Source organism: Pumilibacter intestinalis (assembly GCF_943193005.1).
In the GTDB taxonomy this organism is placed as follows: domain Bacteria; phylum Bacillota; class Clostridia; order Christensenellales; family Pumilibacteraceae; genus Pumilibacter; species Pumilibacter intestinalis.
Map to the genome: position 1 here is coordinate 1 of NZ_CALPCH010000010.1, position 56,136 is coordinate 56,136.

59 protein-coding genes and 1 tRNA gene (1 of these 60 only partly in view) are annotated in these 56,136 nt (G+C 50.8%); 16 read left to right on the forward strand and 44 right to left on the reverse strand.

Annotated features, from left to right (window positions below; translation table 11 throughout):
- Window positions 1-236: 236 nt before the first annotated feature.
- From NFR55_RS06120 to NFR55_RS06215, 20 genes are all read right to left on the reverse strand, one after another.
- The gene (locus NFR55_RS06120; protein WP_251547326.1) at window positions 237-2,096 is read right to left on the reverse strand and encodes an ABC transporter ATP-binding protein; all 1,860 of its coding nucleotides are present in this window, start codon (window positions 2,094-2,096) and stop codon (window positions 237-239) included.
- A gap of 313 nt (window positions 2,097-2,409) precedes the next feature.
- On the reverse strand, window positions 2,410-3,210 hold the full coding sequence (locus NFR55_RS06125; protein WP_251547327.1) for a DivIVA domain-containing protein: 801 nt from the start codon (window positions 3,208-3,210) through the stop codon (window positions 2,410-2,412).
- Between the two features lie 2 nt (window positions 3,211-3,212).
- Window positions 3,213-4,646, reverse strand: coding sequence for a nicotinate phosphoribosyltransferase (locus NFR55_RS06130; RefSeq protein ID WP_251547329.1), 1,434 nt, complete (start codon window positions 4,644-4,646; stop codon window positions 3,213-3,215).
- Window positions 4,636-5,178: a hypothetical protein gene (locus NFR55_RS06135; protein ID WP_251547331.1), complete on the reverse strand. Its 543-nt coding sequence runs from the start codon at window positions 5,176-5,178 to the stop codon at window positions 4,636-4,638. The genes NFR55_RS06130 and NFR55_RS06135 overlap by 11 nt, the downstream gene beginning before the upstream one ends.
- Window positions 5,179-5,180: 2 nt before the next feature.
- The gene (gene lgt, locus NFR55_RS06140) at window positions 5,181-6,356 is read right to left on the reverse strand and encodes a prolipoprotein diacylglyceryl transferase (RefSeq protein ID WP_251547333.1); all 1,176 of its coding nucleotides are present in this window, start codon (window positions 6,354-6,356) and stop codon (window positions 5,181-5,183) included.
- A gap of 45 nt (window positions 6,357-6,401) precedes the next feature.
- The gene (locus NFR55_RS06145) at window positions 6,402-7,139 is read right to left on the reverse strand and encodes a hypothetical protein (RefSeq protein WP_251547335.1); all 738 of its coding nucleotides are present in this window, start codon (window positions 7,137-7,139) and stop codon (window positions 6,402-6,404) included.
- An 84-nt stretch (window positions 7,140-7,223) separates the two neighbouring features.
- The gene (locus tag NFR55_RS06150) at window positions 7,224-8,561 is read right to left on the reverse strand and encodes a VanW family protein (protein ID WP_251547337.1); all 1,338 of its coding nucleotides are present in this window, start codon (window positions 8,559-8,561) and stop codon (window positions 7,224-7,226) included.
- 128 nt (window positions 8,562-8,689) lie between these two features.
- Window positions 8,690-8,860, reverse strand: a complete 171-nt coding sequence (locus NFR55_RS06155; protein WP_251547339.1) for a DUF362 domain-containing protein — start codon at window positions 8,858-8,860, stop codon at window positions 8,690-8,692.
- 81 nt (window positions 8,861-8,941) lie between these two features.
- Window positions 8,942-9,835, reverse strand: a complete 894-nt coding sequence (locus NFR55_RS06160; protein WP_251547341.1) for a PSP1 domain-containing protein — start codon at window positions 9,833-9,835, stop codon at window positions 8,942-8,944.
- Window positions 9,823-10,800 carry a hypothetical protein gene (locus NFR55_RS06165; protein WP_251547343.1) on the reverse strand — a complete coding sequence of 326 codons (978 nt, stop codon included), beginning with the start codon at window positions 10,798-10,800 and terminating at the stop codon, window positions 9,823-9,825. The genes NFR55_RS06160 and NFR55_RS06165 overlap by 13 nt, the downstream gene beginning before the upstream one ends.
- 278 nt (window positions 10,801-11,078) lie before the next feature.
- A complete protein-coding gene (gene tmk, locus NFR55_RS06170) occupies window positions 11,079-11,717 on the reverse strand; it encodes a dTMP kinase (RefSeq protein WP_251547345.1) in 639 nt (212 codons plus the stop codon).
- Window positions 11,718-11,729: 12 nt separating this feature from the next.
- Window positions 11,730-12,806 (reverse strand): aminotransferase class I/II-fold pyridoxal phosphate-dependent enzyme, encoded by a 1,077-nt coding sequence (locus tag NFR55_RS06175; protein ID WP_251547347.1) that lies wholly within the window; start codon window positions 12,804-12,806, stop codon window positions 11,730-11,732.
- Window positions 12,775-13,560 carry a hypothetical protein gene (locus tag NFR55_RS06180; protein ID WP_251547349.1) on the reverse strand — a complete coding sequence of 262 codons (786 nt, stop codon included), beginning with the start codon at window positions 13,558-13,560 and terminating at the stop codon, window positions 12,775-12,777. Before NFR55_RS06180 ends, NFR55_RS06175 begins: the two co-directional genes overlap by 32 nt.
- 286 nt (window positions 13,561-13,846) lie before the next feature.
- A complete protein-coding gene (lysS, locus tag NFR55_RS06185; RefSeq protein WP_251547351.1) occupies window positions 13,847-15,331 on the reverse strand; it encodes a lysine--tRNA ligase in 1,485 nt (494 codons plus the stop codon).
- Window positions 15,332-15,349: 18 nt separating this feature from the next.
- Entirely contained in the window at window positions 15,350-15,817 is a 468-nt protein-coding gene (greA, locus tag NFR55_RS06190) for a transcription elongation factor GreA (RefSeq protein ID WP_251547353.1), read from the reverse strand.
- 84 nt (window positions 15,818-15,901) lie between these two features.
- Window positions 15,902-17,107: an aminotransferase class I/II-fold pyridoxal phosphate-dependent enzyme gene (locus NFR55_RS06195; protein WP_338052318.1), complete on the reverse strand. Its 1,206-nt coding sequence runs from the start codon at window positions 17,105-17,107 to the stop codon at window positions 15,902-15,904.
- Window positions 17,104-17,592: an Lrp/AsnC family transcriptional regulator gene (locus NFR55_RS06200; RefSeq protein ID WP_251547355.1), complete on the reverse strand. Its 489-nt coding sequence runs from the start codon at window positions 17,590-17,592 to the stop codon at window positions 17,104-17,106. The genes NFR55_RS06195 and NFR55_RS06200 overlap by 4 nt, the downstream gene beginning before the upstream one ends.
- A gap of 76 nt (window positions 17,593-17,668) precedes the next feature.
- Window positions 17,669-19,573, reverse strand: coding sequence for an aconitate hydratase (locus tag NFR55_RS06205; protein WP_275556916.1), 1,905 nt, complete (start codon window positions 19,571-19,573; stop codon window positions 17,669-17,671).
- Between the two features lie 136 nt (window positions 19,574-19,709).
- On the reverse strand, window positions 19,710-20,801 hold the full coding sequence (locus NFR55_RS06210) for a hypothetical protein (RefSeq protein WP_251547357.1): 1,092 nt from the start codon (window positions 20,799-20,801) through the stop codon (window positions 19,710-19,712).
- Window positions 20,802-20,966: 165 nt separating this feature from the next.
- Window positions 20,967-22,097, reverse strand: a complete 1,131-nt coding sequence (locus NFR55_RS06215; RefSeq protein WP_251547359.1) for a hypothetical protein — start codon at window positions 22,095-22,097, stop codon at window positions 20,967-20,969.
- A 244-nt stretch (window positions 22,098-22,341) separates the two neighbouring features.
- On the opposite strand from NFR55_RS06215, the gene NFR55_RS06220 reads away from it, so the two are divergent.
- The 3 genes from NFR55_RS06220 to NFR55_RS10530 all read left to right on the forward strand — a co-directional run bounded on the left by NFR55_RS06220 (window position 22,342) and on the right by NFR55_RS10530 (window position 23,329).
- Window positions 22,342-22,536, forward strand: coding sequence for a hypothetical protein (locus tag NFR55_RS06220; protein ID WP_251547361.1), 195 nt, complete (start codon window positions 22,342-22,344; stop codon window positions 22,534-22,536).
- 286 nt (window positions 22,537-22,822) lie between these two features.
- The gene (locus NFR55_RS06225) at window positions 22,823-23,140 is read left to right on the forward strand and encodes a hypothetical protein (protein ID WP_251547363.1); all 318 of its coding nucleotides are present in this window, start codon (window positions 22,823-22,825) and stop codon (window positions 23,138-23,140) included.
- A 57-nt stretch (window positions 23,141-23,197) separates the two neighbouring features.
- Window positions 23,198-23,329 (forward strand): hypothetical protein, encoded by a 132-nt coding sequence (locus tag NFR55_RS10530; RefSeq protein ID WP_275556917.1) that lies wholly within the window; start codon window positions 23,198-23,200, stop codon window positions 23,327-23,329.
- 71 nt (window positions 23,330-23,400) lie between these two features.
- Here the strand turns inward: NFR55_RS10530 and NFR55_RS06230 are convergent, their stop codons facing one another.
- Both NFR55_RS06230 and NFR55_RS06235 read right to left on the reverse strand, forming a co-directional pair.
- The gene (locus NFR55_RS06230) at window positions 23,401-23,946 is read right to left on the reverse strand and encodes an NADH peroxidase (protein WP_251547365.1); all 546 of its coding nucleotides are present in this window, start codon (window positions 23,944-23,946) and stop codon (window positions 23,401-23,403) included.
- Window positions 23,947-24,015: 69 nt separating this feature from the next.
- Window positions 24,016-24,408, reverse strand: a complete 393-nt coding sequence (locus NFR55_RS06235; protein ID WP_251547367.1) for a Fur family transcriptional regulator — start codon at window positions 24,406-24,408, stop codon at window positions 24,016-24,018.
- 148 nt (window positions 24,409-24,556) lie between these two features.
- Between NFR55_RS06235 and NFR55_RS06240 the strand changes: the two genes are divergently transcribed.
- Window positions 24,557-24,784: a hypothetical protein gene (locus NFR55_RS06240; RefSeq protein ID WP_251547369.1), complete on the forward strand. Its 228-nt coding sequence runs from the start codon at window positions 24,557-24,559 to the stop codon at window positions 24,782-24,784.
- Between the two features lie 443 nt (window positions 24,785-25,227).
- Here NFR55_RS06240 and NFR55_RS06245 read toward each other — a convergent pair whose 3' ends face one another.
- The 6 genes from NFR55_RS06245 to NFR55_RS06270 form a co-directional block, all read right to left on the reverse strand.
- Window positions 25,228-26,802, reverse strand: coding sequence for an ABC-F family ATP-binding cassette domain-containing protein (locus NFR55_RS06245; protein WP_251547370.1), 1,575 nt, complete (start codon window positions 26,800-26,802; stop codon window positions 25,228-25,230).
- Between the two features lie 381 nt (window positions 26,803-27,183).
- A complete protein-coding gene (gene rpsR / locus NFR55_RS06250; RefSeq protein WP_251547371.1) occupies window positions 27,184-27,447 on the reverse strand; it encodes a 30S ribosomal protein S18 in 264 nt (87 codons plus the stop codon).
- Window positions 27,448-27,478: 31 nt separating this feature from the next.
- Complete coding sequence (locus tag NFR55_RS06255) at window positions 27,479-27,895, reverse strand: single-stranded DNA-binding protein (RefSeq protein ID WP_251547372.1); 417 nt, start codon at window positions 27,893-27,895, stop codon at window positions 27,479-27,481.
- A 12-nt stretch (window positions 27,896-27,907) separates the two neighbouring features.
- On the reverse strand, window positions 27,908-28,189 hold the full coding sequence (rpsF, locus tag NFR55_RS06260) for a 30S ribosomal protein S6 (protein WP_251547373.1): 282 nt from the start codon (window positions 28,187-28,189) through the stop codon (window positions 27,908-27,910).
- Window positions 28,190-28,323: 134 nt separating this feature from the next.
- Window positions 28,324-28,632: a hypothetical protein gene (locus tag NFR55_RS06265; RefSeq protein ID WP_251547374.1), complete on the reverse strand. Its 309-nt coding sequence runs from the start codon at window positions 28,630-28,632 to the stop codon at window positions 28,324-28,326.
- Between the two features lies 1 nt (window position 28,633).
- Window positions 28,634-29,653, reverse strand: a complete 1,020-nt coding sequence (locus NFR55_RS06270) for a zinc-dependent alcohol dehydrogenase (protein WP_251547375.1) — start codon at window positions 29,651-29,653, stop codon at window positions 28,634-28,636.
- A 216-nt stretch (window positions 29,654-29,869) separates the two neighbouring features.
- On the opposite strand from NFR55_RS06270, the gene NFR55_RS06275 reads away from it, so the two are divergent.
- The 10 genes from NFR55_RS06275 to NFR55_RS06320 all read left to right on the forward strand — a co-directional run bounded on the left by NFR55_RS06275 (window position 29,870) and on the right by NFR55_RS06320 (window position 36,946).
- Window positions 29,870-29,959: transfer RNA gene (locus NFR55_RS06275), tRNA-Ser, on the forward strand.
- Between the two features lie 412 nt (window positions 29,960-30,371).
- The gene (locus NFR55_RS06280; RefSeq protein WP_251547376.1) at window positions 30,372-30,644 is read left to right on the forward strand and encodes a hypothetical protein; all 273 of its coding nucleotides are present in this window, start codon (window positions 30,372-30,374) and stop codon (window positions 30,642-30,644) included.
- Between the two features lie 12 nt (window positions 30,645-30,656).
- Window positions 30,657-31,907 carry a PDDEXK-like family protein gene (locus NFR55_RS06285; RefSeq protein WP_251547378.1) on the forward strand — a complete coding sequence of 417 codons (1,251 nt, stop codon included), beginning with the start codon at window positions 30,657-30,659 and terminating at the stop codon, window positions 31,905-31,907.
- 344 nt (window positions 31,908-32,251) lie between these two features.
- Window positions 32,252-32,665, forward strand: coding sequence for a DUF3788 domain-containing protein (locus NFR55_RS06290; protein ID WP_251547380.1), 414 nt, complete (start codon window positions 32,252-32,254; stop codon window positions 32,663-32,665).
- 41 nt (window positions 32,666-32,706) lie between these two features.
- Window positions 32,707-33,297 (forward strand): DJ-1/PfpI family protein, encoded by a 591-nt coding sequence (locus NFR55_RS06295; RefSeq protein WP_251547382.1) that lies wholly within the window; start codon window positions 32,707-32,709, stop codon window positions 33,295-33,297.
- Between the two features lie 32 nt (window positions 33,298-33,329).
- The gene (locus NFR55_RS06300; RefSeq protein WP_251547384.1) at window positions 33,330-33,941 is read left to right on the forward strand and encodes a hypothetical protein; all 612 of its coding nucleotides are present in this window, start codon (window positions 33,330-33,332) and stop codon (window positions 33,939-33,941) included.
- A 134-nt stretch (window positions 33,942-34,075) separates the two neighbouring features.
- Window positions 34,076-34,507, forward strand: coding sequence for a hypothetical protein (locus tag NFR55_RS06305; protein WP_251547386.1), 432 nt, complete (start codon window positions 34,076-34,078; stop codon window positions 34,505-34,507).
- A 123-nt stretch (window positions 34,508-34,630) separates the two neighbouring features.
- Window positions 34,631-35,044 carry a pyridoxamine 5'-phosphate oxidase family protein gene (locus NFR55_RS06310; RefSeq protein ID WP_251547388.1) on the forward strand — a complete coding sequence of 138 codons (414 nt, stop codon included), beginning with the start codon at window positions 34,631-34,633 and terminating at the stop codon, window positions 35,042-35,044.
- Window positions 35,045-35,157: 113 nt separating this feature from the next.
- Window positions 35,158-36,072 (forward strand): DNA adenine methylase, encoded by a 915-nt coding sequence (locus NFR55_RS06315; RefSeq protein ID WP_251547390.1) that lies wholly within the window; start codon window positions 35,158-35,160, stop codon window positions 36,070-36,072.
- Window positions 36,073-36,085: 13 nt separating this feature from the next.
- Window positions 36,086-36,946 (forward strand): type II restriction endonuclease, encoded by an 861-nt coding sequence (locus NFR55_RS06320; RefSeq protein WP_251547392.1) that lies wholly within the window; start codon window positions 36,086-36,088, stop codon window positions 36,944-36,946.
- A gap of 53 nt (window positions 36,947-36,999) precedes the next feature.
- Here the strand turns inward: NFR55_RS06320 and yfbR are convergent, their stop codons facing one another.
- The 3 genes from yfbR to NFR55_RS06335 all read right to left on the reverse strand — a co-directional run bounded on the left by yfbR (window position 37,000) and on the right by NFR55_RS06335 (window position 40,379).
- Complete coding sequence (yfbR, locus tag NFR55_RS06325) at window positions 37,000-37,578, reverse strand: 5'-deoxynucleotidase (RefSeq protein ID WP_251547394.1); 579 nt, start codon at window positions 37,576-37,578, stop codon at window positions 37,000-37,002.
- Window position 37,579: 1 nt separating this feature from the next.
- A complete protein-coding gene (tkt, locus tag NFR55_RS06330) occupies window positions 37,580-39,577 on the reverse strand; it encodes a transketolase (RefSeq protein WP_251547396.1) in 1,998 nt (665 codons plus the stop codon).
- 595 nt (window positions 39,578-40,172) lie between these two features.
- The gene (locus tag NFR55_RS06335) at window positions 40,173-40,379 is read right to left on the reverse strand and encodes a helix-turn-helix domain-containing protein (protein WP_251547397.1); all 207 of its coding nucleotides are present in this window, start codon (window positions 40,377-40,379) and stop codon (window positions 40,173-40,175) included.
- Window positions 40,380-40,470: 91 nt separating this feature from the next.
- On the opposite strand from NFR55_RS06335, the gene NFR55_RS06340 reads away from it, so the two are divergent.
- Window positions 40,471-40,746, forward strand: a complete 276-nt coding sequence (locus NFR55_RS06340) for a DUF6809 family protein (protein ID WP_251547399.1) — start codon at window positions 40,471-40,473, stop codon at window positions 40,744-40,746.
- A 316-nt stretch (window positions 40,747-41,062) separates the two neighbouring features.
- Here the strand turns inward: NFR55_RS06340 and NFR55_RS06345 are convergent, their stop codons facing one another.
- From NFR55_RS06345 to NFR55_RS06405, 13 genes are all read right to left on the reverse strand, one after another.
- On the reverse strand, window positions 41,063-42,562 hold the full coding sequence (locus tag NFR55_RS06345; protein ID WP_251547401.1) for a phosphohexomutase domain-containing protein: 1,500 nt from the start codon (window positions 42,560-42,562) through the stop codon (window positions 41,063-41,065).
- 17 nt (window positions 42,563-42,579) lie between these two features.
- Window positions 42,580-43,098 carry a shikimate kinase gene (locus NFR55_RS06350; protein ID WP_251547403.1) on the reverse strand — a complete coding sequence of 173 codons (519 nt, stop codon included), beginning with the start codon at window positions 43,096-43,098 and terminating at the stop codon, window positions 42,580-42,582.
- Window positions 43,091-43,531 (reverse strand): type II 3-dehydroquinate dehydratase, encoded by a 441-nt coding sequence (gene aroQ / locus NFR55_RS06355; protein WP_251547405.1) that lies wholly within the window; start codon window positions 43,529-43,531, stop codon window positions 43,091-43,093. The genes NFR55_RS06350 and aroQ overlap by 8 nt, the downstream gene beginning before the upstream one ends.
- A gap of 2 nt (window positions 43,532-43,533) precedes the next feature.
- Window positions 43,534-44,316 (reverse strand): shikimate dehydrogenase family protein, encoded by a 783-nt coding sequence (locus NFR55_RS06360; RefSeq protein ID WP_251547407.1) that lies wholly within the window; start codon window positions 44,314-44,316, stop codon window positions 43,534-43,536.
- Entirely contained in the window at window positions 44,313-45,575 is a 1,263-nt protein-coding gene (gene aroA / locus NFR55_RS06365; RefSeq protein ID WP_251547409.1) for a 3-phosphoshikimate 1-carboxyvinyltransferase, read from the reverse strand. Before aroA ends, NFR55_RS06360 begins: the two co-directional genes overlap by 4 nt.
- Entirely contained in the window at window positions 45,556-46,656 is a 1,101-nt protein-coding gene (locus tag NFR55_RS06370) for a 3-dehydroquinate synthase (protein ID WP_251547411.1), read from the reverse strand. Before NFR55_RS06370 ends, aroA begins: the two co-directional genes overlap by 20 nt.
- Window positions 46,653-47,801 carry a chorismate synthase gene (aroC, locus tag NFR55_RS06375; protein WP_251547415.1) on the reverse strand — a complete coding sequence of 383 codons (1,149 nt, stop codon included), beginning with the start codon at window positions 47,799-47,801 and terminating at the stop codon, window positions 46,653-46,655. The genes NFR55_RS06370 and aroC overlap by 4 nt, the downstream gene beginning before the upstream one ends.
- Window positions 47,798-48,619, reverse strand: a complete 822-nt coding sequence (locus NFR55_RS06380) for a prephenate dehydrogenase (protein WP_251547418.1) — start codon at window positions 48,617-48,619, stop codon at window positions 47,798-47,800. Before NFR55_RS06380 ends, aroC begins: the two co-directional genes overlap by 4 nt.
- On the reverse strand, window positions 48,613-50,580 hold the full coding sequence (locus NFR55_RS06385) for a DUF2207 family protein (RefSeq protein WP_251547420.1): 1,968 nt from the start codon (window positions 50,578-50,580) through the stop codon (window positions 48,613-48,615). The genes NFR55_RS06380 and NFR55_RS06385 overlap by 7 nt, the downstream gene beginning before the upstream one ends.
- 69 nt (window positions 50,581-50,649) lie before the next feature.
- Entirely contained in the window at window positions 50,650-51,234 is a 585-nt protein-coding gene (locus NFR55_RS06390) for a LemA family protein (protein WP_251547422.1), read from the reverse strand.
- 63 nt (window positions 51,235-51,297) lie between these two features.
- Window positions 51,298-53,943, reverse strand: a complete 2,646-nt coding sequence (locus NFR55_RS06395; RefSeq protein WP_251547424.1) for a YfhO family protein — start codon at window positions 53,941-53,943, stop codon at window positions 51,298-51,300.
- 4 nt (window positions 53,944-53,947) lie between these two features.
- Window positions 53,948-54,976, reverse strand: a complete 1,029-nt coding sequence (locus tag NFR55_RS06400; protein WP_251547426.1) for a glycosyltransferase family 2 protein — start codon at window positions 54,974-54,976, stop codon at window positions 53,948-53,950.
- Window positions 54,973-55,479 carry a GtrA family protein gene (locus NFR55_RS06405; RefSeq protein WP_251547428.1) on the reverse strand — a complete coding sequence of 169 codons (507 nt, stop codon included), beginning with the start codon at window positions 55,477-55,479 and terminating at the stop codon, window positions 54,973-54,975. Before NFR55_RS06405 ends, NFR55_RS06400 begins: the two co-directional genes overlap by 4 nt.
- 115 nt (window positions 55,480-55,594) lie before the next feature.
- Here NFR55_RS06405 and NFR55_RS06410 point away from each other — a divergent pair, with 115 nt between their 5' ends.
- Window positions 55,595-56,136: the 5' portion of a rubrerythrin family protein gene (locus NFR55_RS06410; RefSeq protein WP_251547430.1), read on the forward strand. Its footprint extends 34 nt past the window's final position; 542 of the gene's 576 nt are visible here — the first part of the coding sequence; its start codon is at window positions 55,595-55,597; its stop codon lies beyond the right edge, outside the window.

Sequence of the window (56,136 nt, forward strand, 5' to 3'; positions counted from 1 at the left end):
TGTAAATACCATTTGACTCTTCCTCAAAACAATCTCTGACTGTTTCAATTCCAAATTGACTGTTGTTCTACTTTTTTGTTTGTGTTTTATTCAATTTGCTTTCTTTTCTATTTCGCTTTCAATGTGCGCTCGTGCCGTCTTCAAGCGGACAGCTTATATAGATTACCATATATCTTCCTTTTTGTCAACTGTTTTTTTGTAGAAATATTACATTTTATTTTTGTTTTTGAGGAAACTTACGCGGCGTCTTCTTCGTGCACGTGGCTCAGCTTTTCGAGCTCGGCGAATTTGCCGCCGAGAGCCATGAGTTCATCGAACGTGCCTATTTCAACCGCCTCGCCGTTTTCCATAACCACTATGCGGTCGGCGTGGCGAATCGTGGATAATCTGTGCGCCACTATAAAGGTTGTGCCCTGCTTGCTCATCTTCTCTATCGCCTTTTGAACGTGGTATTCGGCTACGTTGTCGAGTGCGCTCGTGGCTTCGTCCATAATGAGAATTTTGGGACGGCGAATTAAAGCGCGGGCTATGCAAATGCGCTGTTTTTGTCCGCCCGAAAGTTTGTCGCCGTGCTCGCCCACCTGAGTGTCGAGTCCGTTGGGAAGCAGCGGCAAAAACTCGGGAATATCGGCGTTTGCCACGGCGTTCAACAAATCTTCTTCACTGTAATGCGACAAACCGTAGGTAATGTTTTCGCGTATGCTGCCCGAAAACAAAATGCTGTTTTGCGGCACTACCGACAAATGCCGCCTAAACGCCGCTCGCGACATTTCGGTAAGCGGAGTTCCGTCTATGCGCACGCATCCCTGCGTGGGGTCTAAAAGCCCTATGATAAGATTTATCACGGTGCTCTTGCCCGAGCCCGACGAGCCTACGAACGCGATACATTCGCCCGCGTTCACGTGCAAGTCGAGATTTTTTATAACGTCTTTGTCGCCGTCGGGGTAGCGGTAAGAAACGCAGTCGAAATCCACGTTGCCCACCACTTCTATCTCCTTGCCGCCGCCCGCGCCTTCCATATCTTCGGCGCGCATGATTTCGGAAAGCGAGCGCACCGACTCCCGCCCCGTTGCGAGCGCGGGGAAACAGTTTACGAGAGTAAGCACGTTGCCGTTTATCGAGCCGAACATGGACTGAAAGAGCACGATTTCGCCGAGCGATATGTAGCCTTTTATTGCCAAGAACACGCAGAAGAACAGGCACACTCCGCTCAACAGATTGCCCATTACCCACGCCGACGCGCCGAACGCCGCGTTGGTGCGGTCGAGCCGCAAGCCCGCCTGCGTTACGTTTTGAATACCCGTGTTCATGGAACGCTCTTCTTCCTGTTCCAAGCCGTGCGCCTTTGTGAGAGTGAGCATTTGGAGCATGGTTGTCATCTTGCCCGACATCTGCTCGTTCTCTTTGCGGAAATCGCGGTTTTTGCGGCGTATGCGCTTGCGAAACAGCACGGCGAGCAACACGTTGAGCGGCACTATAGCCACGAAAAACAGCGTTACTATCAAACTGCTGTATAGAGATATGCCGGTAGACACCGCCACGCTCATCACGGCGGGAATTACCACCTGCACTACGTTGCGGTAATAATTGTCTACGTTGTCTATATCGCGCAACAGCTTAGACTGAATTTTGCCGCTCTCCATTTCCCTGTGGTAGGTAATGGAAAGCCGCTGCAACTTTCTTATAACGCTGCTGCGAATACCCGCCGTTGTGTTGCGTATCATGGTGTTCATTACTCTCGACCGCCACATTGTAGACGGAATGTTTTGCACAAGCACCACGGCGAACAGCAGAGCGTCTATAACGAGTCGCAACACAAACCCGTCGGGGCGTGTAGTAACGGTGTCTATAACGTCGCTCGTGATAAGCGGCATAACCCAAACGGGCAACGACTGCAACAGGTTGAGGAGCGTGGAGTACAAAAGGCGCCACCGGTCTTTGCGGAATACCCGCATCATAAAACCGCTGTCGCCTTTACCGCCGCTCCCGCCTGCGAAAAGATTTTCGTAGTCGGGAATTTTATTCTTCTCGTGCCGCTTTCGCGTTGCCGCGCTTTCTCCGACTCCCGCCGGAGGTTTGTTGTCTTTTTTCTGCATAATCGAATGCACCCGCATAGACTGTATTTCGGAATTACAGCCATTTTAACACGAATGTATGCGTTCGTCAAACGTTTGGCGCAAAGTTTTTTGTTGGAATTTTATGGGAGGAAATTCGGGGTTTCTCATGCAGGGGATTGCCACGGCACTACGTGCCTCGCAATGACATGTTGGGTGATGCCGTCATTGCGAGGAGTCCGCAGGACGACGTGGCAATCCCCTGCATGGAACAAGTAAAGTCACTGCGCCTTTCTCTCGGCTGAGATTGCCGCGCGGCTATGCCGCTCGCAATGACATGTAAAGCCCCTGCCCGCTATTCGCAAGAAAACAGCCCGAGGTCTTTCAAAATGTCTTCGAGGTCTTCGGTGGGATTGAGAGCTTCTTCGAACGAAAAGCCCGACGGACTGCGGTCCGCGTAGTCCTTTTGCTCCGATTGCTCGGAACGGGCAACGGTGGCGGCAACCGCGTTTACGGCGGCGGTACGCTCCTTTGCGGCACGCTCCTTTTCCTGCTTTTCTTTCTCGGCGGCAAAGTATTTGCCTATGCGCTCCATGGGGTCGAAATTACCCGTTATCACGGGCGACGAGGGGTCTGCGCCGGGGAGCAAGTCGTTTATGGTGGTGTCGTGCTCGGGCTCGTCCGCCTTTACGCTTATGTAGCCTATGCGCACGTCGTCTTGCCCGCCCTGCTTTGCCGTTGCGGCGGAGTCGTCTTCGTAGCCCACGCTCGACAGTATTTTATCCATGCGGCGATTGAATTCGCCCACCGCGGCGAGCCGCGAGTCGAGCGGGTACTCGTCGAGAATTTTATCGTAATACTTGGTCCACTTTTCGTGAAACGCCTTAAGCCTCGTTATCTCTTGGCTGTACTTGAGGTGACTGAGCCGCTCTATCTCCTCGGCTTTCGCCACCGCCGAAACTATGGCTTTGCTTATTTGACTGCTCTTCTCGCGATACGCCTTAAGCTCCTTGTCGGCGGCTTCCTTTTCCTCGAGCATGCTTTGAATTCTGTCGCGCTGTTTAACTATGGTGCTCTCGTATTCGCGCTTTACGGCGGCTATGTATTCGTCTACCTCCGCGGGCGAATAGCCTTTCTTGGTTATCGAAAATCCCATATCTATTTTTTCGCCCCCAAAAGCTCGAGTTTGAGCGCGTACAACTTATCCGACAAATCCACTTTATATATGTGCGGATTGCTTAGCCGCTTGTACTCGTCCCAAAACCTGCCGAGCTCGTCGGCGGAGAATTTCACCGAGTCCGAAAGCGGCGGGCAGGCGTATACGAGTTCGCCCCTGCGGAATATTTGCTTGTGCAGTTTTCTCGCGTCGTAATCGGTAAGCGTGGTTTGTTTCCACCTGTCTACCGCATGGGTGAGCGTGAGCGGCTTTACGAGCGGCTGTTCGTCGCACAGCGCTATTAGGTCGGCAAACGCCTTGCCGCTCCCCTTCTCGTAAATGCGGTACACCGTCTTAAAGCCCGGATTTGTGGTTTTCTCGGTGGAATCGCTGAATTTCATGCGCGGATAGCGCACGCCGCCGCGCTCTATTTCGGCGAGCTTGTACACCCCGCCGAGGCTGGGCATATCGTGACTCGTAATGAGTTTTGTTCCTACGCCGTACACGTTTATTTTCGCGTCCTGCAGCCTTAACTGACTTATCAGATTTTCGTCTATATCGTTGCTCGCGAATATTATGGCGTCCGAAAATCCCGCTTCGTCGAGCATTATTCTCGCCTTTTTGCTGAGATACGCCAAGTCGCCGCTGTCGAGCCTGATGCCCACCGGTTTATGCCCCGCGGCTCGCAATTCTCCGAACACCTTAATCGCGTTGGGCACGCCCGACTTGAGAGTGTCGAATGTGTCAACGAGCAACAGGCAGTTGTCGGGATAAATTTTAGCGAACGCTCTGAACGCTTCGAGCTCGCTCGGATAACTCATTACCCAGCTGTGCGAGTGCGTTCCCTTAACGTCTATTTTGAACATCTGACCGGCAAGCACGTTGCTCGTGCCCTTGCACCCGCCTATTATGCTCGCTCGCGCCCCGTATATGCCCGCGTCCGGTCCTTGCGCACGGCGCAGTCCGAATTCCACCACCGTTTTATCGCCCGCGGCGAGAACTATGCGCGAAGCCTTTGTTGCAATGAGAGTTTGGTGACTCACTATGTTGAGAAGGGTGGTTTCTATGAGTTGCGCTTCTATAAGAGGAGCTTTCACCACCATTATCGGCTCGCCGGGAAACACTATTTCGCCCTCTTCCACCGAGTATATATCGCCCGTGAACTTGAAATCGCGCAAATAGTTTATGAACTCGGGCGCGAATATGTTAAGTCCCGAAAGATACTCCACGTCCGCCTTGTCGAAACGCAGATTTTTTATGTAGTCCACCGCCTGCTCGAGTCCCGCCGCAACCGCATAATTAAGCTGTGCGCCGCTGCGAAAGAACAGGTCGAATACGGCTTCGTTTTTATACGTGCCGTCGAGAAAGTATCCGTTCATCATTGTGAGCTGATACAAATCGGTCATCATTGTGAGATTGCGAGCTTCAGTTTTCATCTTCATCCTTCCTTTTAGACCGCACCGCGAGCGCGAGCATAATAAAACCTATATAAATCACGAGCGCGGGCAGTATCACAGCCCAGCCCACTCCGTCTATGTTTCCGAGCGCGAATATCGCCGCGGGCACGCCGAACAGCGCAATCACCCACAAGTGCGCAAGCCACTCGCGGGTATACAGCATAGTGAAAAGCGAAGCCACCGCGGGTATGGCGATATACAGCGGGTAAAGGTTTTTGTAACCCGCGGGCGTAACGCACACGAGCAGTTCCACGAGAGCGGGCACGAAAAAGCAAAACGACAGCCACAGCGACACGCTGTTGCGGCTTATGAGTGCGCTTACAAAAAATATAAGCCCCGCCGCCGCGAGCAACGTTCCCACTATAACCCGCGATACTTTAACGTGTATCACGTCTATCCCGCACAGCAGCAGAAAAAGTCCCGCCGCAAGCACTATGCCCGCCGCAAAGAGATTGCAAGCAAGCCGCTTGCCGCCCGAAAGTTCTTCCACTCCGTCGAATTCGTTATCCATGCTCATTGCTCTCCTCGCTCGTTGTTTAGAGCTTGTTCGTCGGTTTGCCCGCCGTTCTCTTCCTCGCCGCTCTCTTCGCCGTCGCCCGCGGGCACGGTTACCGTGAATTGCTCGGGTTCGTCGTCCGAAACGTAATCTTCCTCGGGCTCGCCCTCTTCCCGCTCCTCGTCCTCGGGGTCGGGCGTGGCTTCGGTCTTGGCGAAAAGTTTTGCGAAAAAGCCCTTTTCTTTCTTGGTCTTATCGTACACGTTGGGATGACTGAGTATGCTCTGCTCGTAGCCGTAATATTCGGAAGAAAGTTTATCTTTATCTACCATTATAAACGGCTTTTTGCCCGCCGCCCGCGCTCGGTACATGTGCGCGAGAATTATAGCTACGCCCACTATTACCAGCACCGCGCTAAGCAACTGACTTACGCGCAACGTGTCGGGAATGAGATACAGACTGTCTTGCCGCAAGCCCTCTATGAAGAAACGCACAACGCCGTACCAAATCAGATATACGCTGAGCGAAAATCCGTCGAAACTCTTGCGCCTGCCGTTGTATATCCACATCAAAAGCCCGAAACCTATCGCATTGAGAAAGGACTCGTAAAAAAACGTTGCCTGATAGTAACCCGCCGCAACGCCGTGCCGCGCCGCGTGCGCGGAGTCTATGAACACCGCGTACGGAAACCACTGCAAAGAGGGATTTGTTACGGGATTGCCGAACGCTTCCTGATTGGCGAAATTACCCCACCTGCCTATTACCTGCCCGAGTATTATCACGGTAAAAGCCAAATCCGCCATTTGCAAAAAGTTCGCCTTGTTTTGCGGGTCTTTTTTGCGCTTTATAAAGTGCACTATAACGCCGCCGAGCACCGCGCCGATGAGTCCGCCGTATATGGCAAGACCGGATAAGCCGCCGCTCTCAAGCCCTATAATGCGCTTGAATGTCCATTCGGTATGGTTGGGATTGCCTATGATATCGAATATTATATAGTAAAGCCGCGCGCCTACTATGGCGAGCGGTATACATATAATGCAGATATCGAACACGAGGTCTTTGTAATAGCCGCGCTTGGTTGCCATAACGTATGCAATCACTATGCAAACCACCATTGCGCCGCCTATCAAAAAGCCGTACCAGTTAAAACCGCCCTCGCACGCCGATATGGTAAAATTAACAAAACCGTTCATGTTACTTATTATATAACTACAGCGGGCTTTTGTCAACAAAATAGGTCAATCCGCGCCCGCAACGGGTAAATCCTCATAGCGGAGCAGTATATCGAACAGTACGGGCGGAAGCGACGGAATAAGTCCGCTCGACGAGAGAGCGGCAAGAGCGTCGGCGGACGAGGAGGCTTCCACTCCCTCGGTGGCGGCGGCATAGCACAGCGCGCGCAAGCATTTGTCGAACTCGTCCTGCCGCTTGAGAAACTCGGCGCGCTCGCCCGCCGCGAGTTTGCGACACAGCGCGGAGTAGTCGGCGCACAGCCGCTTGAGAAAGAGCAGCACGGTTACGGGCACTGCAAACGCCGCTCGCCCCTCGCGCATTGCCGCAACGCTCTCGTCTATCGCCGCCACGCACTCGGCGGCGGCTTTTTCCGCCTCGGATGAAAGCGATACAAATCCGTCGTATACGTCGCCGCGCGTTCCCGGCGGCACAACGGAAGCTCTGGCGGCGTTTATTTGCTTTTGAGTGAGCGCACCGCTAAGTTCCGTGCCCATGAGTCGCATGCGAGCCTCGATTACCGCGGTGTATTTGGTGAGTCCGTTCTTTTCCATAAGTCCGACGGATAGCCCTATGGCTTTGTCCATTACAGCCTCGCAACGCGAGAGCAGACTCGCCGCGCCGAACGCGGACTTGCAGGCGTTCATGGCGTAGCACGGCAGCATTGCCGCAACGGTGTCGCGCAAAAACCTCGCTCCGTCTATATGGACTGCGGCGGCGTAACGAACGTAATCTTCTCTAAGCATATAATTGCCCTCCCTTTCACAAAACTTATTGTATTTCGGAGAGCCGGTTATTAAAACCGCTTTGACCGTATAAGACATAATTCGTCACCCCGCGACAGCCACAACGCCGCGCGTTTGAGCGTAGCCGTCGGAACGTATCTTTTCTTCTTTAATGAGTTTGCCCGATTTGGTGAAATAACGCAGATACGCTTCGCTCTTTACACCCGCGTGCCCGTAAGAAACGCGCACTTTTGTGCCCGGCTCGGCGTCTTCGCCCACAAATTTGCGCTCAACGTCGGTAATCTCTTTATCGGGCGGCACTTGCGTGCGGCTAATCACCCGCGAAGAAGTCTTTATCACGTGCGGCAGTTCCGCGCCGTAAAAGGTTACTCGCGCAGTGTCGCCCGAGCACTCCGCCTTTATAAACACCGGCGTTTGGTAGGGGTTAACGAATTTCAAGTCGCTCGACGACGAGTTCACCATGGCGTCGAGCGAGGGCGGCACGTAAGAGGGCTGAATGGTGTGGTTTCTCACGCAGGTTACCCGCATGCCCGCGCACAGCGCGGCGTTGTACACCGTGGTTGACGCCTGACACACGCCGCCGCCCACGCCCTCCACGTACTCGCCGCCCACTATAATCTTTGCGAGCGAGTATCCGTTCTTTTCGGTGCGAGGTCCTACCGTGGCGTTGAAAGAAAATTCTTCGCCGCCGTCTATCACCGTGCCGTTTATTTTAGCCAAAGCAAGCCTTATGTTGTTTTTGCGCCCCTCGCCAGAGGATGCGAACGAGGTGGAAAACGAACTGATTTTGCGGGTGAGTTTTATGTTGTCTTCCACCGATATCTCGGGCTTTAGCACCTGCGGCGCTGCGTTTACCGCCGCTATCGCGCCCTTTCTGAGCGCGAGATATATATCCTGATACAGCCGCTTTTCGTCCAAAGTTTTGCCGTCGCGCGAGCGGGAAATGGAAAACATGGGCGACGAATCGGGGCGAAATCTTATTTCGCTGTTTACCGCGTCGGTATCCGTTTCGGTCTTTATCTTATCCACGAACGCGGGCAAAAGCGGAAACGCGTAGCGCATGGCTTCCCGCCACTTCGCGCCCGCGCCCAAGCATTTGTCTACCGTAAGTATCTTTTCGGATAAAGGCGCGTTTATGTTTCGCCGCTCGATTTGCTCGTATACCGTGTGGTCGGGCGCAGGCAAAAGCTCGTCGCGGTAAACGTACTTTCTTCCGTCTACCCAAACGGTAATTTCCGCCCGTTCTTCGGACTCTGCGTTTTGCACCCGAGCCGCAGTCGAAACAAAATCTTCGGAAATTACGTTTTCCGCTTGCGCTTTAGTTCCGCTTGCGCCGAGCATGAATATTGCGGCGATTATCGCCGCCGACAAAAAACACGCAAGTACGAGTTTGCGTGTTTTTCCCATTGCTTCGTATTCCATAGCACACCCTCCATACCGAAATAGTATGCGATGTGTACGGTATAATTATACAGCCGTATGCCCCCCTTTGCCAAAGAAAAAACCGCGGCTGTTTAACTCGCGGTTTTCGTTCGCAGGTAAGGCGATGCTTACTTCTCGCTGATTGCGCCTACGGGGCAGCCGCCTTCGCATGCGCCGCAGTCGATGCACTCGTCGGCGTTTACCTCAAACTTATCGGTGCCTTCGCTGATTGCGCCCACGGGACAAGTACCTTCGCACGCGCCGCACTTGATGCATTCGTCGCTGATAACTCTTGCCATAACAGTAATACTCCTTTTTAGGTTTATCGTATATAAATTATATCACGTTACTTAAAATTTGTAAATCAAATTGTACATATTTTACTCCGCGGAGTCGCCGAGTTTTGAAATATCGTCGGTTTCGTCCTCGTCCGCTTCCTTTTGCGGCTGTTGATTTTTGGGCTTGAACTTTATTTCGTCGAGCGCGTAGTCCGAAACGGTTATGCTGTCTTTGTTTTTGTCCTCCACTTTTACGCGCACCGTCTTTTTGAGTTGGTTCACTGCGGTTACAATTCCGCTCTCGCCGCTCGGCACGGTTACCGTGCCGCCTATCTTGGGCATAGCCTTGTTCACCTCGGCGTAATACTCGTTTTCATACGCAAGGCAACACATGAGCCGACCGCACAGTCCGCTTATTTTGGCGGGATTGAGCGATAAACTCTGCGTTTTCGCCATTTTTATGCTCACGCGCGCGTAGTCCGACATGTGGTCGCTGCAACAGCACGCCCTGCCGCACGGCGCGATACCGCCCATCATGCGGCACTCGTCGCGCGCGCCGATTTGTTTAAGCTCTATGCGGGTGTGGAACGACGAAGCGAGGTCGCGCACGAGATTGCGAAAATCCACTCTGCCGTCGGCGGTGAAATATACTATGAGCTTGCTTCCGTCGAAGGTGTATTCCGCGCCCACGAGCTTCATCTCGAGTCCGCTCTCGCGAATTTTGTCGGCTATCTGCGGATACGCCGCGTTGCGCTTTTCCACCAGCTTTTTGTGCTTTTCCGTATCCTCTTTGGTGGCTACGCGAATAACGGGCATTAATTTGCCCACTATCTTTTTATCGTCCACCACGCACTTTTCGAGCGCAACGGTGCCGAAGTTGGGTCCGCCGCCCGTTTCCACCACCACGCAGTCGCCGCACTTTACGTCAAACTCGCCGGGCGCAAAGTAATATACTTTGGGATTGAAATCGAATTTTATTCCCACTATTTCGGGCATTTTGCCTTTACCTCCAAAATCGAAAATAACAATTGGTCTATTATGCTTGCGGCGTTGCCGTACAGCCTAAGTCTACTGCGCGCTCTCGCTATTAGCGGCATGAGCTTTATGCACGTGCGAGTATCGAACTCGCGAGAAAGCGCGATTATATCGCGAGCGGCGGGCTTTAATATTATAGCTTCCGCGCCCGCCGAATTATACGCCGCTATATCGCGCAACACAAGCTCGAAACAGTCGAGCACAGCCGGCAGTCGCTCTTTGAGCGCAATCATCTTGCTTGCCGCGGGCAATATTTGCGGCGAACGCTTTACGTTAAGCAAAAAGTCGGTTGCGCACTCGTAGGCGTTGCGGGTAAACTCGTCTTTCGCCGCCTTTTCCGCCGCCCCTATGTTGCCGCGCCCGAGCGCCGCCGCCATTATAGCCGTTACGTCGTCTGCTCCGTTTTCTTTGAGAGCGCGTTCTATGCGCTCCACCGAAAACTCCTCGAGCCGCACCACGCTCGCCCTGCTCGTAACGGTGGGCAACAAATCGCCCCCGCGCGAAAATATTATAAAGCGCGACGACTCGGGCGGTTCTTCGAGCGTTTTAAGCAGTTTGTTTTGCACCGCTTCGCTGAGCGGTTCTTCCGCCGCCACTATATAGTATTTAACGCTCAACTCGGTGGGCGTGAAATATGCCGTGTCGGTGAGATAGGTTGCGTCTTCCACGTCCATCTTGCCGTTTTTTTCGGCTCGCGGCAGTTTCACTATATCGAGATAGCTCCCGTCGAAAACGCGCTTAAGGTGCAACTCGTCGGCTTTGCCGTACTCGCACACGCACACGAACGCCGCGGCAAGAGTGTAAAGCGCGTCGAAATCCGCCGACTCGAAAACGTAGGCGTGCTTGAGTAGGTTCTCTCGCGCGTCACGGCTTAGTTCGGCGAACGCATGAGTTTCGCATATTAAATCGACGTGCCTGTTTTGCAAATGTTTCTCCTGTTTTTTGGGATTTCTTCCTCATGTTTGGGATTGCCGCGCTACGCTCGCAATGACATGTAATACCGTCATTGCGAGGAGGGCTTTGCCCGACGTGGCAATCTCTTGCATGGAACACGTAAAGTTACTATTTCTTCCTCATGTTTGGGATTGCCGCGCTCGCATAGCTCGCTCGCAATGACGGTGGTACCCGTATGGGTTTGTTACGCTCGCAATGACGGTGTATCCGTATGGGTTTGCTACGCTCGCAATGACGGTGTAGCCGTTCGTTAAAAAATACCGCGGGCAATCAGTTCTTTTACTATCAGTTCGTGAGTTTCGAATTTCGTGCCTTGCGCCGTAAATGAAGCGAAACGCTCGCTCTCCCGCCGCTCTATTTCCTTAAAGCCTTCGTACACTTTGCGGTGAAAGTCCATGTTCTCGCGCTCCAGCCTGTCGCCCGCGTCCACACCTCCCTTGCGTGCAAAGCCTTTATCGGGCGGAACGTCCATAAACACGGTGCAGTCTATTTTCACGCCGCACATAGCCGCTTTGTTGAGCGAGTCAACCACGTTTAAGTCTATGCCGCGGGCGTACCCCTGATATGCCGCCGTGGAGTCGCAGTAGCGGTCGCATATAACCACTTTGCCGCTCTCTATGGCGGGCTTTATCACCGTTTGGGTGTGCTGACTGCGCGCCGCGCAATACAGCAAAAGCTCGGTAACGGCGGTCATCTCCGAATTTTCGGGGTCGAGTATAACCGAGCGGATTTTTTCGCTCACGCCGCAACCGCCCGGCTCGCGAGTAAACAAAGCGTTTATGCCCTGCCGCTCGCAATACTCCTTTAAGAGCCGCAGTTGAGTGCTTTTGCCCACTCCCTCGCAGCCCTCTATCGTTACGAATTTTCCTTTTTTATCGCCGTTACTCAATTTGGGTATTTCCTACATTATGTTTTTTGCCGCCGCATACAGCCTTTCGAGCTTGTCCCGCCCGTCGTGCGGCGTGAGTATGAACACCGCTAAGTCGCCTATCGCGGTTTCGGGCATTATCCTTTTTTCGACAAATTTCGCAAACAGCTCGCCGCCCGTCAAGCCGCGCTTGCGAACGCACAGTCGGGTGTAATCGCTGTTTTTCACGCAATCGGCAACGCCGCGCATCTTTGCCGCAAACTCTCTTAATCGCTCGTAGTCCGCACGGTTCGCCGCCGCCTCGCAAACGCCGTCTTCGAGAGCGGCAAACATAACGTAGTTGGGACTCGTCGTGCCGAGCAGTTCGAGATTGCGTTCCGCTTTTGCGAAATACTCTTCGTTGTTGAGCGCGAGTAAAGCCGACTGCGTATACGCGCCCAGCGTTTTGTGCGCGCTCATGTTGCACATATCGGCTACGTTATCGAAACGAAATTCGTTAAGGTCGGGCGCGAACGCGAAATGCGCTCCGTGCGCGGAGTCGACAATGAGCGCAACGCCCCTATTTTGGCACAGCTCCGCCACCGCGATATCCGCCGTCCTGCCCAAATAGTCGGGCGAGGTTATAAACAAAGCCGCCGCGTCGGGGTGGTTGTCGAGCGCGTTTTGCGCGATATCCGCCGTTATGGGCTCGGGCAACTCGCCGCAGTTGCAAGTGTACACAATCCCGCTCGACTGCTCTCCGCTCGCAGGCAGGGCGCAAATGCCCCAAAGCTCGCACGCTTCGGTAAACGCGCGGTGCACGCCCGCGGCATACACAACCTTTTTACCCGCAAAACAGCCGAGCGCGGCTTTTATTCCCATGCTCGAGCCGCCGGTGAGGTAGCGAATTTTTTTCACGCCGTACAGTTTTGCCGTATCGGCTTCGGCAAGCTCGATAACTCCGTCGGGAAATATTTCGCCGCAAAGCCCCAACTCGGTTATATCGCCGCCGCACTTTTCGCCTTTGTGCCCCGGCGTGTGATAGCGGTCGAACCCGAGCGCGGAATATTTGCGTATCTTCTCGCCTATGCGCCCCATCTCAAAATCCGTAAGGATAGCAGTAGTAAGCAATAAAACGGTTTACGAGATAAAGGGCTTGCGCGTTGCCGTCTTTGGATTTTCCTTTGCCGAACTTGCCTATGTTCACGCTCGACGGATTTATGATGAGGTAAAATTCGTCGTCGGGCTGCTGCTCGGCTTCGAGGTCTTTGTATTTTTCGTTGTAACTGCTTATATCGCGCCAATCCATGGTAAAGTACGCGCCAGTGCCCGTCATGCGGTGGAAGTCGCTCACTTTAATGCCGTAGCGTTTGCCGTTGTGCTCCGATACGTAATACTCGAGGTCGTCTTGCTTAAAGCCCACGTTGCCGTCTTTGCCCCTCGCGTCTTTGGGCAACAGGTAATCGTTCAAAAGTTCGTCGGTAAGTTCCACGTAAGCCGTTGCGCCGCCCTGTTCGAGCAGACTCTTGCCCACTATGAGCACGTCGCTCGTTATCATGCCGTGAGTTTGCAATAGCGTGCCGTATTCCGAGCCGAGCGGGTCTTGATACTCCATGTTTATTTCAAGCAGCACGTTTTCGCCGTATGTTTTTTCGCTATACTTATCCGCATTGTTCATATCCGATTTTGCGGAAGCGGCAAAACTGTCGTTACTGCTCTTATAGCAAGATACGAAAAACTGCACGTCTTCGTAATCGCGCGTACTGTTTATCTGCGAAAAAACGAAAACAACCAAAACTATACATGCAATTATGATTATAAGATACTTGTACCAATCATACTCGAGGTGGTCGTTTATTCTCTTTTTCGTAATCTTGTTATCCATAATTCCTTTTGCCGATAATGTAAAGTCGGCACAGTTTCTCATGCAGGGGATTGCCGCGTCGGGCTTACGCCCTCCTCGCAATGACGGTATAAAGTACTCGCATGCAGGGGATTGCCGCGGGCACTGCGTGCCCTCGCAATGACGGGTATACCAAACCGCCGTAGGCGGCAGAGACGAGTGCAGAGACGCGCAACAGTTGCCGCGCACACGAGGGCGCGTATACCCTAATACGTAACCGAGTGGGCGCGGCAAACGTAGCGCGTATATGTGCTCGGATATGCCGCCGCTATACGCGGGGTTTCATCGTGGGAAACAGTATCACATCCCTGATAGACGCGCAGTCGCACAGAAGCATTATCATGCGGTCTATGCCTATGCCGAGTCCGCCGGTGGGCGGCATGCCGTATTCGAGGGCTGTTACAAAATCGTCGTCGTTTTGTTGGGCTTCTTCGTCGCCGCTCGCTTTCAGTGCCATTTGGGCGTTGAAACGCTCCTTTTGGTCTATGGGGTCGTTGAGCTCGCTGTAGGCGTTGCCCATTTCTCGCGCGTAAATGAAGAACTCGAAACGGTAAGTTAAGCGCGGGTCGGACGGAATACGCTTGGCAAGCGGGCTTACCTCAACGGGATAGTCGGTAATGAACACGGGCTGAATGAGCTTACTTTCCACAAGCTGGTCGAACGTTTCGTATAAAACATGCCCCCACGCAGACTTTTTGGGGTCTATCTGCACGCCGATTTTTTTAGCCGCGGCAGCCGCGGTATCGTTATCGAGAGTATCGAAATCGAGCCCCGTATATTTCTTCACCGCCTGTATCATGGTGAGCCGTTCCCAAGGCGCGGAAAGATTTATATCCGTTCCTTGATAGTTTATTACGCCGCTCTTGCCCACAGCCGCAGCCGCCGCCGAAAATACGCTTTCGGTAATATCCATCATATCGGTGTAATCGGCGAAAGACTGATAAAGCTCCATCATGGTAAATTCGGGATTGTGCTTTACGTCCATGCCCTCGTTGCGGAACATGCGCCCTATTTCATACACCCTGTCGAACCCGCCCACTATGAGCCGCTTGAGATAGAGTTCGGGCGCGATACGCATATACATATCGAGGTCGAGGGTGTTGTGATGAGTTATAAACGGACGAGCCGACGCGCCGCCCGCTATTGTGTTTAATATGGGCGTTTCAACCTCGGTAAAACCGCGTTCGTCGAGAGTGCGGCGCACCGCGGAAATTATCTTGCCGCGGTTTACAAACACCTCTTTAACCTCGGGGTTTACTATCAAGTCAACGTAACGCTGACGGTATCTCAAGTCGTTGTCTTTGAGTCCGTGGAACTTTTCGGGAAGCGGCAAAAGCGACTTCGAGAGCAGTTCCATGCTCTTGACTTTAACGCTCACTTCGCCCTTGTGCGTCATGAACACTTCGCCTTCCGCGCCGAATATATCGCCTATATCGCACTTTTTGAACTCGTCGTAACTTTCCGCGCCCAGCTCGTCCACACGCACGTATAACTGAATTTTGCCTTTGCCGTCGAGCAGGTGGGCAAAACTCGCCTTGCCCATAACGCGCTTAGAGAGAATACGCCCCGCAAGTTTTACCGTTTTGCCGTCGTAATCTTGGAAATTTTGCGTTACGTCTTGCGAGTACGCGTTAAAATCGTAGCGCACCTTTTCGAACGGGTCTTTGCCGTTCTCGCAGAGCGTTTTGAGCTTATCGCGGCGAGCCTTGACTATTTCGTTGTAATTTTCTTCGGTGAGAATTTCGTTTTCCATTTTTTATCTACGCTTAAGTTACTTTATATCGATTATTTTATAAACGGCATCGCCCATGGGAGCTTTTACCACGGCTTCGTCGCCTTTGCGCTTGCCTATAACCGCTTTGCCTATGGGCGACTCGTTGGATATGCGCCCTTCCATGGGGTTGCTTTCGTGCGTGCCCACTATGGTGTACTCGAAAGTCATGCCCGACTTAACGTCTTTTATCTCTATTTTGCTTCCTACGTCCGCTTTGTCGCCCTTTACTTTCTCGTCTATAATCTGTACGTTTCTGAGCTTCGCCTCGATTTCGATTATTTCGGCTTCCATCTTGGCTTGCTCGTCTTTGGCTATGTCGTATTCGGCGTTTTCGGAAAGGTCTCCGAACTCACGCGCTACGCGGATTTTTTCCGCCATTTCGGCTCTGCCGTTAACTTTGAGGTCTTTGAGCCTTTCTTCGAGCTGTTTTTTACCCTCTGCGGTCATGAAAATCGTTTCTGCCATTATCACATTACTCCTTATTTTACGTATTTCGATACGCAACTTATATTATATACCACCGCGCCGCGATTGTCAAATTTATTTTTCTCACGTGTGAGATTGCTTCGTTGCCACGCCTACAAATTCCCTTATTCTTTTAAGTGCCTCGCGTAAGCTGTTCATGCCGGTGGCGTAGCTCATGCGCACGTGATACTTGCCCGCCGCGCCGAACGCGTCGCCCGGCACAACCGCAACGTGCTTGCTTTTAAGCAGTTTTTCGGCAAACTCCTCGCCCGTTATGCCGAGCGAGCGCACCGAGGGGAAAGCGTAAAACGCGCCCGCGGGGTCGGGGCACGCGAGCCCCATGGAATTAAGCTCGTTTACTATATACCTGCGGCGCATATCGTACTTTTCTTTCATCTCCTCCACTGCCGCATAGCCGTTCGCCTTGCCCGTAGTGAGGGCGGCGAGAGCGGCGTACTGAGCCGCGGTGGGTGCGCACATTATGGCGTACTGATGAATTTTGAGCATTACCGATATTATTTCGCGCGGAGCGCAAACGTATCCTATGCGCCAACCCGTCATCGCAAAAGCCTTGCTAAAACCCGATATAAGCACCGTGCGCTCTTGCATGCCCTCTATAGCCGCCGCCGATACGTGCTTTCCCGAGTAGGTCAGTTCGGCGTAAATCTCGTCCGACACCGCAATTAAATTGTGCTTTTTTATCACGTTACACAGCGCGTTAAGCTCGCCTTTATCGAGCACCGTTCCCGTGGGGTTATTGGGAAAAGGCAGTATCACCGCCTTTGTGCGCTCGGTCACCGCCCTTTCGAGCTCCTCCGCAGTGGGCTTGAAACCGTTTTCGGCTCGGCACGCAAGCGGCACGGCAACCCCGCCCGCAAGCGTAATCACGGGGCTGTAGCTCACAAACGACGGGTCGGGCACAATCACCTCGTCGCCCGCGTCCAAAAGTGCGCGAAGCGTTACGTCTATGGCTTCGCTCGCCCCTATGGTAACTATGATATCCGCCGAGTCGCAGCGCACGCCGAACCGCGACGAAAGATAGTCGCTTATTCCGTCGCGCAACGGTTTGAGTCCGCTGTTGGAGGTGTATGCGGTGTAACCTTTTTGCACCGACTTTATGGCGGCGTCGCGTATTTCCCACGGCGTTACGAAATCGGGCTCGCCCACGCCCAAAGATATGGCGTCGGGTATATCCTCCACCACGCTGAAAAACTTTCTTATGCCGCTCGGCGGTATCTTTTGCGCGGTCTTGCCGAGTATTTGCGAATAGTCCATAACTTTCTCACTCACGGATTTACGGCAAGACGCTTTTGCTTTTCGTCTTGGAGCACCACGCCCTCGGCTTTGTACTTTTTGAGTATAAAGTGCGTGGCGGTGGAAAGCACCTTATCCATTACCGACAGTTTTTCGCTCACAAAGCCCGCAACCTCTCGCAAGGTTTTGCCCTCTATAAACACGGCGAGGTCGTACGCGCCCGACATGAGATACACGCTTTTCACCTCGTCGAATTGATAGATATCTTCGGCTATGCTGTCGAACCCGTGCGAAAACTGCGGACTTACTTTAACCTCTATTAAAGCCTGCACGCCGTCGTCGCCGAGCTTATCCTCGTTTACGAGCACGGTGTATTTGGCTATAACGCCGCTCTTTTCCATATCGGCTATAGCTTTCTTTATTTCGCTTTCGGGCTTATTCAGCATTACGGCGATTGTGCTCGCGGGCGTGCGCCCGTCCTCTTTGAGTATCGAGAGTATGCTCGAGTAAAGTTTGTTCATGGATTTACCCCTTTTAGATTATGTGGTTTCTCATGTATGGGATTGCTTCGGGCACAAGTGCCCTCGCAATGACGAGCTAAAGTATACTTGCGAGGACTCCGCCGGCGAGCATAACTTTTTTGAGCCGCTCGCTCAATTCGAGCTTGGTTTTTATAATATCGCCCGTGGTCTTATTCGTAACCGTTACCGTATCGCCCTTTTTGATTTCGGCGGGCGCGTCGGCTATAAACAGCTCGTCGCCCTCGCTTATTTTGTCTTTGTCTCGGGGATTTTCAAACACAAGCGGCATAATGCCGTTGTTTATGAGATTGCTTTGGTGAATACGCGCGAACGACACGGCGAGCACCGCCTTAATTCCGAGATAGAGCGGCACGAGCGCGGCATGCTCTCTGCTGCTGCCCTGCCCGTAGTTTTGCCCCGCAACTATAAATCCGCCGCCGTTCTTTTTAGCTCGGGCGGAAAACTCCGCGTCTACGGGATTTAAGCAGAAATCGGCAAGATACGGAATGTTGGAGCGGTACGGCAACAACTTGCTGTTGCTCGGCATGATGTGGTCGGTTGTAACGTTGTCCTCGCACACAATAAGCGTTTTGCCCGAAATGTTTTTTTCGAGCTTGTGCGTTTTGGGAAAAGGCTTTATGTTGGGTCCGCGCACAATCTCCGTATTCGGAAAATCTTCGGGGCGCAAAATGAGATTGTCGTTGATTTCGAAACGGTCGGGAAGCCGTATCTTCACCTCGTCGAACTCGGCGGGGTCGGTAAACTTGCCGTAAAGCGCGGTGTACGCCGCCGTTTCGGGGCTTACCAAATACACGTTTGCCGAAGCCGTTCCGCTGCGAGCGTAGAAATTGCGGTTAAAGGTGCGCACGCTCACCGCGTTCGTCTTGGGCGATTGTCCCATGCCTATGCAAGGACCGCAGGCGCACTCGAGCACACGCGCTCCCGCCGCTATTATATCGGCAAGCGCGCCGCACTTGCAGAGCATTGCGAGCACCTGTCGCGAGCCGGGGCTCACCGTTAAACTCACGCTCGGCGCAACAGTTTTGCCCTTTAGTATTGCCGCCACTTTGAGCATATCGGCAAGGCTCGAATTTGTGCAGCTGCCTATGCAAACTTGGTCCACCGCTATATCGGTAAGTTCCGAAACCGCTTTTATGTTGTCGGGGCTGTGCGGGCACGCCGCAAGCGGGCGCAGAGCCGAAAGGTCTATTACCACGCTTTCGTCGTACTCGGCGTTTTCGTCGGCAACGAGCGGCGAAAAATCTTGCTCTCTGCCCTGCGCTTTCAAAAACGCGCGGGTGGTTTCGTCGGCGGGAAACACCGAAGCTGTTGCGCCGAGTTCCGCGCCCATGTTGGCTATAGTGGCTCTCTCGGGCACGGAAAGAGCTTTTACCCCCTCGCCGCAATATTCCATTACCTTGCCCACTCCGCCCTTAACGGTGAGCAAGCGAAGCACTTCGAGTATGATATCTTTGGCGGCGGCGTTGTGCCCCAGCTTGCCTTTAAGCTCCACTTTAACCACTTTGGGCATTGTGAGATACAGCGGCGCACCGCCCATGGCGAGCGCAACGTCAAGCCCGCCCGCGCCTATGGCAAGCATTCCCATGCCGCCGCATGTGGGGGTATGACTGTCCGACCCTATAAGAGTTTTGCCGGGGCGCGAAAACCGCTCGAGATGCACCTGATGACAAATGCCGTTGCCCGGCTTTGATACGCGTATGCCGTGCTTTAACGCAACCGACTGTATGTACGCATGGTCGTCGGCGTTCTCGAACCCCGACTGCAAAGTGTTGTGGTCTATATACGCCACGCTGAGTTCGGTTTTCACCTTGTCTATGCCCATGCTCTCGAATTGCAAATAAGCCATAGTGCCAGTGGAGTCTTGCGTGAGAGTTTGGTCTATCTTTATGCCTATCTCGCTTCCCGCTTTCATCTCGCCGCTTACGAGATGCGCTTTTATTATTTTTCGAGTTATGTTCAACGCACTGCGCCTCCGAAAGTATTTTCATTATATTGTACCCGATTTGGCGCGTTTTGTCAATGACTTTCGCTCTCGGCGCAAAAAAGCCCCTTCGCGGTTTTGCGAAAGGACTTTTTAAGCTGCGAATTATATTTGTTTATTCGGCATGTTGCGCCTTGTAAGCCTCAATCTTTTGTTTGGCTTCGGTTGCGCCAGTAACAGCGGTGCTACCGAATTTTTCAAACTTAGTTGTATCTTTTAAGCCGACTTTCTCGGTTTGACCGTCTTTCGTTTCTTCGGCTGTAAGGCAATACATTATTTGCGTTAATTTGCCGTCGGTAATCGTAATTACGCATTCGCCTTCGCACTTCACACCTTCGTAGAAAGTTACTGCGGTTTTCGCACCCGTAGCGGTCTTTACAAGTCCTTTTTCTCTGCCGAAATACCCGACTACATTTGTAATATTCAGCGCAATATATTCTTTGAACGACTCGGCAACGGTAATATCCGTTTTGTACACATAGTCGCCGCCACTGCTGGTACTGTAAGTTTTTGCGCCTTCGGTAATTTCGTAACGGTAATAATCGGAAGCGTTCTCGGTATAATCAGGCGTACCCGTTTCGAAACGGGTTTTATCATAATAGCGCACATACATTTGTTCGGTTGCGGTATATTGCGTTACGCTTGCCGAGTCGAATTCCCACGTTGCGCCGTCTTTGTTAAGCCCTTCCATTATTCTTGTTTCGGTGCAATTAGAGTGAGTATCGGAGTTGAATGCCCTATTTATTTCGCTGTTGGTTACGCGCTCGCCTATCTTCGCCTCGGGAACGGCATACGCAAACTTGCCTTCGCCGTATTCGAGCACGTACATTTCCATAGCCGCAGTTACCGTTTCGGCATCATATCCCGTTTCCGCATCCGCAAATTCAATCTTTGCCGTAACGCCGAACAGTTCCGCTTTTGCAAGGTCTTTCTTGTCCGCTTCGGTAAGCCCGAGTTTTTCCAAGTCCGCGTCGCCCTTACTCTCTTTGGAAACGAACTCCGCGCTAAGCATAGGGTCTTCGCCGTCATACACCGCAAGCTCGTTCTCCACATAGCCGAGCACCGCCTCGTCCGCGGTTTTGTATTCCGCGGCGGACACAACGATTACTTTCGCCGAGCCGTCGCCCTCGTTCTTGCACGCAACAAGCGAGCAAGCCGACAACGCCATAATCAGCGCGGTTACAATCAATACGATTTTCTTCCTCATACATCTTCTCCTTAATATATAATTATACCAAACCTATAAATATTTAGGCTTAGTATAATTGTATCATGTAATTCCCCCGCCCGCAAGCGATTTTGAGGGGTTTATGAAAATTTTGTGTTTTTTTCGGTAACGCGCTATTTTTGCCTTTATTTATTCGGCATATTGCTATTCGGCATGTTGCGCCTTGTAAGCCGCAACCTTTTCTTTGGCTTCGGTTGCGCCAGTAATAGCGGTGTTGCCGAATTTCTCATACTTAACGGTCATTTTCATACCCATTTTCACGGGTTTACCGCCTTGCTCCGTTTCGGCTATAGCCCAAAACATTATTTGAGTTAATTTGCCGTCGGTAATCGTAACACTGCATTCGCCTTCGCAATCCAAGCCGTCGAGGAAAGTTATCGCGGCTTTCGCGCCCGTAGCGGTCTTTACAAGTCCTTTTGCGCCCGGATAAAACCCCATCACGCCGGTAGTATTTTGCGAAATATATGTTTTTAACGACTCCGCTACGGTTTTACTTAATTCGGACACTTCGCTACTGCCGCTACGCGTTCCGTAAGTTTTTGCGCCTTCGGTAACTTTGTAATCGTAATAATCGCGCTTTTCTTCCAAAGTATAATTAGGCGTACCCGCTTCGAAACGGGTTTTATCATGATAGCTCACGTGCATTTCTTCTGTCGCGGTACGTTGTATCACGCCAGCCGTGTCGAATACCCACGTTGCGCCGTCTTTGCCAAGCTCTTCGTCTATTTCTGTTTCGGTGCAATTAGAGTGAGTATCGTAGTTGAACGCCTTATTTATTTCGCTGTTGGTTACGCGCTCGCCTATTTTCGCCTCGGGAACGGCATACGCGAACTTGCTTTCGCTGTATTTTAATACGTACATTTCCATATTCGCCGTAACGGTTTCGGGCTGTTCGGCTTCGGGCGCGGTTGCCGCAAACGTTTCTTCATCTACAGCGAATTTAATCTTTGCCGTAACGCCGAACAGTTCCGCTTTTGCAAGGTCTTTCTTGTCGTTTTCGGTAAGTCCGAGCTTTTCCGAGTCCGCGTCGCCCTTGCTCTCTTTGGAAACAAACTCCGCACTATACATCAGTTCTTCGTAGTCATACACCGCAAGTTCGTTCTCAACGTAGCCGAGCACCGCCTCGTCCGCGGTTTTGTATTCCGCGGCAGACACGGCGATTACTTTCGCCGTTTCGTTGCCCGCGCCCTCGTTCTCGTTTTTGCACGCAACAAGCGAGCAAACCGACAGCGCCATAATCAGCGCGGTAACAATCAATACGATTTTCTTCCTCATGTGTGTTCTCCTTCTATAAAATATAATACTAAGCCTATAAATATTTAGACTTACTATTATTGTATCATATCGTCCCCCCCCCGCAAGCGATTTTGAGGGGTTTATGAAAATTTTGTGCTTTTTTCGGAAAACACACACCGTACTGAGCACCAAAAAAGAGCAAACTCTTATGAGTCTGCTCTTTTCTTGTTTTTGTAAATTTTTTCTCTATGTATGAGATTGCCGCGTCGCTCCGCTCCTCGCAATGACGGGTAAAGTTGCGTATGTCATTGCGAGCGAGTTTACGAGCGCGGCAATCCCCTTCGGGTTCCCTGTCATTGCGAGCGAGTTTACGAGCGCGGCAATCCCCTTCGGGTTCCCTGTCATTGCGAGCGAGTTTACGAGCGCGGCAATCCCCTACATGGAACACGTACAGCAACTGCCGCTTTCTTATGTATGAGATTGCCGCGGGCGCAAGCGCCCTCGCAATGACATGTAAACCCCATTATGCCACACATTGTTTGTATTTTTTATGGCTTAGCATAATCCATAAGAAAATATTGACAAAACATTTTATTTTTGTTATTATAACCTTGCGACGCAATAGAATACCAAAAAACGGATGCAAATAGCCAACAAGCTGTATCCGCCGTTTTTTGGTATATTGTGTCGCAACAATTAGGAGATAGCTTTTGGAAGTCGTCTCTTAATTGGGACGACTTTTTTAATATAAAGGAGAGTATATTATGTCAAAAAAAACCGATAAGTTCATACAAAACGACAAGTGGTTCTATTATGCCTTTCTTATAATGAGCATATTATTTGGACTTTCTTGTGCTTTGAGCGCAATTGTAGGCATTTATTGGGCGGCAAAAGTAAGTGCCAAATATCTACTTTATGCCATATTTGCTATTCTTGGTATAGTAATAGCTTGGATTTTGTTTCGCCTATTTTTGTCTATGCTATGCGACATAAAATTGATTCGCGATAAGTTATACCATACAGAAAGCGAAGAACTAAAAGAATTTCATAAAAACGAAGATAAGAACGTCCCTATGAAATAAATAAAACAACAAAAAAGAGCAAGCCGTTTTTTGACTTACTCTCTTTTTGCTTTTCTTATGTATGAGATTGCCGCGGGCTTCGCCCTCGCAATGACGGGTAAAGCGGCGCATGTCATTGCGAGCGAGTTTACGAGCGCGGCAATCCCCTACATGAAACACGTACAGCAACTGCCGCTTTCTTATGTATGAGATTGCCGCGGGCTTCGCCCTCGCAATGACAGAAGAACGGAACGCTCGGCTAAGGACGGTTTTATGCCGCCTTACTTGCCAAAGTATCTTTTAAGCAAGCCTTCGAACGCTTTGCCGTGACGGGCTTCGTCGCGAGCCATTTCGTGTACGGTGTCGTGTATCGCGTCGAGGTTGAGAGCCTTTGCGCGTTTTGCAAGGTCGGTCTTGCCGGCGGTTGCTCCGTTTTCGGCGTCTACGCGCATTTGAAGATTTTTCTCGGTGGAAGAGGTTACAACCTCGCCCAAAAGTTCGGCGAATTTGGCGGCGTGCTCCGCTTCTTCGAAAGCCGCTTTTTCCCAGTACATGCCTATTTCGGGATAGCCCTCGCGGTGCGCAACGCGAGCCATGGCAAGATACATGCCAACCTCGGTGCACTCGCCGTTAAAGTTCATGCGAAGGTCGTTCATGATATCTTCGGGAACGCCGCTCGCAACGCCCACAACGTGTTCCGCCGCCCAAGTCTTTCCGCCTGCCTGCTCCGTGAATTTGGAAGCGGGAGCTTTGCACTGCGGGCACTTATCGGGAGCCGCATTACCCTCGTGAACGTATCCGCATACCGAACATACAAACTTTTTCATTTTCTTTTTCTCCTTGAGTTTATTTTTTTGATTTTATAATGCGCAAGCTCTCGCTTGATTGCATTTGCTTTAAGACAACCGCGTATGTGCTTTGTTCTCTTTAACGCAGTGCGGGCACAATCCGTAAATTACGGTTTTTACTCCGTCTATCCTGTATCCGCTTTTTTCGAGCGCGGCGGTATCTTCCGAGTAGCCGAACACGTCGCTTATCGCGCCGCAACCGTTGCACACAAAGTGCGCGTGCGGCGAGGTGTCCGCGTCGAAATGCAGACTGCCGCACTCGGTTTCGAGCGTGTTCAATTCGCCCGCGTCGCTAAGCTCTTTGAGATTGCGATACACCGTGCCCAAGCTCACGTTTGGGATTTGCTCGCGCACTTTGGCATACACCCACTCCGCGTTCGGGTGGCTCTTCGTGTCGCGCAATATTTTGAGTATCGCTTCGCGCCTGCTGCTGTAACGCACGTTATCTCCTTTATATAATCAGTAATGATTACTATTATTATATATGATTATACAAAAACAGTCAAGCGATTTTAAGCGATTTGCAAATTTTTATTGTAACGCTGTTAAAAAAAGTTTCATAGTATGGTAATATACGGAGGATAAAAATATGAACGAATACGATAACTACAACCAATCTTGTAACATCTGCGGCAACAACAACTGCAACTGCGGTTGCCGCAAACCCGTTTGCACCTGCCGTTGCGAATGCCGCGAGCAGAAACAATGCGAGTGCAATCACGAGCACAACTGCAACTGCGGTTGCCAACACCGTAAGCCGTGCGGCTGCGGCATATGCAACTGCTTCCGCAATCTTTTCTGCGGCTGTCGCAGATAGAGAACTCCCTTCTTCCCCTTTTGCCACGAAAAAACGCGGGTATTTTTATCCGCGTTTTTTTGTGTAGTGGGTATAGGTTCTCATGAAGGGGATTGCTTCGCTCGTAAACTCGCTCGCAATGACGCGGCACAAAATTGTCATTGCGAGGGTGCTTGCACCCGTGGCAATCTCAGGCATGGAACAAGTGCAGACACTGTTGCTTTCTCATGTATGGGATTGCCGCGCTCGCATGGCTCGCTCGCAATGACAGGTAGGCAGAAAGTGCGCTCGCAATGACGCGGCACAAAATTGTCATTGCGAGGGTGCTTGCACCCGTGGCAATCTCAGGCATGGAACAAGTACAGATACTGTTGCTTTCTCATGTATGGGATTGCCGCGCTCGCATGGCTCGCTCGCAATGACAGGTAGGCAGAAAGTGCGCTCGCAATGACGCGGCACAATTACTATAACTCCAAGTATTCTTCGTAGGTCATGTCGCGGTCGAGTATCTTTTTGCCGCCCTCTATTTCTATAATGCGGTTGGCAACGGTGGAAATAATTTCTTCGTCGTGCGTTACGAACAGCATGCCGCCCTTAAAGTTGGTCATACCTTTATTAAGCGCGGTTATGCTCTCGAGGTCGAGATGATTGGTAGGCTCGTCGAATATAAGGAAATTCGCGCCCAAAAGCATCATGCGGGCAAGCATGCAACGCACCTTTTCGCCGCCCGAAAGCACCTTTGCTTTTTTGAGAGCTTCCTGACCCGAAAACAGCATGCGCCCGAGCCAGCCGCGCAGATATTCTTCGTACCGGTCTTTACTGTATTGACTGAGCCACTCCACGAGCGACAAGTCCACCCCGTCGAAAAAGTTATCGTAGTTTTGCGGCAGGTACGCCGTGGTAATGGTTTGTCCCCACTTAAAGTATCCCGAGTCGGGCTGCTCCAGCCCCATGAGCACGTCGAACAACATGCTCATGCACTGACTCGACGAGCACAAAAATCCTATCTTGTCATCGCGCTTTAATTTGAACGACACGTTCTCGAAAAAGCCTTTTTTGGTAAGACCCTCCACCTCGAGTATTTCGTTGCCTATTTCGCGCTCGTACTTAAAGTCTATAAACGGATAGCGGCGACTCGACGGCTTTATATCTTCGAGCTTTATCTTTTCAAGCTCACGCTTGCGACTCGTGGCTTGTTTGGATTTGCTCGCGTTTGCCGAGAAACGGGCGATAAACTCTTGCAATTCCTTTGCTCTCGCTTCCATTTTCTTATTTTGTTCTTTGGCTTGGCGGGCGAGCAATTGGCTTGTTTCGTACCAAAAATCGTAGTTGCCCACAAACACGTTAATCTGCTTAAAGTCCACGTCGCAAATGTGCGTGCACACTTTATTCAAAAAGTGTCGGTTGTGCGAAACTATTATAACCGTTGTGTCCTCGAGCGACATAAGATAGTCTTCGAGCCACTTTACCGACTTGGCGTCGAGGTTGTTGGTGGGCTCGTCGAGCACCAAAACATCCGGACTTCCGAACAGGCTTTGCGCAAGCAAAACTTTTACTTTGAGCTTTGCGTCTATATCCGCCATGAGCGTATCGAACAAAGAAGAGTCGATTTTGAGTCCTTGCAAAAGCGTTTCCGCGGCGGACTCCGCTTCGTAACCGTTCATATCGGCGAATTCGCCCTCGAGTATTGCCGCGCGTTCTCCGTCCTCGTCCGAAAAATCGGGCTTGGCATAGAGCGCGTCGCGCTCGCGGGCAACCTCCATGAGCCGCTTATGACCCCACATAACAGCGTCGCGCACCGTGCAATCGTCGTACGCGTTTTGGTTCTGCATGAGCACGCTCATGCGCTCGTTTTTGTCTATGGTAACGTCGCCCTTGTTGGGTTCGAGTTCGCCGGAGAGAATACGCAAAAAGGTAGACTTGCCCGCGCCGTTCGCGCCGATTATGCCGTAGCAGTTGCCTTTGGTGAATTTGAGATTTACGTTTTCAAACAGCACTCTGCCGCCGAATTGGAGTGTTACGTTGTTTACGCTTATCATTATATATTCGCTATCCTTTCAACAGTACAAGCGGCTCAATTCGTTACTTAAATTGAGCCGCCGATTTTTTATTTTTGTTTTCTCGTGCAGTAAATGTGCATTTCTCTCGGCTGAGATTGCCGCGGGCGCAAGCGCCCTCGCAATGACATTGTAACCGTAGCGCCCTCGCAATGACGGGTTGAGTGATACTGTCATTGCGAGTGAGTGAAACGAGCGTGGCAATCCCCTGCATGGAACACGTAAAGTCACTGCACATTTCTCTCGGCTGAGATTGCCGCGGGCGCAAGCGCCCTCGCAATGACATTGTAACCGTAGCGCCTTCGCAATGACATGGTAACCGTAGCCGCCCTCGCAATGACGGGAGCGCCGCTATACGCCGTCTTATTCCGCCTTGAAGGGCAACAACGCCATAACTCTCGCGCGTTTGATTGCCACCGAAAGCGCGCGCTGATGTTCCGCGCACATTCCGCTCGTTCTGCGGGGGATTATTTTGCCCTTTTCGGTAACGTAGCGTTTGAGCTTGGCTACGTCTTTATAATCGATTTCTTCGGCTTTTTCAACGCAGAACGCGCACACCTTTTTCTTGGGTGCTCTGCGAACGCGTTTCTGCTTTTCTTCGCCGCCTTCCACTTTTTTCTGTTCCATATTTTTTAATGTCCTCTATGTTTATTTTTGTTTAGAACGGAAGCCCGTCGTCCTCTATGGGCTTGAGTTCGCTCGTGAGCTTCTTGGGAGCCGCCGAACGCTCGGGCGCGGGCGACGCGCCGCCGTCGGAATTTCCTCCGCCGATAAACTCTACGTCGTCGGCAACTACGTCGGTTGCGTACCTGCGGTTGCCGTCTTTATCATCGTAACTGCGGGTCTGAATACTGCCGCACACAGCCACTTTACGCCCTTTGGCAAGGTATTTGCCGCAGTTTTCGGCAAGTCCTCTCCAGGTTACTATGTTTATAAAGTCCGCTTCGCGTTCGCCGTTTGCGTTTGCGTAACTGCGGTTTACCGCAATGGAAAACCTGCACATAGACACGCCCGACGTGGTTTGCGTAAGCTCGGGGTCGCGGGTAAGATTACCCACCAAAATACATTTGTTCATTTGTTACGCTCCTTATTTGCGAACGGTCATAAAACGGATAACTTCGTCGCTAATCTTCATCTGGCGTTCGATTTCTTGCGGTAAATCGGACTTAGCCGTAAAGTTCATGAGCACGTAAAATCCGTCGTTTTTGCCGTCTATCTCGTAAGCGAAGCGTTTGTTGCCCCACTTATTCACATTCTCCACTTCGCCGCCGTTTGCGGTAACGAGCGCGCTGTATTTTTCAATCTGCGCCTCTTTCACCGACTCGTCGAGGTCTGCTTTGAGAATGTACAAGATTTCGTACTTATTCATGCTTTTACTACCTCCTTTTGGTCTCCGGCCCCCGCCCTCGCGGGAACAAGGAAAGGCTCGGGGTTTACCCAAGCCTTTCTATTATAACATGATAAAATCAAATTCGCAACCGATTTTAAGCTGTTTTCCCAAGTTTACAAAACTATTTCGAGAAACTCTTTATATACCTGCTTAATCCATTTGAGCGCGTCGCGAGCGGTGTCGAACTCGTCGGTGAGGTAAAACTCTTTGGCTTTTTCCGTTCCCACGTACGCTTCGGCGTCAATCGTGGTGAGAAAAGTTTGAGTTTCCTGTTTGGTTTTGGGATAAAACACGGTGGTGGCGTAAAACTTGCTCGGCATGCAGTACGCGTCTTTTTTTATGGTGGCAAAGCAGTCGAACGCCTTGTTCTCTTTCTTTATTATCTGAAGTTTGAGCTTCTTTTTGGGCAACGTAGTTTTCATATTACGCCTTTACCGCCGCCAAAATAAATCCGTCGGCGTTATCCGCCTGTTCCTTTATAAAGTTTTCCACGTCATCGAACTTAACCTCGCGACTCACGAGTTTGCTCACGTCTACGGTGCGCGTAGCCAGCAAGTTTATCGCGGCGGGGAAAAGTTTCGCTCCGTTGTTAACACCCACCACTTTGAGCTTTTTGTCGAGTATCGCCGAAAAACTGCCCGAAAACTCCTCGGTAACTTCCGTCCAGCCCGCAAGCGCGACTCTGCCGCCCACCGACGCGTATTCGAGACTGCGCCCGAACGCCATGCGCGATGTGGTTACGAACGCCACGCAGTCCGCCATTTTGCCGCCGGTGATGGCGAATATCTTCTTCATGGGGTCGGCGTCCACGCTGTTAACGGTGTAATAAACGCCGAGATTTTCGGCAAGCGCAAGACTTTCGCCGTCGGTGTCCACAAGTATGGGCACGGCTTGGTAATAGAGCGCGACTTGCGCGAGTATTATGCCGAGCGCGTCCGCTCCCACTATAACTATGTGCTCGCCTTTTTCGAGGTTGAGCTTGCTCACCGCGTTTATGGAAAGCGCGATATGCTCTATAAACAGCGCGTCGCCGTCGGTTATGCGCTCGGGCAGTTTATACAGCGCGTTCGCCGAAGCCACGGTAAAGTCGCTCAAAAAGCCGTTGTCGTTCACGCCGTAGCAAATCATCTTTTCGCACTCGTCGGCTCGGTTGGCTTTGCACGGCGGGCAGGTTTTGCAACACACGCAGGGGTCGGCGGCAACGCGGTCGCCGCGCACGAGTCCGCTTACCCCCTCGCCCGTTTCGGTTACCATGCCCACGCACTGCCGCCCTATAATGAGCGGCGACGACTCGAGCGGCAGTTTGCCCGTATACATCGCCGTATCGGTAAGACTTATGCCGGAAGCCAAAGTTTTGAGCTTAACGCAACCGTCTCCCACGCTCTGCGCGGGAAGCTCGTCGAGCGACAGCTTTTCTTTTTCGTGTAATCTCCATGCTTTCATAAATACGCCTCGTTACAGCTCCGTTCGTATTTTATACCCTTACATTATACCATAATTTTTCACGTTTGGCAACGAAAGAACCGTATCATTTTTTCGCCCCGTTTTAGTACTTATTGCATATACATGCAAAATTCGCCCCAAAACAGTTGACAAATTCGCAATATTTCTATATCCTTAATAGGCAACGACAAATTGCGCGTAGAACGCTCGCACCGTGGAGAGGTGGTTGAGTGGTCGAAGGCACACGCTTGGAAAGCGTGCGTACGCTAAAACGTACCGCGGGTTCGAATCCCGCCCTCTCCGCCATAGAAAGACGGGCCGTCCCTTTTGGGGCGGCTCGTTTTTGTCTTTGGTCGGTTGTGGCGGGTGGCGATGAGCGTAATGAGCCGCTTGTTATATCAAGCACCCGCCACAGTGCCCTTTTATAAAATTACATTGAAAAGTATTGATTTTTGTTTTCTAATATGTTATACTAACTATGCCAAATCAACCTATTTATTTTCGCGAGGACTTTTTATGTTTAAGGAATAATCTATTTTTTATATTTTACACAATAACCGCTGAATTTGATAAAAATGCAAATTCCTTACGGTTATTGTGATAATGTTCTTGTGATAATGTTCTTGCGATAACGGTTGGTTTGGCGACTATCGGAGTTTGCGTTTTTTGTGCGTTTACTTCGGTAGGCGCACTTTTTTACTTTACGGAGGATTTTATTATGTGGTTGGTAATTTTAATGATAGTTGCGTTTATAGCAACATTTATGAGCGTAATAATTATTAGCATATTAGCTACCCGTTGCCCTAATTGCAAAAAGTTATTTGCTTTGAAAGAATATAAACGCAAAGAAATAAGCTGTTCTCATCGGTGTAAAAATTTGAAAAACGGAAACGGAAAACGCTTTTACAATTTAGTAACCTATGAAATTACATATAAATGCAAAAATTGCGGTACAACTTGTATTCGTACCAAAAAATTTGAAGAAGATTAGAGAGAAGGAGCAATGATAAAAACCGAAAAAGAAGCTATTAGCGCATTAAAATCCTTAAGCGACACTCTTTTAGATTTGGGAAAACCAAAAAACATCAATATTTTTGATGCCGTGGGTATGTCAACGCAAGAAATAAAACATTCTGCGTTTTTAGCTTGGTTATTGAATCCCGAAATGCCTCACGGGTTAAAAAACAAATTTCTGACGATATTCCTCAAAAAGTTACTGTACTATGAACAAGATGGTGCCGATATCGACGGATACTTCACCAATAAACAAATTTTATCCTCACGTGGTATATTTTCAATCGACGATTTACATGGACTTATAAATGATAATAAAATATCCGTGCTTAAGGAAAGAACATTGACACTCAACGGTAACGATGGACGAATTGATATTTTCATTGAATCCGAGAGTGCGAAAACGCTTATAGTAATCGAAAACAAGATATTCACATCAACGCACGATGACCAACTCAAAAGATACGTTGCCGAATTTGACAACCGTACCGATTGGAAAAAAATATTCGTTTATCTTACACCAAACGGTGATTTACCTTATGATGATGACGACAAATATGACGAACGTTGGTGCATATTCAGCTATGAAACAGTGCTTGATATAGTTCGTGACGTTCATGTGAACGTACATAATTTGAAATTGAAGAGTTTAATGGAAGACTATATAACAATGGTTGACAATAAAATTTTACATAACAATCCTACAATACGAGCGCTTTGCAAAAAAATACGGCACGAACATTCAGAAGCACTTGAAATTATACTACACTATATAGATAACGTGGATATGGTTTATCAATATATTGCAACGGAATGGATTCCGCGCAACATCCCCAATAGTTGTAATTTGATTGCAAACGGTCGCAGACTTATATTTTGCACCAAAGTTGTTTCGGACTTTTACAATCGGCACGGACTTAATATGCGTATCGCCGACGGATTGTTTAGATTTCAAATATCCGTAGTGTCAAAAGATGGACCTATTACAATCGGAATGTGGCTTTCTAAAGCCAGAAATGACGAATGGTCGGCTGCCGATAACAAAATACGCGAAATTTTGCAACCTACTAAAAGAATGGGTGAAAAATATTGCACTCTTTATTCTCGCACGATTTTATCCGTGGAAGAAAGAGAAAAAGTTTTTGAAACCGATACGAAATTGTTTGAATTGATTGATGACCGTCTCAATGAATTTATCGTTAAATTGCAAGATTTCGAAGAACATTTAATAACGTTATAAAATTCGTTTTAGCTTACTACCTCTCCGCCATATAAAAAGCAGTACCCTTGCGGTACTGTTGTTTATATGCGCATTGCGCGAACGCCACGGAGCGACAGCGGAGTAATCCCGCCCTCTCCGCCAAATAAAACAGCAATGGAACTTTCGGTTTTATCGCTGTTTTTTATTTTTCGTTTACAACAAATCCACTTGACGGAGAGCGCAGCAAGCCGCTTGGCACCCGCCACAGTGCCATTGTCATTTTTTACGTTGTCAAACAGTTGAGAATGCTCTCCGTTTATGCTATAATTTATTTGCACATAGTGCGATAAACAGTAATTTAACGGAGAAATCGGAGGGCTTATATGCTTAATACAATACCTACAACAGAAGAAATGACAACTTTGGTTGGAAAATCTCTGTACGAAGTATGGAATAATTTGTGCGCTTTAATCGACGAATACTACGATATGGAACGTTTGTGGGACAAAGGCGGCAAAGCGTGGAAATACGAATACAAATACCGTCGGGGCGGTAAAACGCTTTGCGCTTTATATGCAAGAGTAAATTGCGTAGGTTTTATGGTTGTCTTGGGTAAAAACGAACGATTAAAGTTTGAAGCCGACAAAGAAAACTACTCACAGGCAGTTCAAGAGATATATGACAATACTCATACTTACCACGACGGAAAGTGGGTAATGTTTGAGCCGACGGACACTTCATTGTTTAATGACTTTATTAGACTATTGAGTATCAAAAGAAAGCCGAACAAAAAGTAAAGATAAATTTCAATTTAGCGACGTAAAAGGAAATGAAGATAATGAAAAAAATACTATATGTAATCTTGGAACAATGGGCTGATTGGGAGCTTGCTTATATTTCGTCGGCGGTCAATATGCTCGGTGGCGGCAAGTTTGAAAATAAAACTGTATCACTTACAAAGAACGCCGTTACCTCTATTGGCGGTGTTAAGTGTTTGCCTGATTATGATTTACTTACATTACCGTCCAATTATGGTGCCGTAATACTTATCGGTGGTATGTCGTGGCATAACGAGAACGCTATGCAAGTTAAGCCGCTTATTGATGCTTGCATTAAGAGCGGCAAAGTGGTAGGTGCGATTTGCGATGCTTGTAGATTTTTAGGCTCTATTGGGGCGTTGAATGGCGCAAAACATACGGCTAATGATTTGAACGAATTAAAACAATATTCGTCTTATACAAACGAACAAGGCTTTGTGCATAGGCAAGCGGTATTGGACAATAATGTTATCACGGCAAATGGAACGGCAGCTCTTGAATTTGCGCAAGAAGTATTACGAGCTTTATTGGTATCAACCGAAGAACAAATAAAAGGCTGGTATGATTTTCATAAGCTCGGCTTTTACAATGCGCCTATGCCGAAAATGTAACTACGATAAACAGTAATTTAGCGGAGGATTATATGATAACCGAAAAGAATACAATAAAGATACGTTCCGAGTTCACAGCCGAGGCAAAAAAGGAACTTGTTGCGCCGTCGCGTAAAGCGAGCAACAAGTTGATTTTAGGCTCGCTCGCTTTTGCTTTTGTTTTTATAGTGCTCATATTCATATTTTATTATTTCAAAAAAACCGACTTAGCAGGGCTAATGTTTGGATTATTCCTGTTCTCTCTGCTGATAATGGCTGATGGCGCAATGATAAAGTACTCCATCAAAAAAGATTTGCAAAAATCAATGCCGCGTACTATATACGAATACGAGTTTTATAATGGCGGGATTGCCGCAAAGGAAGAGATTGAAGGCGAGATAATGCACATATCCAAATACTATGACCGTTCGATATGTAAAACGCTTGACGGTAAACGATATATGTTCCTTTACGTTTCCTCGTCGATGGCACTCGTTATTGATAAGTCATTGCTCTCACCCGAAGAGATTGCGACATTGAAAGCGATCTATTTTAAGGAGTATTCGGGTGATAGAATTAAACTTCCCGATTTCAAACCGGGTACGCCAGATTTCGTGCAAGTCGAAGAAATAACAGAAGAAAAACGCACCCAAGACCAACAATAGGTTTATTTCATTACAAAATTTTATAAAAAACAGATGACAAACATTGTGGCTATTATTTATCCGGTTCCGGTATAATGACTTAACTGTGCGCTAAATTTCAATTTAGCGGAGAAAAATTATTTTGGGCTAATGTTATGGGGTGGTTTAATTATTACGGACTTGCCGTTATGGCGGTAATTATGATACCGAATATCATATATGCCGTAAAACATAAAAACGGCGAAATTACCTATCGCAATAAAGCGGTTGAAATTATGGAACAAATAGGCAGATACGGCTGTTTTGCGCTTATGATTTTCAGTATTCCGTATACATATTTTAATTTTTGGTTTAATTATGCGCTAATAATATATCTGGCTGTAATCGGCGGTTTATGCTTTACATATTTGATATTTTGGGCTATATGTTGGAATAGAAACGATAAATTAAAAGCGTTGTCGCTTTCGATAATTCCGTCTTGCATATTCTTATTCGGCGGCATTGTTTTGGTAAGTATTCCACTGATATTCTTTTCCGTTCTTTTTGCCGTGTGCCACATTTATATAAGTTACAAAAATTCGTTTTAGGTTACTATTACTCCGCCATATAAAAAGCAGTACCTTTACGGTACTGTTACGCCTCGATTTACAGCTCGAATACGATTTAACTACGCATATCAAGGATAACGTATAAACACATAGGAGAAATTTATGAACAAAGAACAAATTTACGAATTTATATCAAAGCAAAAGACGGCGTTTATCGCTTCCGTGAACGAACAAGGCTATCCCGTTATGCGGGCTATGCTTAAGCCCCGCTTAATAGACGGAAACGAAATGTATTTCTCCACCAACACGTCGTCGAATAAAGTTAAGCAGTTTGCGGCAAACAATAAGGCTTGCATATATTTCTACAAGCGCGGAAAAATCAAATATCAAGGCGTTTCGATTATAGGCGATATGGAAATTCGCACCGACCAACCCACCAAAGACAAGATTTGGCGTTTCGGCGACAGACTGTTTTACAAACAAGGAGTAACCGACCCCGACTATTGCGTATTGAAATTCAATGGCAAAACGGCGGAATATTACTGCGATTTTAAGATAGAACAAATAGAGTTATAAAAGCTCGGAGAACAAACGCGAATGGGTTGGTTCAATTAGCGAACAAGAAAACGCTTGCTTTTATTCTCGCTTTGAAATATAATATTTCTATCGGCTAAAGAGGTGCTAATGTTGTGAGTAATAGGTCGGCAAAAGAAACCGCCGAGAATTCGTTAAAACCGTTTGTAAAGTGGGTAGGCGGAAAAAGTCAACTCATAACCGAACTCGAAAAAGCAATACCCGCAAAGAACGAGAAAACGTATACGAAATATTGCGAGCCTATGGTGGGTGGCGGCGCGTTGTTTTTCAAAATACTGTCGGAATACGATTTTAAGGATTTGTATATAAGCGATATAAATCCCGAGCTTGTAAACGCCTACCGCGTAGTGCAAAGAAACGCAGGTGATTTGATACAAAAATTGCATGAACTGCAAACGCGGTTCTTGCCCATGGACGAAAAAAGCAGAAAATTCTGTTATTACGCAATTCGCGACAAATTCAACTCTACCTCGTTGACTAAAGCCACGGCAACCGAAAAAGCGGCGCATTTCATATTTTTGAACAAAACCTGTTTCAACGGAATTTACAGAGTAAATCGCAAAGGACAATTCAACGTACCGATGGGCGCATACGCAAAGCCCGCTATTTGCGACGAAGAAAATTTACGCAATATTAACAAAGCGTTACAACGCGCAGAAATAGTTTGCGGCGATTATTCTCTTTCTCGAAAATTCATAGACGACAACACCTTTGTTTATCTCGATCCCCCCTATCGCCCGCTGTCGGAAACGTCATGTTTCACTTCGTACAACGCCGAAAATTTCGACGATAACGAACAGTTGCGGCTCTCGAAATTTTTCAAAAAAATAAGCGACAGCGGCGCAAAAGTCATATTGAGCAACTCCGACCCCAAAAACACCGACCCCGAAGACAGTTTTTTCGACGAAATGTATAAATCTTACAAAATAGAGCGGGTATCGGCAACGCGCATGATAAACAGCAAAGCCGACAAACGCGGCAGAATAACCGAATTGCTAATCAGTAATTAAGGAAAAGCACTTTATGAAAAGAAATTTCGACGTATGGCTGAAAACTTTCAAAACAAGCATTTGCGATTACGCTTTTTACGTGAATTTTAAGAAAGTTTACGGCAATGTAAATAAAATCAAAGTTGAATTGAACATTCTCAATTCTCTCATAGGCTCAAAAGATATCGAACGCGATTTCGAAAAACTCGTAGCCGACTATCCGAAAGTATTAAAATGTATTCCCGTTTTGCTTGCCGTGCGCAGTAAAGAAATTTTCGTTAAAGATGACGACGGCGAATATCTTTTCGATTTTTATGAGCAAAACCATACGACTCGAGAGTACATAATGTTCATGCAAAAAACGGGCTTGTTCGATTTAATCGCAAACCACGTAATAAACAACCTCGTAGATTACGTTACAGGCGTAGAGGTAGGACTCGACAGCAACGGCAGAAAAAATCGCGGCGGGCATTTAATGGAAAAACTCGTGGAAAACCATCTTATTAAGGCGGGGCTTGTTAAAGGCGAAACATACTTTAAGGAAATGAAACTATCCGCAGTAGAAAAGAAATGGAACATTGACTTATCGAGCATTTCAAACAAAGGCAAAACCGTAAAACGATTTGACTTTGTTGTTAAAAAGGGCAAAACGGTTTATGCGATTGAAACGAATTTTTATTCAAGCAGCGGCTCCAAACTGAACGAAACTGCCCGCAGTTACAAAACCATTGCTTTGGAGTCAAAAGAAATCGACGGATTCGCATTCGTATGGGTTACAGACGGTTGCGGCTGGCACTCCGCGCGGCACAATTTGGAAGAAACTTTTGATGTTTTAGACAATATGTATTGTATAGCCGATTTGGAAAATAACATAATGGAAAGCTTATTCGATTAAAACGCAAAGCCCCGCTCGGTAAAACAAGCGGGGCTTTTGATTTGCAAATTACATTATAACGAATCGTCGAGGCTCAAGCCGAAAGAGTCGGCGAAATTTTCCATAAAGTAGCGCACGGAGTTTTCGTTTGCCGAATTTAAGGCGGCGTGCGTGCTCTTTTCGGCAGACTCGAATTCGCGGTTGCCGAAAGAAAGTTCTTCGCGGCACTTGATGAGCGCGGCTATTTTGTCGGCGTATTTAACAAACTTTTTTTCGGGCACGGACTCGGCGGGAGAAAGCAGTTTTTTGTATTCCCCGCGCAGTTTTTCGGGCAAAAAGCCGAGCAACTTGTTTTCCGCGGCGTTCTCTATAGACTTGTAAGCGTTGCGGATATCGTCGCCGTAATATTTAACGGGCGTGGGCAAATCGCCCGTGAACACCTCCGCCGCGTCGTGATACAGCGCGAGCGAAGCCGCCCTGTCGGGATTTAACTTGCCGCCGAACAGCTCGTTTTCTATCACGCAAAGCGCGTGCGCGATAAGAGCGGTGATATAGCTGTGCTCGGCTACGTTTTCCCTGCGGGTGTTGCGCATCAAGCTCCAACGGTCTATATAGCGCAGTCTGCCCGCGAGCGAAAAGAACTTTTCGCCCATTTTATTCAACCGTTATCTTCTTGCAACGGGAAATCGTCTTCTTGGCAACTGCAACCACATTATCCACGGTAAAGCCGAATATCTCGAACAGTTTTTCGGCGGGCGCGCTCGCACCGAAGGTGTCGAGGCACACGTAACCGCCGTCTAACCCCACGTATTTGCCCCAAGGCGCACTGCACCCCGCTTCTATCGCAACGCGGGCGCGAACTTTGGGCGGCAAAACGGAGTCGCGGTATTTTTGAGTCTGCTTTTCGAACAATTCCATGCAAGGCATGCTCACAACGCGAACGTTGCCGTTGCCGAGCGCTTTTTTTGCTTTAACCGCAAGCTCGAGTTCGCTGCCGCTCGCCATGAGTATGAGGTCGGGAGTTTCGGTCTCGCTGTCGTCTACTATATAGCCGCCGAACAAAGCGTCTTCGCCGCTGTTTTTAACCTGCGGAAGATTTTGACGCGAGCACACTATGCAAGTGGGACCGTGCCCCGTTATCGCGCTTACGTACGCCGCCGCGGTTTCTCTGCCGTCGGCGGGACGGAACACTTTGAGTCCCGGAATTGTGCGCAATCCCGCAAGCTGTTCCACGGGCTGATGAGTAGGACCGTCTTCCCCCACGCCTATGGAATCGTGCGTGAGAACGTAAGTCATGTTAAGCTCCATGAGAGCGGACATGCGCATAGCGTTTTTCATGTAGTCGGAGAACACGAAGAACGTGCCGCAAAACGCGCTGAAGCCGCCGTGAAGGGTAAGACCGTTGCATATCGCCGCCATTGCGTGTTCGCGTATGCCGAAATGCAGGTTTCTGCCCGAGCGGTCTTCGGCGGAGTAATCGCCCGCGTTCTTAAGATAAGTTTTGTTGCTCGGTCCGAGGTCGGCACTGCCGCCCACGAGATTGGGCATAAGCTCGGCGAGTTTGTTGAGAATAATTCCCGAGGAGTTTCTCGTCGCGTCCGCTTTGTCGCCCACAATCGAGTAAAGCTCTTCGAACTCCTCGTCGGCGGGCAGTTTGCCGCGAACAAAGCGGTTGAAAAGTTCGTATTCGTCGGGATAAGCCGCCTTATACGCCTTAACAACTTTGTTCCACTCCGCCTCGCTCTTGTTGAGATTATCGACTATTTCGGCGTAGTGCTTCACCACGTCGGCGGGAGCTTCGAACGGCTTGCCCGTGTAGCCGAGGTTCTTTTTTGTTTCCTTTACCGCGTCCGAGCCGAGCGGCGCACCGTGACAGTCCGCGCTTCCCGCTTTGGGCGAGCCGTAACCTATGGTGGATTTAACTATAATCAGGCTGGGGTGCGTTTTATCCGCTTTCGCAAGTTTGATTGCCGCTTCAACGGCGTCTACGTCCTCGCCGTCGGGCACTTTTATAACCTGCCAACCCTGCGCTTCGTGACGGCGTGCAACGTCGTCGCGGAAAGTGATGTTTATGTCGCCCTCTATGGAGATATCGTTTGCATCGTAAAGCACAATGAGTTTGCCGAGTTGCCACGCGCCCGCGAGCGACGCCGCCTCGTACTCTATACCCTCTTCCATGCAACCGTCGCCGCACAGCGCGAACGTGTAGTGGTCCACAAGGTTAAGCCCCTCTTTGTTGAAACGGGCGGCAAGCATGCTTTCGGCAAGCGCGAAACCCACCGCGTTTGCCACGCCCTGACCGAGCGGGCCCGTGGAGGTTTCCACGCCAGGAGTCCTGCCGTATTCGGGATGACCGGGGGTGCGACTTCCGAGCGCACGGAACTGCATTAGGTCTTCTTTGGTGATACCGTAACCGAACAGGTGCAACAGGCTGTACAAAAGCGCAGACCCGTGCCCCGCGCTCAACACAAAACGGTCGCGATTGAAAAACGACGGGTTTTTGGGGCAGTGGTTCATCTGCCGAGCAAAGAGCGCGTACGCCGCGGGAGCCGCACCGAGTGGAAGCCCCGGATGCCCGCTGTTTGCTTTCTGAATCGCCTCAACGGCAAGCACTCTCGCCGCGTTGATTGCATTCCGTGTGGTTTTATCCATAATAAACTCCTTCAAAAGCTGATTTTACGCCGATATTATACCATTTTCCGCCCTTTTTTGGCAAGTGTTTTATATATCTAAAGCCTTTTTGACTCCAAAAAGGCTAAGCGAAAAAGAGTGAAGGGAGGGGCGATTTCGACGCGCCCCTCCCTTTCAAAACCCACCCTCCACGACTTCTCTACGAGAAGCAATTAGGTTGAATACAAGAAACCGATACTTTACATGTCATTGCGAGCGAACACAGTGAGCGTGGCAATCCCCTGCATAAGGAACTAATATATACGTCATTGCGAGCGAACGCAGTGAGCGCGGCAATCTACTGCATGGAACAAGTACAGCAACTACGCCGTTCTCATGGCGGGGATTGCTTCGGCATTTCATGCCTCGCAATGACGAGTTAATGCGGCTTACATGTCATTGCGAGCGAACGCAGTGAGCGTGGCAATCTACTGCATGGAACAAGTACAGCAACTGCGCCGTTCTCATGGCGGGGATTGCTTCGGCATTTCATGCCTCGCAATGACGAGTTAATGCGGCTTACATGTCATTGCGAGCGAGCAACGCGAGCGTGGCAATCCCCTACTATAGAAAAGTACTACTCGTCTGCTACACCGAGCAAATAATCGGTGCTTACGTTAAAAAAGTTCGCCAACACTATTATTACGTCAGCGTTAGGCACTCTCTTGCCACTCTCCCATAAAGCAATACCCGACTGCGACAATCCCGTTTCTTTTGCCAACTGAGTTTGAGTTATACCCTGCTCGTTTCTTAATATCTTTAATCTTTGCGAAAACTTTTCCATAAAAAAATTATATCACATTTGTAATAAAATTGCTTGACTTATTGCAATTGCAATATTATAATTATTACAAATGAAATAAGGAGCAAAGAACATGGACACAATAATAAATAGATTGCTCTACTCTACACAGGGTATGTGCGAAGAAATCAAGCCGTCGGCAGATTATACGAAATTTCAAGATTTGTGTATTGAGAATGAACACAAAATGACAACGGCACTCAAAGACTCACCCGAGCTTTTGGCACTGTTCAACGAATATTCGGATAATTGCTTTTACGCCTCTGGCGCAAGCAGCGAAACATTTTTCGCCGAAGGTTTCAAAGCCGGCGCGTTGCTCGCGCTCGAAATCGTGGGGTTTATTAAATAGACAACTTTCTATCGGCCGGGATTGCCGCGCGGCTACGCCGCTCGCAATGACGGGTAACAGTAGCGGTTTACTTGTCATTGCGAGCGAGCAACGCGAGCGTGGCAATCCCCTGCATGAGAAAGGAACAGCAACTTTACTTGCTCCATGTTTGAGATTGCCGCGCTCACTGCGTTCGCTCGCAATGACCGTTTATTCTCTCGGCTGAGATTGCCGCGCTCACTGCGTTCGCTCGCAATGACATTGGCGTAAGGCGTGCTCGCTCGCAATGACGGGGGGGGCGTAGGGCGTACTCGCTCGCAATGACGGAAATCCCCTATCAAATCCCCGCAACCACTTTCAGTTCGGTGACGTCTGCGCCCGAGAAAGAGGAAAGAAAGGCGTACAAAAATTTGGCTATGAGCGCAACGCCGCCGAAACGGTCGCTCTCCATGTTGATTACCATTACGGGGTCGTGCACGCTCATGCGCACCAAAAACCAACCGCCGGCGTAGTCGAGGTTGGCTCGCACGCCCTCGTAGTTGTCGGAAGCGAGTCGCACGGCTTCTTTGTTCGCGCAAAAATCGGTAAGTTTTTTAATGAGCATGTTGCCGAATTCCGACCAGTCGGGCATGCCGAGTTTAATTCGCACCTCGCGCTCCTCTTTGGGAATTTCGAGGTCGGATATAAGACTCTTAAGGTCGAGCCCGCGCTGACGGAGCTGTGCCGCCTTTATCAAAAGTCTTGTAACCAAATACGCGCCGTCGTCTAAAAAGAAATTGTCTTTGAAAGCCGCGTGTCCGCTCGTTTCCATTGCAAGCGGCGAGAATTTACCCTCGCGGTTAAGGCGCACCGCTTCGTCTATCACGTTGCGATAGCCGCGCTTGAACCTGTGGTGCACGCCGCCTCTACGGGTTATGAATTTCGTCAGTCCGTCGCTCGTAACGCTGTCCGTAACTATAGCCGCGCCCGGATACTCCGAAAGCACCATATCGGCGGCAAGGGCTATAAGGCGGTTGCGGTTTATTTCGGTGCCGTCGCTGCTCACCACCGCGGCGCGGTCTACGTCGGTATCGAAGATTATGCCGAGGTCGGCGTTGTTTTCGGTAACGCAACGCGAAATGCTCTTCATTGCTTCCTTGTCTTCGGGGTTGGGTATGTGATTGGGAAACCTGCCGTCCGGCTCGAGGAACTGCGAGCCTGCTGTTGCCGCGCCGAGCGGACGAAGCACGCGCTCGGCAAAGAACCCGCCCGCGCCGTTGCCCGCGTCCACCACTATCTTCAAGCCGGTAAGCGGCCAGTCGCTGCCCGTTCCGCGGCGCATGTATTCTATAAGGTGGTTGCAGTAAAGTTGCATAAAATCGCGCTGATAGGTGCGCGATACGTTCCCCTTTCTGCGCCTGCCCGCCGCCGCGTAGTCGAGAATTTCGGATATATCCGCGCCCGAAAGCCCGCCCGATTTGGTAAAGAATTTGAGCCCGTTCATCTGCGATGGCATGTGGCTCGCCGTTATCATTATGCTTCCGTCGGCGTTCACGTCTTCGAAGCGGGTCATCATGAACATGGCGGGCGTGGAACACAGTCCGCACATGAATATATCCGTTCCCGAAGATTTGAGCGACTCCGCCGCCGCCGCAGTTATCCTATCCGCCGACACGCGCGAGTCGTGCCCTATTGCTATTTTGAGGTCGGGCTTCGCCGACTTTTCGGAAAGCCACACCACAAAGGCGTTTACTATGCTCTTTACTACATCGTCTGTAAGCTGTATTGAATTTTCGTCGCCGCTCGCAACGCCGCGCACGTCGGTGCCGCTCTTCAGTTTCTTTACGTCTATATCCATATATGTATCTCGCTCCTTTATTTTTTATCGAATAGATTTTTTATTTTTTCGGTCGCTTCGCTCGCAACCTCGTCTACGGTTTTGCCGTCTACGCACACCGTTATATCGGCGCACTCGTTATATAAAGGCTCGCGCTCGACAAGCAACTTTTTCACCTTGTTTGCCGCGTCGCCCGCAAGCAAAGGTCTGCCGGCGCCGTTGCCTACGTGCAAAGCGAGAGTTTGCTCGCTCGCCTTAAAATACACCGCAACGCAATGCTCGCGCAAAATCGCGCGGTTTTCGCTCTTTAGCACAACGCCGCCGCCGCACGATATAACCGAGGGTTTGCCCGCCGCGTAGCTTAGCGCGTTCGTTTCGAGCATTCTGAAATACGTTTCGCCGAACCGCTCGAAAATTTCGCTCACTTTGAGCGAGGAATGTTTTTCTATCTCCGCGTCGGTGTCAGTAAACAATAACCCGAGCGCACGCGCCACGCGCCGCCCCGCGCTCGTCTTGCCCGAACCGGGCATGCCGATTAAAGCTATGCTTTTACGCATTTTTGAGTTTGTGCGCCGCCGCGTGAACGGCAAGCGAGTATCCGAACGCGCCCGCGCCGCATATCACGGCAGACGCGTAGGGCGAAATCACAGAGCCGTGCCTGAAATCTTCGCGAGCAAACACGTTGCTTATGTGCAGTTCCACCACGGGGCAGGAAAGCATTTTCACTCCGTCGGCGATTGCGTAGCTGTAGTGGGTGTACGCCGCGGCGTTTATTATAACCGCGGCGGCTTCGGTATACGCCCTGTGCAAAGCCTCCACTATTTCGCCCTCTCCGTTATACTGCGAAAACTCAACGGCATAGCCCTCTTCTTCCGCAACCTTTTCCGTTTGTTTGCGGATATCCGCAAGAGTGGTCTTGCCGTAAATATTCGGTTCGCGCACTCCGAGCATATCGAGGTTCGGTCCGTTTATCACGAAAATTTTCTTCATGTTTATTTGCCCTCCGCAAGTTTCTTTTTTACGTATTCGGCAAGCTCCCTTTTTGCTTGCAAGTCGAATTTTCGCTTTCTCCAAAATTCGTGCGCGGCTATCGCCTGCCAAATAAGCATGCCCATGCCGTTGCGCGTTTTCAATCCCGCCGCGCTCGCCTTAGCCAAAAACGGCGTTTCGGGCGGCGAATATATCAAATCGTAGGCGTATTGCGCTTTGCCGAAATCGAGTTCGGCAGGCGCGGACTGCTCGCCGTTAAGCCCCGCGCTCGTGCAGTTTATCACCGAGTAGAACTTATTCGGCAAGTCGCGCACAGCCTTTACCTTTCCGCCCTCGAGCTTTTGCGCGTTTTCGTAGGTGCGGTTAAAAACGTATACGTTGAGCACCCCGCGCGAGTTACTAAGAGCTTCGGCAACCGACTTTGCCGCGCCGCCCGCGCCGAGCAACAGTATATCTCCTTTCGGCTCGCCGAACGCCTCTATATAATCGCACAAAAAACCTTCGGCGTCGGTAGACGTTGCCGCGCAATCGGCGCAACGCACCGTATTTATAGGTCCGCTCGCGCCCAAAATTCGGGCAACGCTCTCTTTGTACGGCTTGGTTACGTTAAAGCCATCGTATTCGCCGATTAACTTTTTCACCGTTTCGTACAGATTTTCGGGCGGAACGTCGGCAACGCCGTACTCGCAGTCCTCGCCGAAAAATTCGAATATCGCGGAGTGAAGCACCGGACTTAGCGAATAACTTATGCCCTGCCCGAGCACGCAAAACTTTTTCGCGCTCATGAGAACAACCTCCAAAAATCGGGATAGCTCACCGCGGCGCACTCGCCGCCTATAACCGAGCCGCCCTTTTCGCTCGCCGCCAAAGCAACCGCCGCGCTCATTGCCATACGATGGTCGCCCTGCGCGTCGAACGCGCAACCGCCGCGCAATCGCGCATTCCCGCCCGATATTATCATACCGCTTTCCGTTTCCTCGGCAGTCGCACCCACGGAGCGCAACAGCTCGAGCGTGCGGGCTATGCGGTCGCTCTCCTTTACGCGCAGTTCTTCCGCGCCCGATATCTCGCTTTCTCCGCGCAAAAAACATGCGAGCACCGCAAGCACGGGTATTTCGTCAACAAGCCGCGGCATCATGCTTTTGTCTATTTTATACGGTTTGGCTTGTCCCAATCCGCGCACCGTGACAGTGCCCGTCTTTTCGCCGCAAGCCGCATTTATATCGGTTATTTCGTAGTCCGCGCCTATTCGGTCGAACACCTCTATAAGCCCCGTGCGAGTGGGATTTAACCCCACGTTGCGCACGGTAACCTCGCCGCCCGTAATAAGACCGCACACGAGCGGAAACGCCGCCGAAGAAATATCGCCCGCAACGAGCACCGAAACCGCCTGCGGCACTTGCCCGCCGCACAGCCGTATTTCGCCGCCCGACCTGAAAATATTCACCCCCATGCTCTCGAGCATGATTTCGGTGTGGTCGCGCGAAATCTCCTTTTCGCGTATGCGCGTTTCACCCTCCGCGCCGAGAGCGGCGAGTATCACCGCGCTTTTCACCTGCGCCGAAGCCACGGGCATATCGTAGTCTATGCCGTGCAATCTTCCTCCTTTTACGGTGAGCGGCGCATGCCCGTCCGTTCCCGTAATTTTTCCGCCCATAAGCTCTATGGGCGTTATAATGCGTTTCATGGGGCGGCGACTGAGGCTATCGTCGCCCGATATAACCCACTCGCCGCGCTTCGCCGCGAGCAAGCCGCCGAGCAACCGCATTGTAGTGCCCGAGTTGCCCGCGTACAAGTTTGCGCTCGCAAATTCGGGGTTGCCCGTTATGCTCGCGCGGTCGCCGTTAAGCTCTATTTGCGCGCCGAGCTTTCGCATGCACTCGAGTGTGGAAAGGCAGTCTTCGCCGCATAGCATTCCGCGCACCTCGCTCTTACCCCGCGCCGCCGCGTTAAACATAAGAGCGCGGTGAGTAATGCTCTTATCGGGTGCGCATAAAAGTGTGCGCGAGAATTTTTTTATCGGGTCAATTCTGATTTCCGACACGCGAAAGTTCTCCTTTGTTTATAAGCGCGTTAACCGCTTTACTATAAGCGGAACAAAACTCCGTTGCCGAAAATTCGCTTTCAAACGCCTTTCCCGCGCCCGCAAGCCCTATTACGGATATTTTCCCGTTCGAGTTCTTCTTATCGGTCTTAGCCGCCGCCGTGACCTCCTCGGGCGAAATATTCGGCAGTGCGGGAAGCCCCGCGGCACCGAGCAGTTTGCCCGACTCGGCGGCAAACTCGGCGTTCGTATCCGCAATTGAAAGCATCTCGAATTCTATCTTCATGCCGAGAAGAACGTATTCGCCGTGACTGTATTTGTGCCCGTCGCACTTTTCGAGCGCGTGCCCCACGGTGTGCCCGAGGTTGAGAATTTTGCGCGTTCCCTTTTCGGTAAAATCCTCGTCGGTGATTTTCTTTTTGAACCGCGCCGCTTTCTCCACCGCCTTTTGCGCGGCGAGCGGAACGCGATTTACAAGCTCCGCGATATTTTCTTTTACAAAGCCGTAAAGCTCCTCGCACAAAAACGCGGTTTTTACAAGCTCGCCCAAGCCGCTCCGCCACTCGCGACTCGGCAGAGTGGAGAGAAGTTCGGGGCATATTATTATGCGGCTCGGCATTTTGAAACTGCCTATCATGTTTTTGTAGCCGTCGAGATTAACGGCGGTTTTGCCGCCTATCGCGCTGTCTACCTGCGCAAGCAGAGTGGTGGGCACGTTGCAAAATTCCACGCCGCGCATGTACACCGACGAAACGAAGCCTGCTATATCGCCCGTAACTCCGCCGCCGAAAGCCGCCACTACCGCGTTTCTCGTCATGCCGCTCTCCAGCATGGCTCGGCAAATTTTTTGAACCACGGCGAGCGTTTTGCTCTCCTCGCCCGCATCGATTACGTACACGTTGTTTTTAGGAAGCAATTCGGGATAAAGCCGCGCCACGTTCTCGTCGGTTACGGCAAAAAGTTGATTGCCGCCCGCCGCGCGAGTCACAGCCTTTTTTGCGTCTTTGGCACTGCGCACGAACACAAGTTCGTTGTCCGTTCTCTCGGTTACGCTCCCGTAGCAAAATTCGAGTTCTTTCACAACGCGCTCCTTTTTCTCATCTCGGCAACGCGCTCGGATATCGTGCGGAAATCGTCGCCGCCCGTAACTTTCATGAGTTCGTCGGCAAGCGCGAACGCAACCGCGTTTTCGGCAACCACGCCCGCCGCGGGCACGGCGCAGTAGTCGCTGCGCTCGGGCGCGGCAACGGTCTGTTCGCCGCTCTTTATATCCACCGTGCGCAAGCCCTGCATGAGCGTGGGTATGGGCTTTACGGCAACGCGCAAAACTATGTTTTCGCCGTTGCTCATTCCTCCCTCTATGCCGCCCGCATTGTTGGTGCGCCGCACTGCCTTGCCGCCCTCGCAAAACATTTCGTCGTGCACGCTCGAGCCGAACAGGTTGGCAACCTCCGCGCCAAGCCCCACCGAAACGCTCTTTACCGCCTGCACCGACATAAGGTGCATGCCAAGCACCGCGTCGAGCTTGCGGTAATACTGCGCGTAACTCCCCACTCCCGCGGGAAATCCGCTCACTATTATTTCCGCTTCGCCGCCCGCAGTGTCGCCGCGGCTCATGCACTCGTCTATCTTTTTTATCATTGCCTTTTCGGCTATGTTATCGAGGCATCGCACCTCGCTCTTGTCGGCAAGCTCGTTGAGCCCCTCCGCGCTCTCGGGGCAAACTCCGCTCTTAACGCCCGCAATGTTCGTTACGTGACTGCCTATCGTTATGCCCAAATCGAGCAACATACCGCGGCACAACGCGCCCACCGCCACGCGAGCGGCGGTTTCTCTCGCGCTCGCGCGTTCGAGCACAAATCGCGCGTCGTCAAACGCGTACTTAACGCAACCCGTGTAATCGGCGTGACCGGGGCGCACCGCGGTGAGAGCCTTTGCGGCGGGCTTTCCCGTTACGGGATGGGTGTACTCGCGCCACTTTTCGAAGTCGCGGTTTTCCACAAACAGCGCGATGGGGCTTCCGAGCGTGCGCGAACCGAACATGCCCGAAAGAATGTGTACTCGGTCGCTCTCTATCTTCATCCTGCCGCCCCTGCCGTAGCCGAGCTGACGGCGTTTCAGTTGGTCGTTTACAGCCTGCTCGCTAACCGTTACGTTAGACGGAAAGCCTTCGAGCACGGCGGTAAGCCCTATTCCGTGACTCTCTCCCGCGGTAATGTATTTCATACGCTTTTTTCTCCGAGTTCTATCCTCTTTTGCCGAGCGGCGGCGAGAATATCGCGCAGTGCGCCGTAGTCCTCGCCCTCGAGCAGTTTTTTCATTTTTTCGAGCGACTCGGTAAACTTTCCGAGCGACTCGAGGGTGTTTTCGCGATTTAGCCTGAAGACCTCCGTCCAAAAATCGGGATTACTGCACGCTATGCGGGTGCTGTCCAAAAATCCGCTCCCCGCTATGTTCACTCTTTCGCCTATTGCCGCAAGACTCATAGCGTATGCGCACATGTGCGGCATGTGGCTGTAGTCGGCGGCGAGTAAGTCGTGTTCTTTTGCCGACAGCACCACGGGTTTCGCGCCCGCCGCGCTCGCCATTTCTTTCACGAACTCCACGTCTGCGGGCAAGCTGTTTTTATACGGCACAACGCAGTAGTATGCGTTTTCGAACAGGTCGGCGCGAGCCGCATGCAGTCCGCTCTTTTCGTTGCCCGCCATGGGGTGACCGCCCACCACTCTGCCCGAGAGCCCCTCGAGCATGCTCTTTACGCTTCCCGCGTCGGTAATTATCGCGGTATTGCCCACAGCCTCGTATACTCGCTCGGCGGTTTGTTTTACCGAGTCGAGCGGCGAACATATCACCACGCAGTCCGCGCCGCGCAGGTTCTCTATTGCACGCACCTCGTCTATATATCCGCGCGATAGCGCAAGTTCTTCGGTTTCAGGGCTGCGCGAACAGCCCCAAACGCGGTATTTGCCCTTGAGCGCGAGCGCGAGCGAAGCTCCTATAAGCCCCAACCCCACAACGGCAACGGTGCGCTTTTGTTCTACCATCTGCCGCCGCCTCCGCCGCCGAAGCCGCCGCCCGAAAATCCGCCGCCGCCTCCGCCGCCGATACGCCCGCCGCTGCGGGAAGACGACGAAGGGCGCGAAACCGCCGCCGCGGAATAGGCGCGGTAACTGCTTCTGTAAAGCCTGTTGAATATTATTACGTCGAATACCGATACTCCGCGGTAATACGTAGGCGGCTCGAGGGTGAGATTTTTGAACTTATCTTCCCATATATCCGAAACCCCGAGCACGTTGGCGTAAGGGAGAATATCGTAATAATACTGCGGGTTTTCTTCGAGGAGAGTTTCCAACCTGTCTTTTTCGGCAGTTTGGAGAAAGTCCTTAAATCCGAGAACTTCGTTGAGTTCCGCCGAATAATACTTCGTTTTGCGCGCAATGAGCGGAGCTATTAAGCAACTTAAAGCAACCGACGCAATGAATATAATCGTTGCGGGAACGGATAGCACGTCGCGGTTCGTAACAAGCAAAAGGTCCAAAGAGAAAACGGAAACTACAATTCCAATGCCTATAAGCGCAAACCATCGCGCGGCAGGACTCATTTTATACCACCTGTACACCACCGACGATATACCTATCATGCCTATCGCAACGGGAAACACAGCCACAAAGCCGAACGGATTGACGTACGATTTGCTCACCATAAAGCCTGTAAGGAGCGTAACGAGTATGGCGTACGCAACCGTGAGCACTCCCATGCCTATAGACGCCACGCGAGCCTTGTTGTCGTAAAGTTTGCCCGAATACTTGCTCTTTACGGTGGTTTGCACGCACTGCACAGCGGTGTACATCTTGTTTTTGAGCACGGAAGTAGTCACCTCGTCGCCGCGCGAAAAAATCTTGTTGAAAAAGACATACTGATATTTTGGCAGTCCCTCGGGCGGGTCGCAAAGTTTTCTCAACTTGAACGCGTCCGATTTTTTGGTTTTGGGCTCTTCTATTTCGAGGTAGCCCATACTCGCAAAGTAGAATATAAGCGAGGTAACGTCGCTCCCCTCGCAGGAGCGGTCTATAAGGTATCCCATATCCACGGGGTCCATGGGCAAATCTTTCTCGCCCGCGTTTGTGTGTTTGGGCGGGTAATAATTTGTTACGGGCGCAAGCGGCTCGCTTTTGCCGAGCAAGAACTTAAACATTACGCAAAGCCCCACCAAGAGCAGACCGCCCAAAAGCACGAACCAAACGGTGCTCTCGGTATAAGTTTTCGAAAACGCGCCTTTGGGCATGTGGTAATAAAGCGTAAGTCCGTTATATGCGTTAAGTTTGCCCACGCCGAAACTATACTCGCTTTTTCCCTGTCCCGTAGCCTGCGGCGAAACTACGTTGTCATCAACCGCGTTAAGCTCCGAGCCCCACTCTCCGTAAAAATATTGCGGCTCGGCGTTGGTTTGGGCGGGCAGTTTTACGCTCACGTTCGCGCTCATTATTTCGCAAGTCCAGCCCTGACCTATGGCGTTAATTACGAGCGCGTCGGGATAAACCGCGTGCTCGGGAGTTATCATCGTGTATTCTATGGTGCAACCGAGCGTTTTTTCAAGCGGCACCAAATGCTTTTCGCTCCCCACGCGCACCCGCATTATATCCGAACCTTGATACGAAATTTCGTATACGTTCGAAAACGCGGCGGCGTTGTAAACTTTTAAGTCGCGGATTTTCTCGCCGCTTCCGAGCGGCAAATCGCGATAAAAGCCGTGGCTGTCGTTATAACGCTTCATTCCGTATTCGTCGGTATACGTTCTGTTGAACTTAAACTTATACTCCTCGATTACGCGCACGCTCCTGTCGCCCGCGCTCGCGTCTATACTCACGTTTAAGTGCTCTATATAGTAGCCGTCGTCCGGCTTTTTGTTTTCATACGGATTGCCGCCGCTCGAACAGCCCGAAAACGCTAAAAAAGAAAACGCTACGGCAAGCAGTAACAACGCTACAGAAAATTTCTTTTTCATAAAATATCCCATATCCTCGTTATACCGAAATCGGTCGACTATCCGCCAACCGATTTCTTATAATTTCGTTTAATTGAAACTCACTTTTACGTTCTTGCGCTCTTCGTCGCTGTCAAGCTCGAAATAGCGACGCGCTTGGAACTTGCCCGCAACCAAACTCGACGGGAAGGTGCGGCGGCGGGTGTTGAGCTCGCGGCACTTGCCGTTATAGAATTTGCGGGCTTGCGCCAAATCCGTTTCCACCGACTGAAGCTGCGTTTGAAGCGACAAAAACTGCGCGTTGGCTTTAAGGTCGGGATAGCTCTCGGTGAGCGCGAACAACTGGCGCAGAGTGCCCGTTACCTCGTTGTCCGCCGCAACTTTATCGTTGGGGCTCGGGGCGGCAACGGCGGCGTTGCGGGCGGCTATTACTCTTTCGAGCGTGTCGCCTTCGTACTTAGCGTACCCCTTTACCGTTTCCACGATGTTGGGGATAAGGTCGTAACGCTTCTTAAGATGTATATCTATCGTAGACCACGCTTCGTCGCAAGCGGCGTCGAGCCGAACGAGCGTATTGCGCATGGATATGAAAGCGCAAATAATGATAATCAGCAGCAGAGCCGCCGCGCCTACAATCAAGCCTATGGCGAGATTTGAAAGAGCACATAACAACATATCGGTAATCTCCTTGTTTTGTTTTAATAAATTATACAATAACGCCGAGCAAAATGCAAGCGTTTATGCGCGGCTCTTTTTCTTTAAGATAATATACGCGGCAAACGCGCAGATTATAACGACTCCCGCGCCCGCCGATACCGCCGTGCCCAAACCGAGACAGGGCGTTCGGTACTCGAAGCGCACCTCGTATTCGCCCGCGGGGATATCTATGCTCATAAGTCCCGCGTTGCTCGCATACACCGCGGTTTGCTCTCCGCCAACGTATGCCCGCCAGCCGCGCGAATAACACACGGGCAACAGCATAGCCCCGCCGTCCGAACTTATTTTGCCCGAAAATCCGCTCGGGTAAAACCGCGTTTCGGTAAGGTGCGCTTTCGCCGCCGCGCTCGCAACAAGCTCGCTCACCCGCCGCCGCTCGGCAACGGTAAAGCGCACGTTGCCGAACGTGAGCGGCTCCGCGCCGTCGTTACTAAACGTAACCGTTTCTCCGCGCTCGTCGAGCTTGAACAAAAAGCCGTCTTGCTCGTAATACATCTGGTCGCCCCTGCCGCATATAAACTTGCTTATCTCGGTTTTGCCGCACGATACCGAAAAACTTTCGCGCTCATACACCTCGCTCAAAGAAAACTCTACGTACAGCTCGCAGTCGCCGTCGGTTTTAACATTTATACTGCGGGTTTCGCCCGCCGCGAGCGTGAAATCCCGTTCCGCGCGCACCTCTTTAAGCACGGCGGCGTGCTCGTAATCGCTCTCCCGCGAGTCGGTTCTCACCGCAGAGTCCGCTCTCACCACCGCGCCGAGCATTGCGTACTGCCTTTCGGCGGCGGGCAACGCGTAAAAATCGCTTTCGCTCATCACTTTGTCGAACACCGTTCCGAAACGCACGTATTCGTCCGTTTCGTATAGGTCGCTTACGCCATCCACCGCGTAAAATCCCGCGGGCACGTACTCGCCTTTTTCCGCGTAATAGTAGCGAACGCCGAGCAAAGCCTGCAACGCCGTCCTGCCGTTGAGTCCGGTCATGCCGAGCGACGGCGTGTAAGAAAGCAGAGAGTTGGCGTACAAAAAGTCGCTTATCTCGCCGGGAGCCATGGTGTTGTATATCGCAGTGCCCCTGTAACCGTTGTTGAGCGAGCGGTTGTTGCACTCTTCCCAACCGCCGCTTACAGCCTTGTCCAAACGAAAAAATTCGTTGCTTTGCGCCGTTTGGGCGGCAACGTAACTTTCGGCGGGCGAAGTCATGGATTCGAAATAATCGCCGTTGTCGAACTGCGCGGAATACACCACGTTGAGCGCGAACGCAAAACACAGCACGCACGCAAAACAGGCGTATGAAAGTTTGCGGCAGTTGAGCCGCCGCACGCACTTTACAGAGAAAAAGTTGCGGGCGAAAATCTTGTGCGCGATATATCCGCTCGCGCACAGCATTGCGATTTCGCATACGAGCGCAACGCACTTTAACGCAACGTGCGCGTTGCCGAAAAACAATTCCGCCGCCGTCCACGCCGCAAAATTGAGTATAAGCAGTCCAAACGCCGCGCCGAACTTTATCATTGCGTTCGCCGACTTTGCGCAGGGCGAATACCTGCGTTCGTTTAGGTGCGCGGCGGCAAGCGCGTAAACGCAAAAAATAAGCAAATACACATGGCGGTTGTTTACGTAATTGAATAGGTTGAGCGCGTAGCCCGCAAACGGTATGAAAGTGGATAGCGCGAGCACGGCGGCAAGCGTTTTCATTGCCGACCTGCGAGTTACGGCAAACGCGGCAAAGCAGACTAAAAGCACCGCGGCGTTGAGCATTATAGGCGTGTAGTGAAATCCGGGCACGGGCAAAACGAAACTCGCGGCAACGGAGAGCAGGTCCAAGCCGTCGAAAAACAAAATCCCCTTACCCGCGCTCCGCGAACCGTTCACGTACCCGTACGCCACGGGCAACAGCAAAAAGGAAGCGAGCGCAAGTCCGAGCGCGTAAAAGCCCGCGGTGCGGCAAAACGCCGCCGTAAAGCCGCGCGGCGTAACCTTTTCCCCGCGGTTTTTCACGCCGTAAACGTAATACAAAACGGCGTACGCAACGGCAAAAAGCGTAACTGTGAACAGCATGTAAAACGAGCTTATCGCGGTTACGAAAACGGCGGCAACGAGCAAAAACGGCTCTTTCTTATCCACCGCGTGTTCTATGCCCAAAATCACGAGCGGCAGATACACCGCGCCCGCGCACAGGTCGGGATGGCGCACGTAGGTAAACAGCATGTAACCGCCCAGCATATACGCAACCGAAAAGGCAACCGCAAGCACGAAATTCACTTTGTGCGCACGGAGATAGATATACATGAAAACAGCGGTGAGCAAAAACTTGACCGCAACGAGCACCGAATAGGAAAACAAAAAGTTGTCGCGCGGCAGAATATACAGCAAAAGATTTACGGGGTCGAACATCATGTAATACGAAAACGACGTCATGTAGTCCGCGCCCAAACCTATGGCGTAATCGTAGCCGCCCGCGCCGCCGAATATTCCGTTACGGAACATGTACTGCAAAAACGTGGCGTGCTGGGTTACGGCGTCGTCGGCGAGCGCGAGATATTTGCCGCGTATAGCATACGGCAAAAGCGCAATCGCGAGCGAAAGAAGCGCAACGCAAAAGAACGCTCCGAAACGTATGAGCGCGGCGCGTTTGCCGCTCGAGCCGTTGTGCGCAGCTTGCATAACTTTACGGCTCGTTGCGCGTTGCCGCAACCTCGGCGAACGCGTCGGCGTTTTCGGATTTTTCGTTTTTTTCGGATTGAGCGGTTTGCGACAAAGCCGCGTCTTTTTCGGTTTCCCGCACGAGATAAACGGGACGAGCCTTAACCTCTTTGAATATTTTCTTTATATATTCGCCGAGGAGCACCATGCCGAAAAACAACAGCGACAGCAAAAACAGCGTAACGGGTATTATTATAAAGAGCGTAAGCATACCCCCCCCCGCGAATTTGCCGAGGCACGCCCAAACTATATCGAACGCCGCAAACCCCACTGCCGCCAAAAACAGCAACAGCGAAACTACGTTGTTAAACCTAAGGGGCGCTGTGGAAAAGTCCTCTATGCCTCCCACCGCGTATTTGGTGAGCTTGCGAAAGTTCCATTTCGTTTTGCCCGCCACGCGCTCCACGTTTTTGTATTCGAGCCACTTAATCTTAAAGCCCACCCAGCCGAAAATGCCTTTGGAGAACCTGTCGCGCTCCGAAAGCATGAGCACGGCGTCGGTCATCTTGCGGGTCATGAGCCTGTAGTCGCGCGCACCGTCCACAAGTTCGGCGTCGCTCACTTTATTCATTATTTTGTAAAAGAGCCGAGCAAACGCGCTCTTTATCTTGCCTTCGCCCTTGCGGTCGGTGCGGCGGCACCCCACGCAGTCGTAGCCCTCGTTCACTATGCCGTTATACATTTCGAGCAGCATTTCGGGCGGGTCTTGAAGGTCGGCGTCCATAAGCCCCACGAGGTCGCCCTCCGCCGCTTCGAGCCCCGCGAGTATCGCCGCTTCTTTGCCGAAATTGCGCGAAAACGACACGTACCGCACCTCGCAGTCGCGCCCCGCCAATTCACGTATAATCTCGAGCGAGCGGTCGCGGCTGCCGTCGTCTACGAATATGTATTCGAATTCGGTTTCGAGCCTTGCTCGCACCTCGCTCATAGCGTCGTAATACTTTTGCAAACACGCTTCTTCGTTGTAGCACGGCACAACTATGCTTATTTTCATTTTTCCTCCTCGGGCTTGTCTTTGCGCACAAACAGCAACAGCCGCTTAGACGCGTAGTTATAAACAAGCACAACTACGGTGAGAAATATTTTCACTATCCACTCGTTTATGCCGAGCACGGTATAGCCGAGATACATGCCGAGTATGTGTATCCCGAGTCCAATCGCGCTAAGTCCCGCAAACACGGCAAAGCCCTTAACGGTCTTACTGTTGCCCTTGTGCTCGAACACGAACGCTATGCTCAAAAAATAGTTCACTATAAGCCCCGATAAAAAGCCGCACGCCGTGCCCGTCACCGTTGCCGCGGTAGAGGGCTGTGCTCCGCCGAACCACGCGTTATAAAATTTAGGGTACAGCGCGGGATTAAACGCGTAAAGCACAACGCCCATTATAAACATATCCACGAGCGTGGCAAACCCGCCCACAATCAAAAACCGCATTATTTCGCACAGCGCGGGGTGCTTTTCTCCGAATTGTTTGAACTTGTCCGCAATGCGCAACATAATTTATATATTATCACATACCGCGCGGATTGTCAACAAATGCGAAAAGACGAGATTGCAACGTATAACATTTATAAGCCTCGGCAATAATCTGTGCAGGAGGTTTTATATAACTATGGATTTCAAAAAGTCGCAAACGGTGCGCAATCTCGCGAGAAGTTTCGCCGCGGAATCGCAGGCGGGGCTTAGGTATCAGCTCATTGTGGATATGTGCCAAGCGCAGGGCTATCAGGCAATGGCAAACGAAATTAAGGTGCTTGCCAAAAACGAAGTAGCCCACGCCAAAGCCTTTTACACCATGATAACCGACAGGCTGGGCAACGTAAACAACGTGCAGATAGACGCGGGCTTTCCGTTCGAGGGAACAAATCTCGAAAACGCGCTCAAGTTCAGCATGGAGCAGGAACTGAGCGAAGCAAACTCCGTTTATCCCGCCTTTGCCAAAACCGCGCGTGAAGAGGGCTTCCCCGAAATAGCCGAACGCTTCGAGCTTGCCGCACGCGTGGAAAAGGGACACGCCGCAATTTTCAAAAAACTGCACTGCGCCCTCAAAGAAGGCACGCTTTACCGTGCGCCCAAGCCCGCCAAATGGCAGTGCTCCGACTGCGGACATTCGGACACTCTCCCCGAAGCCTGGAAGACGTGTCCGCTCTGCGG

What these genes read in the sequence shown, in the direction of transcription:
- NFR55_RS06120 (WP_251547326.1), bottom strand. Translation starts at nt 2,096, where the DNA reads ATGCAGAAAAAAGACAACAAACCTCCGGCGGGAGTCGGAGAAAGCGCG.
- NFR55_RS06125 (WP_251547327.1), bottom strand. Translation starts at nt 3,210, where the DNA reads ATGGGATTTTCGATAACCAAGAAAGGCTATTCGCCCGCGGAGGTAGAC.
- NFR55_RS06130 (WP_251547329.1), bottom strand. Translation starts at nt 4,646, where the DNA reads ATGAAAACTGAAGCTCGCAATCTCACAATGATGACCGATTTGTATCAG.
- NFR55_RS06135 (WP_251547331.1), bottom strand. Translation starts at nt 5,178, where the DNA reads ATGGATAACGAATTCGACGGAGTGGAAGAACTTTCGGGCGGCAAGCGG.
- lgt (WP_251547333.1), bottom strand. Translation starts at nt 6,356, where the DNA reads ATGAACGGTTTTGTTAATTTTACCATATCGGCGTGCGAGGGCGGTTTT.
- NFR55_RS06145 (WP_251547335.1), bottom strand. Translation starts at nt 7,139, where the DNA reads ATGCTTAGAGAAGATTACGTTCGTTACGCCGCCGCAGTCCATATAGAC.
- NFR55_RS06150 (WP_251547337.1), bottom strand. Translation starts at nt 8,561, where the DNA reads ATGGAATACGAAGCAATGGGAAAAACACGCAAACTCGTACTTGCGTGT.
- NFR55_RS06155 (WP_251547339.1), bottom strand. Translation starts at nt 8,860, where the DNA reads ATGGCAAGAGTTATCAGCGACGAATGCATCAAGTGCGGCGCGTGCGAA.
- NFR55_RS06160 (WP_251547341.1), bottom strand. Translation starts at nt 9,835, where the DNA reads ATGCCCGAAATAGTGGGAATAAAATTCGATTTCAATCCCAAAGTATAT.
- NFR55_RS06180 (WP_251547349.1), bottom strand. Translation starts at nt 13,560, where the DNA reads ATGGATAACAAGATTACGAAAAAGAGAATAAACGACCACCTCGAGTAT.
- lysS (WP_251547351.1), bottom strand. Translation starts at nt 15,331, where the DNA reads ATGGAAAACGAAATTCTCACCGAAGAAAATTACAACGAAATAGTCAAG.
- greA (WP_251547353.1), bottom strand. Translation starts at nt 15,817, where the DNA reads ATGGCAGAAACGATTTTCATGACCGCAGAGGGTAAAAAACAGCTCGAA.
- NFR55_RS06200 (WP_251547355.1), bottom strand. Translation starts at nt 17,592, where the DNA reads ATGAACAAACTTTACTCGAGCATACTCTCGATACTCAAAGAGGACGGG.
- NFR55_RS06210 (WP_251547357.1), bottom strand. Translation starts at nt 20,801, where the DNA reads ATGAGGAAGAAAATCGTATTGATTGTAACCGCGCTGATTATGGCGTTG.
- NFR55_RS06215 (WP_251547359.1), bottom strand. Translation starts at nt 22,097, where the DNA reads ATGAGGAAGAAAATCGTATTGATTGTTACCGCGCTGATTATGGCGCTG.
- NFR55_RS06220 (WP_251547361.1), top strand. Translation starts at nt 22,342, where the DNA reads ATGACGGGTAAAGTTGCGTATGTCATTGCGAGCGAGTTTACGAGCGCG.
- NFR55_RS06225 (WP_251547363.1), top strand. Translation starts at nt 22,823, where the DNA reads ATGTCAAAAAAAACCGATAAGTTCATACAAAACGACAAGTGGTTCTAT.
- NFR55_RS10530 (WP_275556917.1), top strand. Translation starts at nt 23,198, where the DNA reads ATGTATGAGATTGCCGCGGGCTTCGCCCTCGCAATGACGGGTAAAGCG.
- NFR55_RS06230 (WP_251547365.1), bottom strand. Translation starts at nt 23,946, where the DNA reads ATGAAAAAGTTTGTATGTTCGGTATGCGGATACGTTCACGAGGGTAAT.
- NFR55_RS06240 (WP_251547369.1), top strand. Translation starts at nt 24,557, where the DNA reads ATGAACGAATACGATAACTACAACCAATCTTGTAACATCTGCGGCAAC.
- NFR55_RS06245 (WP_251547370.1), bottom strand. Translation starts at nt 26,802, where the DNA reads ATGATAAGCGTAAACAACGTAACACTCCAATTCGGCGGCAGAGTGCTG.
- rpsR (WP_251547371.1), bottom strand. Translation starts at nt 27,447, where the DNA reads ATGGAACAGAAAAAAGTGGAAGGCGGCGAAGAAAAGCAGAAACGCGTT.
- NFR55_RS06255 (WP_251547372.1), bottom strand. Translation starts at nt 27,895, where the DNA reads ATGAACAAATGTATTTTGGTGGGTAATCTTACCCGCGACCCCGAGCTT.
- rpsF (WP_251547373.1), bottom strand. Translation starts at nt 28,189, where the DNA reads ATGAATAAGTACGAAATCTTGTACATTCTCAAAGCAGACCTCGACGAG.
- NFR55_RS06265 (WP_251547374.1), bottom strand. Translation starts at nt 28,632, where the DNA reads ATGAAAACTACGTTGCCCAAAAAGAAGCTCAAACTTCAGATAATAAAG.
- NFR55_RS06270 (WP_251547375.1), bottom strand. Translation starts at nt 29,653, where the DNA reads ATGAAAGCATGGAGATTACACGAAAAAGAAAAGCTGTCGCTCGACGAG.
- NFR55_RS06280 (WP_251547376.1), top strand. Translation starts at nt 30,372, where the DNA reads ATGTGGTTGGTAATTTTAATGATAGTTGCGTTTATAGCAACATTTATG.
- NFR55_RS06285 (WP_251547378.1), top strand. Translation starts at nt 30,657, where the DNA reads ATGATAAAAACCGAAAAAGAAGCTATTAGCGCATTAAAATCCTTAAGC.
- NFR55_RS06290 (WP_251547380.1), top strand. Translation starts at nt 32,252, where the DNA reads ATGCTTAATACAATACCTACAACAGAAGAAATGACAACTTTGGTTGGA.
- NFR55_RS06295 (WP_251547382.1), top strand. Translation starts at nt 32,707, where the DNA reads ATGAAAAAAATACTATATGTAATCTTGGAACAATGGGCTGATTGGGAG.
- NFR55_RS06300 (WP_251547384.1), top strand. Translation starts at nt 33,330, where the DNA reads ATGATAACCGAAAAGAATACAATAAAGATACGTTCCGAGTTCACAGCC.
- NFR55_RS06305 (WP_251547386.1), top strand. Translation starts at nt 34,076, where the DNA reads ATGGGGTGGTTTAATTATTACGGACTTGCCGTTATGGCGGTAATTATG.
- NFR55_RS06310 (WP_251547388.1), top strand. Translation starts at nt 34,631, where the DNA reads ATGAACAAAGAACAAATTTACGAATTTATATCAAAGCAAAAGACGGCG.
- NFR55_RS06320 (WP_251547392.1), top strand. Translation starts at nt 36,086, where the DNA reads ATGAAAAGAAATTTCGACGTATGGCTGAAAACTTTCAAAACAAGCATT.
- yfbR (WP_251547394.1), bottom strand. Translation starts at nt 37,578, where the DNA reads ATGGGCGAAAAGTTCTTTTCGCTCGCGGGCAGACTGCGCTATATAGAC.
- tkt (WP_251547396.1), bottom strand. Translation starts at nt 39,577, where the DNA reads ATGGATAAAACCACACGGAATGCAATCAACGCGGCGAGAGTGCTTGCC.
- NFR55_RS06335 (WP_251547397.1), bottom strand. Translation starts at nt 40,379, where the DNA reads ATGGAAAAGTTTTCGCAAAGATTAAAGATATTAAGAAACGAGCAGGGT.
- NFR55_RS06340 (WP_251547399.1), top strand. Translation starts at nt 40,471, where the DNA reads ATGGACACAATAATAAATAGATTGCTCTACTCTACACAGGGTATGTGC.
- NFR55_RS06345 (WP_251547401.1), bottom strand. Translation starts at nt 42,562, where the DNA reads ATGGATATAGACGTAAAGAAACTGAAGAGCGGCACCGACGTGCGCGGC.
- NFR55_RS06350 (WP_251547403.1), bottom strand. Translation starts at nt 43,098, where the DNA reads ATGCGTAAAAGCATAGCTTTAATCGGCATGCCCGGTTCGGGCAAGACG.
- aroQ (WP_251547405.1), bottom strand. Translation starts at nt 43,531, where the DNA reads ATGAAGAAAATTTTCGTGATAAACGGACCGAACCTCGATATGCTCGGA.
- NFR55_RS06360 (WP_251547407.1), bottom strand. Translation starts at nt 44,316, where the DNA reads ATGAGCGCGAAAAAGTTTTGCGTGCTCGGGCAGGGCATAAGTTATTCG.
- aroC (WP_251547415.1), bottom strand. Translation starts at nt 47,801, where the DNA reads ATGAAATACATTACCGCGGGAGAGAGTCACGGAATAGGGCTTACCGCC.
- NFR55_RS06380 (WP_251547418.1), bottom strand. Translation starts at nt 48,619, where the DNA reads ATGGTAGAACAAAAGCGCACCGTTGCCGTTGTGGGGTTGGGGCTTATA.
- NFR55_RS06385 (WP_251547420.1), bottom strand. Translation starts at nt 50,580, where the DNA reads ATGAAAAAGAAATTTTCTGTAGCGTTGTTACTGCTTGCCGTAGCGTTT.
- NFR55_RS06390 (WP_251547422.1), bottom strand. Translation starts at nt 51,234, where the DNA reads ATGTTGTTATGTGCTCTTTCAAATCTCGCCATAGGCTTGATTGTAGGC.
- NFR55_RS06395 (WP_251547424.1), bottom strand. Translation starts at nt 53,943, where the DNA reads ATGCAAGCTGCGCACAACGGCTCGAGCGGCAAACGCGCCGCGCTCATA.
- NFR55_RS06400 (WP_251547426.1), bottom strand. Translation starts at nt 54,976, where the DNA reads ATGAAAATAAGCATAGTTGTGCCGTGCTACAACGAAGAAGCGTGTTTG.
- NFR55_RS06405 (WP_251547428.1), bottom strand. Translation starts at nt 55,479, where the DNA reads ATGTTGCGCATTGCGGACAAGTTCAAACAATTCGGAGAAAAGCACCCC.